We start from the raw sequence: 56,593 nt of genomic DNA on the forward strand, positions 1-56,593 counted from the left end.
ATCGGATGGCGCGCCGGCGGACGGTCCCGCCGCGGCCGGCGGGGTCCCGGGGGCGCCGGGCGCGCCGGGGTCGGCGGGCGCGCGAGCGCCGTCGAGCTCCTCGAGCGAGCGCGGGACCGGCCGGCCCTCCCGGCGCGCCCGCCGCTGCTCGCGCTCCAGGCGCGCGCGACGCCGGTCCTCGGCCGAGCGGTCGCCGTCGCCTCGCCGGCTCACGCGGCGCGGCTCCGGGTCCGGGCGCAGGAACGCTCGACGAGGCTCATCGGCGCGACACGCTAGACCACCCGCGGGCGTCCTGCGCACCTCCCCGTCCGCGACGCCACCCGGTCGGGACCCCGAGGGCGTGGTCCGCGAGAGCAGGCGTTTCCTCCCCGCGACCCGCGCGAGCCGGAGCGCCGCGCCGTGCCGCCGACGGCGCGGCGGAGCCGGGGAGGGGCCCCTGCGGGCGGCGCACGTCAGCCGCCGCGCACCCGCAGCCACTCCTCCAGCAGGACCGCCGCCGCGCGCGAGTCCTCGTCCGCGCTGCCGCCGGCCTGCTGCGCCATGCGCGTGGTGAAGCGCTCGTCGTAGAGCTCGACCGGGACGTCGGGGCCGAGGCGCTCGGCGAGCGCCGCCGCGAACGCCCGCGCCTCCTCCGTCTGGGCCGTCTCGCCGCGCAGGCCCACCGGGAGCCCGACCACGACGCGGCCGACCTCGCGCTCGGCGATGAGCCGGTCCAGCTCGCGGCGGCCGCGGCGCGCGCTCACCCCGCGCACCGCCGGCAGCGGGGTGACGATCGTGCCCGTCGGGTCGCTGATCGCCACGCCGGTGCGCCCGGAGCCGTAGTCGAGGCCCATCACCCGCACGCGCTCCGCCCCGTCCCGCGCCGCTCGCCGTCCCGGTCAGGCGCCGAGCGCCGCGGCGATCGCGTCGCGGGCGGCCTGCAGCGCGTCGTCGGTGCGGGCGGGGTCCTTGCCGCCGGCCTGGGCCATCGTGGGCTTGCCGCCCCCGCCGCCGCCGACCGCCGCGGCGGCCTGCTTGACGACGTCGCCGGCCTTGACCCCGCGCTCCACGATCTCGGGCGCGACGGCGACGAGCAGCGCCACGCGGTCCTCGCCGGGCGCCGCGAGCACGACGACGCCGGGGGCGCCGAGCTGGCCCTTCACGCGGTCGGCGACGTCGGGCAGGGCCTTGCCGACCTTCGGGTCGCTGCCGTCCACGCGCGCCACGACGACCGGCACGTCGCCGATCGGCTGGGCCTGCGCGGCGAGCGCCGCCTCGTCGATCCCCCCGGACGCTGCCGCCTTGCCGCCGCCCTTGGCGTCGTCGCGGAGCTTCGCGATCCGCTCGGGGAGCTGCTCGGCCGGGACGCGCGCCACCGCGGCGGCGTCCTCGAGCAGCCGGTCGCGCTCCCGCAGCGCGTGGACCGCCACGGGGCCGGTGATCGCCTCGATCCGCCGCACGTTCGCCGCCGACGAGGTCTCCTGGGTGATCTTGAAGAGCGCGATCTCGGCGGTGTTGCCGACGTGCGTGCCGCCGCAGAGCTCGCGGCTGAAGCTGCCGTCGCCGATCTCGACCATTCGCACGACGTCGCCGTACTTCTCGCCGAACAGCGCCTGGGCGCCCATCGCCTTGGCCGCGTCGAGCGTCGTGGAGATCGCCCGGACCGGCTCCGCGGCCAGGACGCCCGCGTTGACCCGGTCCTCGACCCAGCGCAGGTCCTCCGGCGTGAGCTTCGCCGGGTGGCTGAAGTCGAAGCGCAGCTTGTCCGGGCGCACCGCCGAGCCGGCCTGGTGGACGTGGTCGCCCAGGCGCTCGCGCAGCGCGGCGTGCAGCAGATGGGTCGCCGTGTGGTTGCAGGCCGTGGCGTGCCGCGCCGTGCGGTCCACGCGCGCGACGACGGCCGTCCCCGCGGTCAGCGGCCCCGTGGCCTCGACGCGGATCGCCTGGTCGTCGCCGGCGCGCACGAGTCCGGCGACCCGCGCCAGCTCGCTGCCGTCCTCCGCGAGCAGCACGCCGGCGTCGGAGACCTGACCGCCGCCCTCGGGGTAGAACGGCGACTCGGCGAGCTTCACGTAGGTCGCGCCGTCGCGCTCGAGCACGCCGGTGATCGTCGTGCGCTGCTCGAGCGCCGCGTAGCCGGTGAAGTCCGTCGTCTCCTCGGCGACCTGCGCGGCGATCGAGCCGGCGGCGGCGCCGCCGTGGTCGCCGCGGCGCGAGCCGGCCTTCGACCGCTCGCGCTGCTCGCCCATGAGCCGGTCGAACTCCTCCTGGCCGTGCCAGGCGACGCCGCGCTCCTCCGCGAGCTCGATCGTCATCTCGACCGGGAAGCCGAACGTGTCGTGCAGCCGGAACGCGTCGGCCCCGGACACGGCGCCGGCGTCCAGCAGCTGGCCCAGGAGGCTCGTGCCGGCCTGCAGCGTGCGGCCGAAGCCCTCCTCCTCGGCGGTCACCCAGGTGCGGATCTCCTCGCGGCGCTCGACGAGCTCGGGGTACGCGGCGCCCATCGTCTCCACGACGACGTCGAGGTAGCGGCCGAGGAACGGGCCCTCGATGCCGATCCGGCGACCCTGGACGATCGCGCGGCGCATGAGCCGCCGCAGGACGTAGCCGCGATCCTCGTTGGACGGCACGACGCCGTCGGAGATGAGGAACGTCATCCCGCGCGTGTGGTCGGCGAGGATCCGCATCGCCCGGTCGACCGCCTCGTCGCCCTGCTCGTAGCGCGTGCCCGAGAGCTCCTCGGCCAGGGCGATGAGCGGCGCGAACTGGTCGGTCTCGAAGATCGTCTCCTTGCCCTGCAGGAGCATCGCCATCCGGTTGAGGCCCATGCCGGTGTCGATGTTGTTCGTCGGCAGCGGCACGAGCGTCGAGGACCCGTCCTCGTGGGTCGTCTGGTCGTACTGCATGAGCACGAGGTTCCAGAACTCCATGAACCGGTCCGACTCGTCCTCGCCGGGCTTCGTGGCCGGACCGTAGTCCGGGCCCCGATCGAGGTAGAGCTCCGTGCACGGACCGCAGGGCCCGTTCGGTCCGGCCTGCCAGAAGTTGTCCTCGCGCCCGAGCTCGACGATCCGCTCGCGCGGGACGCCGACCTCCAGCCAGTGCTCGATCGACTCCGTGTCCGGCCCGAGGCCGAGCTGCTCGTCGCCGCCGAAGACCGTCACGAAGACCTTCTCGGGGTCGAACCCGAAGCCCTCCGTCGTGAGCTCCCAGGCGAAGGCGATCGCCTCGCGCTTGAAGTAGTCGCCGATCGAGAAGTTGCCGAGCATCTCGAAGCACGTGAGATGCCGCGCGGTGACGCCGACGTTGTCGATGTCCGGCGTGCGGAAGCACTTCTGGCAGCTCGTCAGGCGCGGAGCGGGCGGCTGCTCGGCCCCGAGGAAGTACGGCTTCAGCGGGTGCATGCCCGCGGTGGTGAGCAGCACCGACGGGTCGTGCTGGGCCGGCACGAGCGACGCCGACGGCAGCCGGCGGTGCCCCCGGGCCGCGAAGAAGGCCAGGAACGTCTCGCGGATCTCGTCGCTGGTGACCGGCCGATCGGTGCTCACGCCCGCGATTGTCCCGAACCCGCCCGGCCGCGCGCGTCCTGCCGGTCGACCGCGAGCCGACGTCAGTCGCCCCGCCGCCGCTCGCGGGCGTCCTCGGCGGCCTCGCGCCGCGCCTCCCGCGCCTCCTCGGCGGCGTCGCGACGCTCCTCGAGCGCGTCGCGGGCGGCGTCGCGACGGTCCTCCTCGGCCTCGAGCGCGGCGACGCTCGTCGTTCCGAGCTTCGCGGTGACGGCGCCGATCGCCCCGATGGCGATCGCGACCGCCACCAGCAGCGACCCGAGCAGCTGGCGGCGCGCCGTGCGGCGCTCGGCGCCCGGGTCCGCAACGGCCGGGGCCGTGCGCTCGGGTGCGGAGGTCGGGTCTTCGGGCATCGTCGTCGAGGGATCGGCGTGGCGGGGCCGGCGTCGGCACCGCGGCGGGGCCGGGGGTCTCAGAAGAGGAAGGGCCTCGCGGTCGTCGCCCACGTCAGCGCCAGCAGGGCGAAGAGCGTCGTGCCGAGGTACGGGAGCAGCCGGCCGGCCGCGTGCCACCAGCGCACGACGACGATCTTCAGGACGAGCACCGCGGCGAGCGCCCAGCCGGCGACGGCGTGGATCGACGCGTCGTCCTCGAGCTCGCCGTAGGAGAGGCACGCGATCCCGACGAGGACCACGAGCACCACGATCGCGTCGCCCGAGGCCCGGTGGGTGAGCGCCGCGGGCCCGGAGCCGAGGAACGCGGGCCGCAGCCGCCCGTAGACGACCGCCGCGAGGACGAGCTGGTAGACGGCGAGCGCGGCGACGACGGACGCCAGGGCGACCTTCACCTCGGTGAGGTTGCCGTTCGTGAGGCGCTGGAGGAGGTCCTCCACGGCGAGGAGTCTCGCAAGGGTCCCGGCGGTGGTCCAGCGCGGCGACGGCCGGCGTCGGTCCGGGCGGCACCGATCAGGCGATCGTCGCCGAGCCGACCACGACGTCGCCGGCGAGGAGCATCGCCGCCTGCCCCGCCGCGGGACGCAGCTGGGGGGTCGCGAGGCGCACGGTCGCCCCCTCGGGCGCCTGGTCCAGGGTCGCCGCCTGCGGTGGCTGGCGGTAGCGGAGCTTCACGCCGTCGACGACCTCGGCCGGCCGGTGCAGGACGAGGCCCTCGAGCGCCACGCGGTCGGTGAGCAGGCGCTCGCGGCGCCCGATCGTCACGACGTTCTCGGCGACGTCGGTGCCGACGACGTACCGGGGCTCCCCCGCCCCGCCGCCGAGGCCGCGGCGCTGGCCGACGGTGTAGTGGTGCGCCCCGCGGTGCTCGCCGACGACGCGGGCATCGCGGTCCAGGTCGCGGATCGGGCCGGGACGGTCGGGCAGGTCGCCGTGGCGCTCGAGGAACGCCGACCGGCCGGTCCCGGCGAGGAAGCAGAGGTCCTGCGAGTCCGGGGTGCGCGCGACCGGCAGGTCGGCGTCGGCGGCGATCGCGCGCACCGCCGGCTTCTCGAGCTCGCCGAGCGGGAAGCGCATCCGCGCGATCGTCTCGGGGGACAGCGCGCTGAGCATGTAGGCCTGGTCCTTGCCCGGGTCGACCGCGAGCCGCAGGAGGCCGTCGGCGGTGGTGCGGGCGTAGTGGCCGGTCGTGAGCGTCGCGCACCCGACGCGGTCGGCGAGCTCGAGCATCGCGTCCAGGCGGACGTGCCCGTTGCAGCGCACGCACGGATTCGGCGTCCGGCCCGCGCGGTGCTCGGCGATCCACGGGTCCACGACGCCGGCCCGGAACGCGTCGCGCAGGTCGAGGGTCAGATGCGGCAGCCCCATCCGGTGCGCGAGGTCGCGCGCGCGGCGCACGGCGCTGTGCGAGCAGCAGCTGGACTCGGCGTCGTTGGCGGGGTCGCGCCAGAGCTCGAGCGTCACGGCGACGGCGTCCGGGTGATCGCGGACCGCCATCAGCGCCGCCACCGCGGAGTCGACGCCGCCGCTCATCGCCACGAGCGTCGGGCCGGTCGTCGCGTCGGGCGCGCCGTGCCCGGGGGCGGCCGCGCTCCTCCCGCGGGGCCCCGGTCGACCGTCGGCGGCGACCGCGGCGCCCAGCGCGCGGTGCAGGGCGTCGGCGACGAGCTCGGCCGCGTGACGCTTCCCGGGGTGCAGGCCGCCGACCTCCGCGGCGAGCGCGTCGACCGAGATCCGCGCGGCGTCGCGGACCGTCGCCCCGTCGAGCAGCTCGCAGGCGATCGACCCGCAGACCGTCAGCGCCCCGCAGCCCTCCGCGACGAACCCGGCCGCGGCCACGCGATCGCCGTCGACGGCGATCCGCAGCCGCACGAGGTCCCCGCAGGCCGCGCCGCCGGCGACGCCGTCGTGCCCCGCGCGCGGCAGCGCGCCCCGGCCGGTCGGGGCGCGCAGGTGCTCCTCGTAGCGCCAGTCGGCCACCGACCGAGGGTAGCCCTCCCGCGCGCCGACCCGCGGTCGCCGTGGCCCGGGCGGCGCGTGCGCGGCGGTCGACCACGGCGGTGGACGCCGCGCCGCCGGTCCCGGGGTCGCCGCGCGGTCCGGCTGCAACGCGTCCGCCCGTTCGGTGTACGGTTGTGTACCGAACTCGCCGGAGGTCGTTCGTGCAGTCCCAGGAGATCCTCGCCACCACCCGCGTGACCGCCGACGCCTGGACCGGCGCCGTGCGCCACGTCCAGGGGCTGCACCGGACGGTCGCGCGTCGCGCGTTCGGATACGGCGGCCTGCGCCCGTCCCGCTCGCCGGTCGCGCGCGCCCACGACCTCGTCGCCGACGCGGTCTACGGCGCCGTCGCCACCGCCGGCCGGCTCGCGCTGCGCGGCGCCGGCGAGCTCGCCGCGGCGGGCCGGCGCCCCGACGCTCCGCGCCTGGCGGAGCTGCCCGCCGGCGACCTGGCGCTCGGCGCCCTGAACGGCGCCTTCGGCCGCCGCTTCGCGGCGACCGGCAGCCCGCTCGAGCTGCCGATGACCCTGCGCCACCGCGGGCGCGACCTCGACCTCTCCCCCGCCGCGCTGCGCCGCGACTTCCCGCTGACCGACGGCCGCGTCGTCGTGCTCGTCCACGGGCTCTGCCTCACCGACGCCTCGTGGCGCGCGCCGCGGCGCTCCCCCGCGCAGGACGACGTCGACGCCGGCGGCGGGCACGACATGGCCCTGCAGGGCTCGGGGGCCGACGCCGCCGACCTGCGACACGCCGCGCGCGAGGCGGCCGACGCCCGGTCGTTCACGACGCTCCTGCACCGCGAGCTCGGGTTCGACGTGCTGACGCTGCGCTACAACACCGGCCGCCGGATCCCGGCCAACGGCGCCGACCTGGCGCGGCTCCTCGAGCGCCTCCACCAGACGTGGCCGGGCGGCCTGCGGGACGTCGCCCTCGTCGGGCACTCGATGGGCGGCCTCGTGGTGCGCAGCGCCGGCGCGGCGGCCACCGCGGCCGGGCACGGCTGGCCGAGCCGGGTGCGCGACGTCGTGCTGCTCGGCAGCCCGCAGCTCGGCGCGAACCTCGAGCGGCTCGCGGCGACCGGCGCGTGGGCCGCCGGGCTCGTGCCGGAGACGCGCGGCATCGCCGACCTGCTGGCCCTGCGCAGCGACGGCGTCCTGGACCTGCGCGACGGCCTCCTGCTCGACGAGGACGCGCCGGCGGCGATCGACCGCTGGCCGTGGGGCGAGCGCGGCACGCCCGTCCCGCTCCTGCCGGGCGCCCGCCACCACGCCGTCGCGGTCACGCTGCACCGCGACCCGGAGCGCTGGCTCGCCCGGTCCGTCCTCGGCGACCTGCTCGTCACGCCCGCCAGCGCGCTGGCCCGGGCCCGGGGCGCGCGGAGGCTGACGTTCGCCGCCGACGACGTCGTCCTCATGGGTGGCCTGTCGCACTTCGACCTGCTGCACCACCCGCGCGTGTGGGCCCACCTGCGCCGCTGGCTCGCCCCGACGCCGGCGCTCCCGGCGGCGACCGCCGCTTGATCGCTCGCGGCGACCGCCGCTCAGGCGGTCGCGGCCGGCTCGCTCGCCGGCGCGGGGGCGTCGACGCGCGGGTCCAGGCGGTACATCGAGCGGTCGAACCGCGCCAGGCGACGGCGCATGTTGAACGTGAACGACGGCCAGAGCGTCGTGTTGCGGCCCTCGCTGTCGAGGTACCAGCTCTTGCAGCCGCCGGCGGTCCAGACCGTTCCGCGGAACTTGTCGCCCATCTCGCGGACGAACGCCTCCTGGACCTCCGGCTTCAGGTCGAACGCGCCGGCCCGCTCGCGGTCGAGCGTGCGCAGCGCGTCGAGCACGTACGGGACCTGGGACTCGATCGTGTAGATGATCGACGTGTGGCCCTGGCCGGTGTTCGGGCCGACCATGAGGAAGAGGTTCGGGAAGCCGCTGACCGTCGTCCCCATGAACGAGCCCATCCCGCCCTCGTTCCAGGCGTCGGCGAGGCGCTTGCCGCCGCGCCCGTGGACGATCTCCGCCACGGGCTGGTCGGTGACGTGGAAGCCCGTGCCGAAGATGATCGCGTCGACCTCGCGCTCCGTGCCGTCGGCGGCGACGATCGAGCGCGGGCGGACCTCGCTCACCCCGTGGGTGACGACCTCGACGTTCGGCTTGCCGAGCGCCGGGAGGTAGTCGTTGGAGATGAGGATCCGCTTGCAGCCGACCTCGAAGTCCGGGCGCAGCTTCTCGCGCAGGACCGGGTCCTTGACCTGCATCCGCAGGTGGGCCTCGGCGATGCCGCGGAGGATCCGCCCCGTGGGTCGCGCGTACTTGTAGGGCAGCATGAGCAGCTCGCGGCTGCCGTAGATGATGCCCCGCATCGCGCGCTGGGCGGCGGGGAAGCGCCGGTAGAGGAACCGCTCGACCGGGGTGATCGGGCGCGACGGACGGCGCAGGATCCACGGCGGCGTGCGCTGGAAGACCGTCATGTGGCCGACCTGCGGCTGGATCCGCGGCACGAACTGGATCGCGGAGGCGCCGGTCCCGACCACCGCGACGCGCTTGCCGCGCAGGTCGTAGTCGTGGTTCCAGCGGGCGGAGTGGAACGTCTCGCCCTCGAACGACTCCAGGCCGGGCAGGTCCGGGATCAGCGGCTCGCAGAGCGGGCCGGTGCCGGAGACGAGGATCCGGGCGGTGACGGTCCCGCGCTCGGTCTCCACCGTCCAGCGCTGCGTCTCGTCGCTCCAGCTCGCCTTCGTGACGCCGGCGTTCGCGCGCACGTGCGGATCGACGCCGAACCTCGCCGCGACGTCGAGCTGGTAGCGCCAGATCTCGCCCTGCGGGCTGAACGTGTTCGACCAGTTCGGGTTCGGCGCGAACGAGAACGAGTAGAGGTGCGACGGCACGTCGCAGGCGCAGCCCGGGTAGGCGTTGTCGCGCCACGTGCCGCCGATGTCGGATGCCCGCTCGAGGACCACGAGGTCGCGCTCGCCCTCGCGCAGCAGCGCGATGGCCATCGCGAGGCCGCTGAAGCCGCTGCCGACGATCGCCACGCGCACCTCGGCGGGGAGCGGCTCGGCGTAGGAAGCGGGGGTCGGACGGACGGCGACGGTGGACATGGGATCCTTTCGGGCGACGGGATGGCGCTCGGCGCTACCGAACAGTAGCCTACGGTGACGTAACCGGAAAGCGACGTCCCGGTTCACGCCCGCTCTCCCCACGCATGATCCCGCCCGACGCCCCGCTCCCGCCCGCACCCGCCGCACCCGGCGACGTCGAGGGCTTCCCGCGCGGCCGCGTGCCGCGCGCCGTGCGCGAGCGCCAGGTCCTCGGGCTCGCCCGCGGGCTCTTCGCCGAGCGCGGCTACCAGCAGGCCTCGATGGACGAGCTCGCCTCGCGCGCCGGCGTCTCCAAGCCGGTGATCTACGACCTCGTCGGCAGCAAGGAGGCGCTCTACGAGCGCTGCGTCGCCGAGACCGCCAGCGAGCTCGCGCGGGTCGTGACGGACGCCGTCCAGGCCGCCACGAGCCCCGAGCAGCGCCTGCGCGACGGGGCGACCGCGTTCCTGCGCTGGGTCGCCGAGCCGCACGGCGGGTGGGACCTGCTCCTGGCCCCGGGCCCGGAGGCCGGCCGCGAGCCGATCCTCGAGATCCGCCGCCGGCAGAGCGCGCTGCTCACCGAGCTGCTGCGCGCGACGCTCGCCGAGCTCGGCACGAGCCTCGAGCCCTGGCGGGTCGAGGCGATCGGCGCGGCGCTGAACACCGGCTTCGAGGGCATCGCGTTCTGGTGGCGGGAGAGCGAGCACGAGGTCTCGGCCGAGGAGCTCGTCGACTGGCTCACGAGCATCTACCTGCCGGGCATCTTCGCGATCGTCGACTCGCCCCACGCCTCGCCCCTGCCGCGCCCCGACGCGGCCTGACGCGCGAGGCCCTGCGTCCGGCGAGCGCCGCGCGCCTCAGCCGGCGCGGCGCCGCAGCGCCACGCCGGTGAGCGCCTCGCGGACGATCCGGTCGGCCACGAGCGCCGTGAGGTCCCGCGACCCGACGCGCTCGGGCAGGACCTCGACGACGTCCATCCCCGCCAGCGTCACGCCCTCGCCGACCGCGCGGCAGGCCCACAGGAGGTCCGCCGCCGTCATGCCCCCGGGCTCCGGCGTGCCCGTGCCCGGGGCGTACGCGGGGTCCAGCACGTCGACGTCGACGGAGAGGAACGTCGGCGGCGCCTCGCCGGAGAGCGCCGGCCGGCCGACGATCGCCAGCGCATCCTGGACGACGGCCCGGATGCCCCGGTCGCGCACGTCGTGCAGGAAGAACGACGTGATCCCGCGCTCACGCTGCCAGGAGAGCTCCTCCTCGCCGGGCCAGTACCCGCGCAGCCCGATCTGGACGTAGCGCTCCGGGTCGACGTGGCCGGACTCCACGAGCCGGTACATCGGGGTGCCGTGCGAGCGCTCGACGCCGAAGACCGTCCGCCCGGTGTCGGTGTGCGTGTCGAAGTGGACGAGCCCGATCGGCCCGCCGTGCGCCTCGGCGCATGCCCGGACGTCGGGCTCGGCGATCGAGTGGTCGCCGCCGAGGACGACCGGCAGGGCGCCGGCCGCGAGGACCTGGGCGACGGTCGCCTGGATCGCCTCGTGCGAGCGCGCGGGGTCGGCGGGGAGGATCGGCGCGTCGCCGAAGTCGACGACGCGCAGCTCGGCGAACGCGTCGATCCGCGCTTCGAGGTGGGGTCCGGGCGGGCACGACGCGGCGCGGATCGCCCGCGGTCCGAACCGCGCCCCCGGGCGGTCGGAGACGAGCTCGTCGATCGGGGCGCCGACGATCGCGACGTCGACGCCCGCCAGCTCGGCGGGGTCCTCGGTGTACGGCTGCCCGGCGAAGGTCAGGAGCCCGGCGTAGTCGGGCTTCTCGCCGTAGGCGGCCCAGCGCTGCAGCGGATCGAGCATCGCGTGCAGCCTCGCAGGACCGCGCGCCGGCGCGGGCGGGTCAGGCTGTCGGGTCCGCCGCCGCGCCGCGCGACGACCCGACCCACTGCGCCGTGAGGCGGGCGATCCACTCCTCCTCGTCCGGGAACGGGAACGACGGCATCGCCTTCGTCACCGCCACGCGCCCGTGGAGGGTCGTCCAGAGGAACGTCCCGACGACGAACGCGTCCTCCTCCCCGAGCACGGGATCGCAGCGGCGCGCGGCCGCGGCGACGCGCAGGAGCACCGCCAGGCCGGCGCCGGCGATGCCGTCGTCGCCCCGCGGCAGGTCCTTGCGGAAGTTCGTGTGGAAGATCGCGGCGTACCAGCCGGGCTGCTCGCGGGCGAAGGCGAGGTAGGCGCGCCCGAGCGCGGCGACCTGGGCGACCGGGTCCCCGTCGTGCTCGGCCTCGGCGGCGGCCATCCGCTCGTCGAGGGCGGCGAAGCAGCGGACCTTCACCGCCGTCACGAGCTCGTCCTTGTCCGCGAAGTGCAGGTACAGCGACGTCGGGCTGACCCCCGCCGCCGCCGTCACCGCGCGGACCGAGAGCGCGTCGACGTCCTGGACCTCGGCGAGCTTCTCGGTCGCGGCGTCGAGCAGCGCGACGCGGAGGCGGTCCCCCTCGCCACGCGGGTTGCGCCGTCGTGCGGGCGACCTGCTCATCGGTCCCAGCGTAGCCGTCGGACCGGCCCGCGCGGGACCCCCGCGCTGACTTGACGGCGTTCACTGAACGCTGTACGTGTACGGCCGTCCGTCACGCGACCGCCCCACGCGCCGCCCGTCCCCGCACCAGGAGCCCGTCATGTTGTCCCGCCTCGCGGAGCTCGGCATCCGTCGCCCGCGCGCCGTCGCGGTGCTCGCCGCCGTGGCCTTCCTCGTCGTCGGCGCGCTCGGCGGGCCGGCCGCCGGGATCCTCGACCGCGACCGGGCCTTCGACGATCCCGGCGCGTCCTCGACCGACGCCCGGCTCGCGCTCGAGCGCGCCACGGGCCAGGCGGCGGAGCCGGGCGTGCTCGTGCTCGTCGACGGCGCGCCGGGCTCCGCCGCGGTCGCCTCCGCGGTCCGCACGCTGGACGCCGACCGCGCGGTCGCGCGGGTCACGGCGCCGCCATCCGCGACGGGAGGCTCGCCGCTCGTGTCGCGCGACGGGACCCGCACGGTCGTCGCCGCGACCCTGCGCGCCCACGTCGACCGCGAGGCCGCGGTCGAGCGATTGGAGGACGCGTTCGCGGACCGGCGCGACGCGCGTCTCGGCGGGCCCGACGTCGCCTTCGTCCAGGTCGGCCAGCAGGCGTCGGAGGACCTCGCCGGCAGCGAGCTGCTCGCGCTGCCGGTCCTCGCCCTCCTGACGTTCCTCTTCTTCCGCGGGATCGCCGCCGCCCTCCCGCTGGCGATCGGCGGCCTGACGGTGCTCGCGACCTTCGCGCTGCTGCGGCTCGCGAACCTCGCCGTCGACCTCTCCCCCTTCGCGCTGAACCTCGTGATCGCCGCGGGGCTCGGCCTCGCGATCGACTACAGCCTGTTCCTCGTCTCGCGCTTCCGGGAGGAGCTCGGCGACGACCGGCCGATCCCGGACGCCGTCCGCCGCACGATGGCCACCGCCGGGCGCACCGTCGTGTTCAGCTCCGTGACCGTCGCCGCCGCGCTGGCGTGCCTCTGCGTCTTCCCACTGCCGTTCCTGCAGTCGATGGGGATCGGCGGCGCGCTCGTGTCGCTCGTCGCGGCGGCGTCGTCGCTCGCCGTGCTGCCGGCGCTGTTCGTGCTGCTCGGCCGGCGGCTGGGCAAGGTGCGGCCCCTGCCCGAGGGCCACGGGCGCTGGCACCGGCTCGCCTCGGCGGTCATGCGCCGCCCCGGCCGCTTCGCGATCGTCGCCGCGGTGGTGATGCTCGTCCTCGCCGCCCCGGCGCTGCGCACGGCCTGGACGGGCGTCGACGCGTCGATCCTGCCGGAGAGCAAGAGCGCCCGCGTCGTGGCGGACGCGATGGCCCGCGAGTTCCCGGCGGTCACGACGAACCCGATCACCGTCGCCGTGACGGCGCCGTCGCAGGAGCGGGAGGGCGTTCAGGCGTACGCGACCGCGCTCGCCCGGATCCCCGGCGTCGAGCGCGTCGCGCCGCCGCGTCCGGTCGGACCGGCGCTCTGGCAGGTCGACGTGACGGCGCGCGGCAGCGCGATCTCCGACGAGGCGATGCGCACGGTGCAGCGGATCCGCGATGCCGCCGGGGACCAGCGCGTGCTCGTCGGCGGCGCGTCGGCGGCGCAGCTGGACCAGCGCGACGCGATCAGCCGGATGCTGCCGCTCGCCGCCGGGCTGCTGCTCGCGGCGACGCTGTCGATCCTCTGGCTCATGACGGGGTCGGTGCTCCTGCCGATCAAGGCGCTCCTCATGAACGTCCTCACGACGGCCGCGGCGACCGGGATCCTCGTCTGGGTCTTCCAGGACGGGCGGCTGGAGGGCCTGCTGGGCTACCGCAGCCAGGGCGGGATCGAGCAGACCGACTTCCTCGTGATGGTCGCGATCGCGTTCGGCCTCTCCACCGACTACGGCGTCTTCCTGCTGACGCGGATCAAGGAGGCGCGCGACGCGCGGATCGCTCGGGGCGCCGGGCCGGAGCTCGAGCGGGAGGCCGTCGCCGTCGGGATCCAGCGGACCGGGGCGATCGTCTCGGCCGCCGCGATCCTCCTCGCGGTCGCGCTGGGCGCGTTCCTCACGTCCGACGTCGTCTTCCTGCAGCAGCTCGGGCTCGGCGCGGCCGCGGCCGTGCTCCTGGACGCGTTCATCGTCCGGACGCTGCTCGTGCCGTCGCTCATGGCCCTGCTCGGCCGCTGGAACTGGTGGTCGCCCCGGCCGCTGCAGCGGCTCCACGCGCGGATCGGGATCAGCGAGGGGCCACCGCCCGAGCCCGCGCGTGCCGCCGCGGGCGCGCGACCGGGCACTCCCGCCGACGTGCCGCGGTAGCGACCGGGGCGCGCTGGGTACGGAGGACGGTCAGGCCCCCCGGGGCCCGCCTCGTCCTCCGCCCCCGGAGCCCCCATGAGCGCGCTGAGCAAGAAGCCGATCGCCCTCTCGATCGCCGACACCGAGAACCCGGAGCACCAGCTCAACCGGGTGATGGGCCCCGGACGCCTGACGCTCTTCGGCGTCGGCGTCATCGTCGGCACCGGGATCTTCGTCCTCACCGGCGTCGCCGCGGCCGAGAAGGCCGGGCCCGCGGCGCCGCTGTCGTTCGTCGTCGCCGCGATCGCGTGCGGCCTCGCCGCCCTCTGCTACGCCGAGTTCGCCTCGAGCGTCCCGGTCGCCGGCTCGGCCTACACGTACTCCTACACGTCGCTCGGCGAGCTGTTCGCGTGGATCATCGGCTGGGACCTCATTCTCGAGTTCGCGTTCGGCGCGGCGACCGTGGCGAAGGGCTGGTCGGGCTACTTCACGACCCTCATGGACGACATCGGCGTCACGTTGCCGAGCTCGATCGCGGGCACGGAGGCGGACTTCAACGTCCCGGCGGTGCTCATCGTGGCCTTCGTCGCGTGGGTCCTCATCCGCGGCATCCAGGAGAGCTCGCGCCTGAACGTCCTGGTCACGATCGTGAAGCTCTCGGTGATCGCGCTCGTCATCGGGCTCGGCATCGCCTACATCGACGTCGACAACTGGAAGCCGTTCATCCCCGACGGGCAGTCCGGCACCGCCGCGACCGGCCTCGACGAGACGCCGCTGATCCAGGAGATCCTCGGTCAGCCGACGAGCGCGTTCGGCGTGCCCGGGATCTTCTTCGGCGCCTCGCTCGTCTTCTTCGCGTTCATCGGCTTCGACATCGTCGCGACGACCGCCGAGGAGACGAAGAACCCGCAGCGCGACCTGCCGATCGGCATCTTCGCGTCGCTCGTCATCTGCACGATCCTCTACGTGCTCGTGAGCCTCGTCGTGACCGGGATGGTCCCGTACACGAAGCTCGGCGTCGACGCCCCGCTGGCCTTCGCGTTCCAGGAGAACGGCGTGACGTGGGCCTCGACGCTCATCTCCGTCGGCGCCCTCGCGGGCCTCACCTCGACCGTGCTGATCCTCATGTACGGCCAGACGCGCGTGTTCTTCGCGATGGCGCGCGACCGCCTGCTGCCGCCGGCGTTCGCCCACGTCCACGAGCGCTACCGCACGCCGTACCGGATCACCTTCGTCACCGCGATCGCGGTCGCCCTGCTCGCGGCGCTGCTGCCGCTGAAGGTCCTCGGCGAGGCGACGAACATCGGCACGCTCTTCGCGTTCGTCCTCGTGTCGATCGCCGTGATCGTCCTGCGGCGGACCGACCCCGACCTGCCGCGCGCGTTCCGCACCCCGCTCGTCCCGCTCGTCCCGATCCTGTCGGTGCTCGCCTGCCTCTGGCTCATGCTCAACCTGCCGGTCGGCACGTGGCTGCGGCTCGTCGTCTGGATGGCGATCGGCTTCGTCGTCTACGTCCTCTACGCGCGCAAGCACAGCCGGGTCGCCGGCGACCCGGCCGCCGACGGCCGCTGAGCCCAGCCGCTCAGCCCGGGCCGGGTCCCCGGGCGACGGCCGGCTCGACCGTGGCCGGTCCGCGGCCGGCCCCCGTCGCGGATCAGCCGGCGGCCGGCGGCTCGACCGTCGAGCGCAGCGCGAGGTCGCGCAGCTGGGCCGCGTCGACCGGTGCCGGGGCGCCCGTCAGCGGGTCGCCGCCCGAAGCGGTCTTCGGGAACGCGATGACGTCGCGCAGCGAGTCGCGGGCGGCGCAGAGCGCGGCGAGGCGGTCGACGCCGAACGCGATGCCGCCGTGCGGCGGGGCACCGGCCTTCAGGGCGTCGAGCAGGAAGCCGAACTGCTCGTGGGCCTCCTCGGGGGTGAAGCCGAGGAGCTCGAGCACCGCCTCCTGCTGGTCGGTGCGGCTGATGCGGACCGAGCCGCCGCCGACCTCCCAGCCGTTGACGACGAGGTCGTAGGCGCGCGAGCGCAACGCGCCCGGCCCCTCGGCACCGTCGGGCCCGTAGGTGCCCGAACCGCGCAGGTCGTCGGCGGTGACGTCGCCGCCGCCCGGCGCGCACGGCTGGGTGAAGGGATGGTGCAGCGCGTCCCACCGCTGGTCGTTGCGCTCGAAGGCCGGGAAGTCGACGACCCACAGGACGTCGTTGCGGTCCTCGCGCAGGTCGAACCGGTCGGCGAGCTCGAGCCGCAGCGTGCCGAGGACCGAGGCGGCCGTCGGCGCCTGGTCGGCGACGATGAGCAGCAGGTCGCCGGGCGACGCGGAGAGGGTCGCCTTGATCGCGTCGATCTCCTCCGGGGTGAGGAACTTCGCGATCGGCGAGCGCCAGGAGCCGTCCTCCTCGACGAAGCCCCAGACGAGGCCGCCGGCGCCGCCCTTCTTCGCGATCTCGGTCAGCTCGTCGAGCTGCTTGCGCGGCACGGTCAGCGCGCCGGCGTTCAGGCCGCGGACGACCCCGCCCCCCGCGAGCGTCCCGGCGAAGACCTTGAACTCCGTGTCGCGCAGCGCGTCGGAGAGCTCCTGGATCTCGAGGCCGAAGCGGCGGTCGGGCCGGTCGTTGCCGTAGCGCAGCAGCGACTCGTCGTAGGAGAGCCGCTCCCACGCGGGGGGCTCGACCTCGAGCCCGCCGGCGGCGAACGCGCGCGCCATCACGCGCTCGAACGTCGCGATGACGTCCTCCTCGTCGACGAAGCTCATCTCCGCGTCGAGCTGGGTGAACTCCGGCTGGCGGTCGGCGCGCAGGTCCTCGTCGCGGAAGCAGCGCACGACCTGGTAGTAGCGCTCGATCCCGGCGATCATGAACAGCTGCTTGAAGAGCTGCGGCGACTGCGGCAGGGCGTAGAAGCCACCGGGCTGCAGGCGCGAGGGGACGAGGAAGTCGCGCGCGCCCTCGGGCGTCGAGCGCGTGAGGTAGGGCGTCTCGATGTCGAGGAAGCCCTCCTCCTCCATCGCAGCGCGGATCTCGCGCACGATCCGGCTGCGCAGCAGCAGCGCGTCGCGGTTGCGCTCGCGGCGCAGGTCGATGACGCGGCGCTTCAGGCGCAGCAGCTCGTCGACGTCGCCGTCCTCGTCGACCGGGAACGGCGGCGTCTCCGCCTCGGCCAGGACGTCGATCGCGGCGACGCGCAGCTCGACGTCGCCCGTGCGCATCTTCGGGTTGACGTGCTCGTCCTCGCGGGCGCTGATCTCGCCGGCGACGGAGATCACGTGCTCGGGCCGCAGCCGCTCGGCCGCGGCGAACACCTCGGGCCCGCAGTCGGCGGGATCGAAGACGACCTGCAGCAGGCCGGTCCGGTCGCGCAGGTCGACGAAGATCAGCCCGCCGTGGTCGCGCCGCCGGTGCACCCAGCCGGCGACCCGCAGCTCGACGCCGACCGCTGCCCGGCCGACGTTGCCCGCCCACTGCGAGCGGAAGCGGTTCTCGTGGACCGGCGCGCGCGCGACGCTGTCGCGGACGAGCTCGGCGATCCGCTCGTCGGTCGAGCGCGCGGAGGACTCGGCGGACGCAGACGACTCGGGAGCAGGCATGGCGGCGAACGGTACCGCCGGGCGCTCGGCGCGGGGGTCCCGGCCCCGCCCCGGGCGCCGGACCGGGCGGGCACCAAGCCGGAACGTTCCGCGACCGGCCCCTACCAGGGGGCGATTCCCGGAGCGTTCCGCGACGGACCCTCCGCCGAGGGAGCCTTCCCGGAACGTCCCGCGCGCGGCGTCGACGAGGGGCGCGGTCCGGAACGTTCCGCGGCCGGCCCCCGTCAGGGGCGATCTCCCGGAACGTTCCGCGGCTGGCCCCCGTCAGGGCGATCTCCCGGAACGTTCCGCGGTCGCCCCGGCACCGGTCGTGGCCGGGGCGCCTCGCCGGCGGCGCGGCTACTCCGGCGTGGGCTCGTCGTCCGGCCCGGACCACCGGTCCAGGCGCGCGAGGGCCGCGTCCGCGTCGGCGACCTGCTCCTCGACGCCACCGTCGCGATCGCGGACGGTGACGGCGCCGTCGTCGGCGACGGTCACGAGGTAGCGCGGGTTCGCGCGATCGGCACGGCGGCGCTGGCCCTTGAAGCCGCGACCGGCGAGATCGAGCTGCGCGCCGTAGCCGCGATCGGAGAGCGCGCGCGCCAGCGCGAACGCCTCCCGACGGCGCCCGTCGGCCCAGATGACGTACGCTGCCGGGCGCCGGAGCGCCGCGGGGTCGAAGTCCTCGCCCGCGACGAGCAGCAGCCGCTCGATCCCGGACGCCCATCCGACGGCGGGCGTCGCCGGGCCGCCGAGCTGCTCCAGCAGGCCGTCGTAGCGGCCGCCGCCACCGACGCCGGACTGGGCGCCGAGCGCGTCGCTCGTGAGCTCGAAGACCGTGCGGCTGTAGTAGTCCAGGCCGCGGACGAGGGTCGGGTCGACCTCGTAGGCGATGCCGGCGTCGTCCAGCAGCGCGCGCACCTCGGCGAAGTGCTCGGCGTCCTCCGGCGACAGGTGGTCCAGCAGCAGCGGCGCGTCGCGCATGACCTCGCGCGTCGCCGCGTCGTCGCTGTCGAAGGCGCGCAGGGGGTTGAGGTCGATCCGGGCGACGACCTCGGCGCTCAGCCGATCCTCGTGGGCGCGCAGGAACGCCGTCAGCCGCTCGCGGTAGGCCGCACGGCTCTCGATCGACCCGAGCGACCCCAGCCGCAGGCGCAGGGTGCGCGCGGGCCCGGCGGCCGTCGCCTGCTCGAGCGCGGCGCCCAGGTCCTCGCTCTCCAGCTCGCCGGCGACGGCGCGGCGGCGGACCGGGTCCGCCGCCGCCTGGTCGAGGAACGCACCGACGATCCGGTGCTGCAGGACGATCGACTCGGCGTCGAGGGCCGGGTCGTCGCTGCCCAGGGCCTCGGCCCCGAACTGCCAGAACTGGCGCTGGCGACCGGCCTGCGCGCGCTCGTAGCGGAAGAACGGCCCCCAATACCAGAGCCGCACCGGCTGCGGCAGCTTGTGCATGCCGTGCTCGAGGTACGCGCGGGCCACGCCGGCGGTGCCCTCCGGCCGCAGCGTCACGGAGCGCTCGCCGCGGTCGGTGAAGGTGTAGGTCTCCTTCTGCACGACGTCGGTCGAGGCGCCGACGCCGCGGTGGAAGAGCTCGGTGGACTCGAAGATCGGCGTCTCGATCCGCCGGTACCCCGCGCCCTCGAACCGCTGGCGGGCGATCTGCTCCAGCAGCTGGCGCTTCTCCGCCTCGTCCGGCGGGACGTCGTGGGTGCCGCGCAGCGCGCGGAGCGGCTCGCTCACGCGCCCTGCAGGTCGAGCAGGAACGGGTTCGTGCGCCGCTCCTGGCCGAGCGTCGTCGGGCCCATGTGGCCCGGGTAGACGGCGGTCGCGTCGTCGAAGCGCTCCAGCAGGCCGGCGATCGAGCGCATGAGCGTCGCGTGATCGGCGCCCGGCAGGTCCGTCCGGCCGACCGAGCCCTGGAAGAGGACGTCGCCGGAGAACAGCGCGCCCTCGTCGGGCAGCGCGTACGTGACGTGGTCGGGGCTGTGGCCCGGCGTGGAGACGACCTGGAAGTCGAAGCCGGCCAGCGACACGACGTCCCCGCCCTTCACCGGGTGCTCGGCCTCGTAGCCGCGGAACGGGCCGAAGCCCTCCCACCGCATGACGGCGTTCGGGTCGCGCAGGATCTCCAGCTCGCCCTCGGGGCACCAGACCTCGGCGCCGGTGGCGTCGTGCAGGTCGGCCACCGCGCCGATGTGGTCGAAGTGCGCGTGCGTGACGAGGATGCCGGCGAGCGTCACGCCGAGCTCCTCGAACGCCGCGAGGAGCTTCGGCGCCTCGTCGCCCGGGTCGACGATCACGGCCTCGCGCGCCTCGGGGCGACGGACGAGGAAGGCGTTCTCCTGGATCATGCCCAGGGTGAACATGCGGACGTCCACGGGGCTACCTCCGGCTCGTGGGCTGGCCGCCGAGCTTGGCGATCCGGCGACGGTAGAAGAAGCGATCGGCGTAGAAGCCGAACGGCGTGTACATGCCGACGAGCACGACGCCGGTGATGACGATCGACAGCGGGCTGCCGCCGAGGACGAGCATCACGACGACGAAGATCCCGGCGGCGACGAGCGCGCGGATGAAGGCGCTGCGCCACGTGGGCGGGCGCATCCGCGGATCGGCCGGCTGGCGCTTGCCGCCACGTCCTGACGCCGAGGACGCGCGCGGGCCCGTGGTCCCGTGCCGCTCGATCATCCCGGCGGCGTTGCCGCGGTGCTTGGTCCGGCGCTTCGTCTGACGTGCCATGCGCCCGCCAAGGGTACCGGCGCCACCGCCCCGCGAGTCCGGCGCCGCCCGGACGAGCGGTGGCCGTCGTGCGGGGAGCGATCGACGCGACCCGTACCCTGGACGCGGATGGCTCGCACTCGCCTCGGCCTGGTCCTCACGGGAGGCACGATCGGCTCGACCAGCGCCGGCGAGGCGGAGGTCGTGCGGCTCGTGCGCGGCCCGGACGCCGGCGGCCTGCCGAGCTGGCTCGCCGGCCCGCTGGCGGAGTTCGGTCCCCACCAGCTGACGGTCCGGCGGCCGATCGAGAAGCACTCAGAGGAGGCGCGCCCCGACGACTGGTCGGCGATCGCGGGCGCCTGCCGCGCGATGGTCGCCGGCGGGGTGGAGGCGATCTGCATCCTCCACGGCTCCGACACGATGAGCTATGCCGCCGCGGCGCTCTCCTTCGGCCTGGCGGACCTCGACGTCCCGATCGTCCTGACCGGCAGCAACCTGCCGCCCGACGCCGCCGCCAGCGACGCGCGCACGAACGTCGGGGCGGCGATGACGGCGCTGCGCGAGCTGCCCGGCGGCGTCTACCTCATCTTCGCGGGGATCCCGGGCGGCGACGCGCTCGTCCACCTCGGCACGCGCGTGCGCAAGGAGCGCGCGGCCGGCACGGCGTTCGTCTCCCCCAACGGCGGACCGGTCGCGATCGTCCGCAGCGGTCGCGTCGTGCGCCTGCGTCCCTGGCCGCGCCCGCGGCCCCCGGAGGACGTCCCGGTGGCCGCACGGTTCGACGCGCGGGTGCTCGAGCTGCGCGTCCACCCCGGGCTGCCGTTCACCGCGATGGAGGCGGCGTACGTCGCCGGAGGGCTGCACGGCGTCGTGACCGAGCTGTACCCCTGCGCGACCGGGCCGACCGGCGACGACGACACCTCGCTCGAGCGCTTCGCGCGCTTCGTCACCGAGCGCGGCGGGATCGTCGTCGGCACGGTGCCCGCGACCCCGGACGCCGGCGACGCGCCGTACCCGTCGCTGCCGACGCTGACGAGCGCCGGGATCGGGTTCCTGCCCGGCGTCCTGACGTCGACGGCGACGGTGAAGCTCATGTGGGCGCTCGCCGCCAGCGACGGGGACCCGGCGCTCGTCCGCAGCCTCATGCGGCGCACGATCGCCGGCGAGTCGATCGTCGGCACCGCCGGCCCGGCGCTGCCGGCGCCCGTCCGGCCGGAGACGGCCGCGCTGCGCGGGCGGCCGGTCGCCCGCTGAGGGACCCGGCCGAGCGTCGCGCGCCGGGCGCCCGGGCCGCGGCGCCCTCTCGCGACGCTGCGGCGTGGCGCCGCCGCGTCCGCGTCGGTGGGTGCGCCGCCGCGCCAGCTTCGCTGGGGCGCCGCCGGGCCAGCTTCGGTGGATCGGCGAGGTGCCGTACCGGCTTCGGCGGGGGGCCGGTCGCGGAGAGCGGGGGCCGGACCGCACGGACGCGTCGACCGAGATGGCGTGGCCGCTGCGCGGGCGCCGTCGCTCGGCCCGGCAGTGGCGATCAGTCCGCGAGGACGTCCTCGAGGATCCGCCGGCCGCGGACGGGCAGGTCGTCGGGGAATCCGGCGAAGGCCGCCCGCGGCGGCAGGCCGACGACCTCGCACGCCGCCACCGGCGCGTGCGCCGCGACCGCGGCGACGAGCCGTGCGAGCGGCACGGCGCGGTGGTCCTCCACGTTGCAGGAGACCTGGGCGATCGGGGCCGGCCCGTCGACCGGCACCGGGGTGCGCGCCGCCGTCTCGGCGAGCTGGGCCCGCTCGATCGCGGGCTCGTCCGTCGCCGAGCCGGTGCCCTCGTCCGTGGCCCTCGGCGTGTCGCGGTTCCCCGTTCGCGACGGACTCGCGGTCCGCGCCCCGGAATCCGCGTCGGCACCGGCGGCGGGCCCCGGGTCCTCGGCCGCTGCCCCGCGGCCGGCCGCCAGCCCCTCGGGGTGCCGCAGCTCGAGCCCGATCGCGCGGACGCCGGGCAGGCCGTCGGCGCCGCCCTCGCGGACCGCCGCGGCGATCCGCCGCGCGTCGTCGACCGTCGCCGGTGCGGCGAGCTCCACGTTGAAGGCCAGCAGCGGCGGGCGCGCACCGACGAGGACCGCCCCCGCCGTCGGGTGCAGCCGTGCGGGACCGAAGTCGGGGCGCAGCTCGCCTGCCGCGAGGCGCCGGGCCAGCGCCCCCGGTCCACCGCGCCGGACCTCCGCGCGGGTACGCCCGTCGCCGAGCAGCCCGTAGAGGAAGACCGGCAGCCCGAGCGCGCCGAGCCGGTCGCCGAGGACGAGCGCCTCGAGGATCGCCGCGCCCCGACGGGCGTCGTCGAGGAAGACGATCGGCGCGACATCGAGCGCGCCGACGTGCGGGTGGATCCCGCGCGCGGTGGCGAGGTCGATCCGCGCGAGCGCCTCCGCCGCCCCGGCGGCGACGGCGTCCGCGAGCGTGCCCGGCGTCCCGGCGAGCGTGTGGACGCTGCGGTGGTGGTCCGGATCGACGTGCACGTCGAGCACCCGCGCTCCGCCGGAGGCGTACGCCGCGCCGACCGCGTCGACGACGGGCCGCAGGCGGCCCTCGCTGACGTTCGGCACCGCGAGCAGCAGGCGCGGGTCGGCGGCGTCGGTCGGGATCTGCGCGGGCCGGTCCACGCCCCGGATCCTGACGCCTCGGGCGCGCCCGTCGACCGTCGGCCGGCCCGGTGTCCACGCCCAGCGCCCCGACCGGCCGCGCCGGCGTGCGGGACGCTATGCTCCACCGCCCCCGCCGGAGTAGCTCAGTCGGTTAGAGCAGCGGAATCATAATCCGCGTGTCGGGGGTTCGAGTCCCTCCTCCGGCATCCCGAGAAGGCCCGCTACGGCGGGCCTTCCTCGTTCCCGCCCGCCGCGGGACACCATCCGACCGACGAACCGGATTCCCGCCGACCGGAAGCCGGTTCGCGGCGCGCGCCGCCGGGTAGCGCAGCCCCATGAGGACGACCCTCGACCCCGCCCGCGGCTGACCGGTGCCCACCGCGCACCGCCTCGGCTTCGCCGTCAAGGTCCTCGGCGACGGCGGCCTGCCGTCGCACGACACCCGTCGGTGGCAGTCCGGACCGCACCTGCGCCACTCGCTGGAGCTGCTCGGCGCGATCCTCGAGCGACTCGAGCGGGACGACGTCCGGATGTACCGGCTGCCGACGCAGCTGGCGCCCTACGCGACCCTCCCGGGCCATCCGGAGTTCCACGGGCAGGTCGGGGAGTGCGCCGACGAGCTCGCGGCGATCGGGGAACGGGTGGCCGAGCTCGGCATCCGGCTCTCGAGCCACCCGGGCCAGTACACCGTCCTGAACTCCGAGAACCCCGAGACGCAGCGCGCCGCGGCGGCCGAGCTCGAGGTCCAGGGAGCGCTCTTCGACGCGATGGGGCTCGGGCCCGAGGCCGTCGTCGTGCTGCACGTCGGCGGGGCGGCCGGTGGCGCCGACGCGGCGCGCGGGCGGTTCGAGGAGGGCTTCGGGCTGCTCTCCGACGCGGCGCGCCGGCGGCTCGTGATCGAGAACGACGACCGGACCTTCGGACTCGTCGACGTGCTGCCGCTCGCGCGGGCGATCGACCGTCCCGTCGTCTTCGACGTGCTGCACCATCACTGCCACGACCCCGAGGGCCTGACCGTCGCCGAGGCGCTGCCGCTGGCCCTCGACACGTGGCCGGACGACGTCCGGCCGAAGATCCACTACAGCTCGCCCCGCACCGTGCTGGGCGAGAAGGAGCGCAAGGTCGGCCGGCGCGTCGAGCGCACGCCCGTCCTGCCCCAGCTGCGCGCCCACGCCGACACGATCGACCCGATCGGATTCGAGGAGCTGCTGCGCGGACCGCTCGGCGCGCGCGACGTCGACGTGATGCTCGAGGCGAAGGCGAAGGACCTCGCGCTGCTCGCCCTGCGCGACCACCTGGTGGGTCGCGGGTTCGCCTGGCGGGCCGGCGAGCTGCTCGTCTGATCGGGGGACCGGCCGCCGCCGTCGGGCCGCCCGGCCGTCGCGGGACGACGACGCCGCAGGCCCGGTGGCCGTCCGCGCGCGCCGGCGGACGGCCGACCGCGACGGTCAGTGCGCTCCCGCTCCCGCGCCCTCGACCGGCGGGGCGGAGGCGAGCTCCTCCCGGCTCGTGCGCACGAGCACGGCCGCGACGACCGCCCCGAGGAAGGTCAGGCCCGCGGCCCACCAGAACACCGTCGTGTAGCCGTGCAGGACGCTCTCGGCCCCGACGGCCGGGCCCGGATGGTCTGCGGCGTAGCCGTCGACCGCGCTGGCGAACAGCGTCGAGAGCAGCGCGATGCCGATCGAGCCGCCGACCTGCTGGGCGGTGTTCAGCATCGCCGACGCGACGCCGGTGTCGCGCTCCTGCACCCCGAGGGTCGCGGTCGAGAACGTCGTCGGGAAGAGGAAGCCGCCGCCGACCCCGATGACGAGCAGGCCGGGGAGCACCGCGCCGGCGTACCCCGCGTCACCGTCGATCCGCAGCGCGAACCACGCCGCGCCGATCGCCGCCAGGACGAGGCCGCCGATGATCAGCGGCCGCGGGCCGAACCGCGGCAGCAGGACCCCGGCCGTCAGGCCCGATACGACGATGATCGTGAGGTTCATCGGCATGAACGCGAGGCCCGCCTCCGTCGGCGTGTAGCGGAGGTTCTGCTGCAGGAAGTACGTCAGGAACAGGAAGACGCCGAAGAGCACGATCCCGAAGACCGCGATCGCGAAGTACGAGCCGCCGCGCGCCGGATCCAGGACCACCCGAAGGGGCAGCAGCGGCTCCGCCGCGCGGCGCTCGACGAGCACGAACGCCGACAGCACGATCGGCGCGATCACGAGCGCGACGATCGTCAGCGTGTCGCCCCAGCCGTTCGTCTCCGCGTTCGAGACGCCGAAGACGAGCGCGAAGAGGCCGACCGTCGCCGTGAGCGCGCCCGGCAGGTCGATCCCGCGACGGTGCCCGCCTGCGGTCCGGTCGCGGTGGTGCGCGCGGATGATCGACACCGACGCGACCGCGACCGGGATCGCGAAGAGGAGGTTCACGTACAGGCACCAGCGCCAGGAGAGCGCGTCGGTGAGGATGCCGCCCAGCAGCAGGCCGATCCCCGCGCCGACGCCGGCGATCGCGCCGTAGATGCCGAACGCCTTGCCGCGCTCCGCCGGGTCGGTGAACGTCACCGAGAGGATCGCCAGCGCGGCGGGCGCCAGCAGCGCACCGAAGACGCCCTGCAGCGCGCGAGCCGCGACGAGCACGCCGAAGCTCCCGGCCGCGCCGCCGAGCGCGGACGCCGCGGCGAAGCCCACGAGGCCGACGACGAACGCCTGCTTGCGGCCGAACAGGTCGCCGATCCGGCCGCCGAGCAGCAGCAGCGAGCCGAACGCCAGCGCGTACGCGGTGACGACCCACTGCCGGTTGTCGTCGTCGAAGCCGAGGTCGGTCTGGGCCGACGGCAGCGCGATGTTCACGATCGTCGCGTCGAGGACGACCGTGAGCTGGGCGACGCCGACGAGGGCGAGGACGAGCCAGCGACGTGCGTCGTTCACGTCGGGGCCCGCTGGTGCGGTGCTCATCATGAGCGCTCCTGGGAACGTGGGCGGCCGCGGCGCCGCGACCCGGGACGGCGCGACCCTACGCCGTGCGTCGCCCGGGTTGCGTGAGGCATCCGCTTGAACTTCCGGGCCGATGCTGGACACTTCCCGTGAGGGTGGGTCCCCCAGCGTCGCCGGCCCGTCCCGTCCCGTGACCGTCTACGTCGACCCCGCGATCTGGCCCTGGCGCGGGCGCCGCTGGTGCCATCTGCGCGCCGACGATCCGGAGGAGCTCTTCGCCTTCGCGGCGCTGCTCGGGCTGCCGCGCGCGTGGCTGCAGACGACGCCCGGCCGGCCGTGGAAGGACCACTACGACCTGCCGGAGGACCTGCGCTTCCAGGCGGTCGCGCTCGGCGCGGTCGAGATCGACGTCACCGGCGCCGCCCGGCTGACCCGTCGCCTGCGCGACCGCCACGAGGCCCGCGGGACGGCGGAGGACGGCGCGCCGCCGGACCCGGCACCATCCCGGGCACGATGATCACGCCCGAGCCGATCAACGCCCGCTTCGTCGGCGGCCCGCTCCACGGCGAGACGCACCTGCTCGCCCACCGCCTGCCGTTCGTGCAGGTGCCGGCACCGGGCGAGGAGTTCTTCGCGCGCCTGCACGTCGAGCGGCCGGAGGGCGTCGAGGACGCCTACCTCTACGCCGTCGAGGGCGCCCAGGACGAGGAGACCCTCGTCTACCGGCACGTGGCGGAGGCGTAGGCCGCGGGCCGCGCCCGGCCGTCGGCGTCGGCGGCGATCTGCACGCCGCTCGCGCGACGGGGGCACCGGCGCCCGCTCCCGCTCAGCGCGCCACGGCCGACCCGTCGCCGGAGAACCGCTCGCGCAGCTCGCGCTTCAGCAGCTTGCCCGACGGGTTCTTCGGCAGCACGTCGACGACGTGGACGGCCTTCGGCACCTTGAACGGCGCCAGGTGCTCCTTCGCGTGGGCGATCAGCGCGTCCGGCGCCGCGCCCTCGCGCAGGACCACGACGGCGGTGATCGCCTCGATCCAGCGCTCGTGCGGGGTCGCGATCACCGCGACCTCGGCGACGGCGGGGTGCGTGTAGAGCGCCTCCTCGACCTCGCGCGAGGCGACGAGGACCCCGCCGGTGTTGATGACGTCCTTCACCCGGTCGACGACGAAGACGTAGCCCTCGGCGTCGCGCCGGACGAGGTCGCCGGAGCGGAACCAGCCGTCGCGGAACGCCTCCGCGGTCGCCTCCGGCTTGCCCCAGTAGCCGGTGCAGAGCTGCGGCGAGCGGTAGATGCACTCCCCCAGCTCGCCGTCGGCGACGTCGCGGCCCTCCTCGTCGACGACGCGCAGCTCGACGAAGAGCACCGGCCGCCCGGCGGCGTCCGGGCGGGCGTCGTGCTCCTCCGGCCGCAGGACCGTCGCGAGCGGCCCGATCTCCGACTGGCCGAACGCGTTGTAGAAGCCGACGCCGGGCAGCGCCTCCCGCAGCCGCTGCAGCACCGGCACGGGCATGATCGACGCCCCGTAGTAGGCCTTCGTGAGCGTGCCGAGGTCGCGCGTGCGGAAGTCGGGATGCTCGCCGAGCGCGATCCACACCGTCGGCGGCGCGAAGAGGCTCGTGATCCCGTCGCGCTCGACGCGCTCCAGCAGGTCCGCCGGGTCCGGCGCCTCGACGAGGTGCGCGGTCGCGCCGAGCGCGAGGTACGGCACGAGGAACACGTGCATCTGCGCCGAGTGGTAGAGCGGCAGCGCGTGGACGGGGACGTCGCGCTCATCGAGGTCGAGGGCGACGATGCAGCTCACGTACTCGTGCACGAGCGCGCGGTGGGTCATCATCGCGCCCTTCGGCGCGGACGTCGTGCCGGAGGTGAACAGCAGCTGCGCGAGGTCCGCGTCGCGCACGTCGGCGACGACCGCGGGCACCGGGCCCTCCGCGGTCGCCCACGCGAGGACGTCCCCGGCGCCGCCGCCGTCCCCGTCGCGCAGCGTGCCGCGATGGCGCACCGCGGGCAGCCCGTCGGCGATCGCGTCGACCTGCCCGGAGAGCGACGGGTCGACGAAGACCGCGGCGCACTCGGGCTGCCCGACGAGGTAGCGCAGCTCCTCGCCGGCGACGTTGTAGTTCACCGGGACGTGGACGAGGCCCGCCCGGGCGCAGCCGAGGAAGAGCAGGACGTACGCGTCGGAGTTGCGGCCGTAGCCGGCGACGCGGTCGCCCTTCACGAGGCCGAGCCCCAGCAGGCGCGCCGCGACCCGGCTCACGGCCTCGTCGAGGGCGCGGTACGTCCACGACCGCGGGCCGGCGTGCAGCGCGACCCGATCGGGCACGCGCGCCGCGCTCCGGCGGACGAGGTCGGAGATGGTGCTGGGGAAGCTCGGGGTCATGGAGGCGCACGGAGGTCGGTCGACGACGGCGCCCCCGACGCTCGCGCCCGCGGCGGCGCCTGTCAACCGGCGGGCGCCCGCCTGCCTGGTGGTCCTACCAGCGCTCGATGCGGCCCTGCGAGAGGACCTGCCCGCTGCGCACGGTCGTGGCCGTGGCGCGGACGTTCTCGCGGGCGACGCCGACGCGGCGCGCGAGCGACTCGGCCGTGGCGAGGAGCAGCCGCTCGATCCGCTCCTGCGGGTGGAGGTCCGGGATCTGGACGTCCACGAGGACGGGGTGCTGCAGCTCGTCGAGCGTCGCGCCCGCGACGCCGCCGGTGACGTAGTGGCCCGGCTGGAGCCAGGTCCACGCGATCGAGATCCGATCGAGCGGGATGCCGGTCGCCGCGGCGATGTCCTCGCCGAGGCCCTCGATGACCGTCCGGACATCGACCGGCTCATGAGACGGCAGGGCGCGCACGTGGACGATCGGCATGCGCCCGCACGGTACCCGCTCCGGCGGACCGCTGGCGGGTCGTCGCTCCTCCGCCGTCGCGGCGTGCACCGGCACCACCCCGTCCGCACCGGCCCGGGACGACGGTGGACGCCGTCCGCGCCCACCGGGAACGCGACTCGCCGGGCGCCGCCTCCGGGAGTAGGCTGCTGGCCCGTGGCGAGCGGAGAGCGAGCACCCGCGCGGTCAGCCGCGACCGTGTCGACCTTCCTCGACGTCCTCGGCGAGGACGATCAGCGCGAGCTGCGCCGGCGCGCGGTCGTCCGGCGGTTCGCCCGCGGCAGCGCCATCGCCCACGCCAACCAGCTCGGCGACCGCGTCCTCGTCCTGCTCGACGGGCACGTGAAGCTCACGCGCGTGACGCCCGAGGGACGCGACGTGCTGCTGGCCGTCCGCGGCCCCGGCGACCTCGTCGGCGAGCAGTCGGCGATCGACGGGGCCGTCCGCTCCGCGTCGATCGTCGCGCTCGATGCCGTCGAGGCGCTCGCGATCGCGCCCGACGACTTCCTGAGCTACGTCACGACGGTGCCCGACGCGGCGCTGTACGTCATGCGCAACCTCAACGAGCGCCTGCGCGACGCCGACCGCAAGCGCGTCGAGCACGCCGCGCACGACGTCGTCGGCCGGCTCTCGGCCCGGATCATCGAGCTCTGCGAGCGGTTCGGCGTCGAGGACGACGACGGCGGCCTGCGGATCGACCTGCCGCTGACGCAGGAGGATCTCGCCGGCTGGGTGGGGGCCTCTCGCGAGGCGACGAGCCGCGCGCTGCAGCAGATGCGCGAGCTCGGCTGGGTCACCACGGCCCGGCGGTCCGTCGTCTGCCACGACGTCGCCGCGGTGCGGCGCCGCGCCGAGGGCTGAGCCGTGCGCCGCCCCGAACGCGACCCAGGTCACGCTCGACCGGTGACCGATCGCCTCCTTCGCCCCCGTCCCGCCCGGGAGGCTCCGGTCGTGTCCTGCGCACCGCCCTCCCCCGTCCGCGCCCTCGGGCGCTCGACGCTGCTGGCCCTCCTCGGCCTCGGCGCCCTCGCGGCGCCCGCCGGCGCGGCCGCCGTCCGCGAGTTCGTCGTCCCCCCGGTCGACGGCGTCCCCACGCGTCCGGCGGGCATCACCGCCGGCCCCGACGGCGCGCTCTGGTTCGCCGCGGCCGGGACGGCGCAGATCGGCCGCACGACGACGTCCGGCACGACGACCCTGTTCTCCGCGCGCGAGCAGCTCTCGACCGCGCGCCAGATCGCGCCGCCGACGACGACGGGCACGACGACCGTCCCGACGCAGACCACGACGCCCGCCCCCACGACCACCACGACGACCGAGCCGCCACCGCCCCCCACGCCGACCGTCCCGCACCGGATCGCCACCGACGCCGGCGGCCGGCTCTGGTTCACCGATGCCGCCGGCGGCATCGGACGGATCACCGCCGACGGGGCCGTGCGCCGGTTCGCCGCGCCGGCGGCCGGCGCGACCTCGGGCATCACGCGCGGGCCGGACGGGGCCGCGTGGTTCACGATGCCCGACGCGAACCTCGTGGTCCGTGTCGAGGAGGTCGACGGCGGCGCGGCGTACCGGCAGTACCCGCTGTCCGGCGACCGCGGCCCGACCGAGATCGTCACCGGGCGCGACGGGAGCCTCTGGTTCCTCGAGCCGCGCGCGAACGCCGTCGGCCGGCTCGCGCCCGACGGCCTCATCACGCACTACGCCATCCCGAGCGCCGGCGCCGACCCGCGGGGCATCGCCCTCGGCCCGGACGGCGAGATCTGGTTCACCGAGCGCGCGAGGCGCAAGATCGCGCAGATCACGACCTTCGGCGTCGTGACGGAGCTGTCGCTGCCGGGCACCGAGACGCAGCCGGGGGCCCTCGCCTCCGGTCCCGACGGGGCGCTGTGGTTCACCGAGCTCGCCGCCGCGCGCAACTCGATCGGCCGGATCACCGTGCAGGGCGCCGTGTCGCGCTACGGCCTGCCGAGCGCCGGGTCCGGTGCCTCCGACGGCATCGTCCGGCTCGGCGACGCGCTCTGGTACACCCGCGGTGCCGACCGCGTCGGCCGCGTCACGCCGCTGCCGGAGCCCGTCGCGGGCCGCAGCGTGAACCTCGAGCCGCTGTCGGGCACGGTGAAGGTCCGCCTGCCGGGCGCCAAGGTGTACCGCACGCTGCCCGACGTCGGCGCCCTCTTCCCCGTCGGCTCCCGGATCGACGCGCGCGCCGGGCGCGTCCGGCTGACGAGCGCCGTCGGCGCCGGCAGTCCGCTGACGAAGACCGCCGAGTTCCGCGACGGGATCTTCACCTTCGAGCAGTCGACCACGGCCCGCGACGGCCTCGTCACCGCGACGATGGTCGGTCGGCGCGAGAACTGCGCCCCGGCCGGCCGCGCCGACGCGCGCGGGCTCGTCCACGCGAAGAAGAAGGCCAAGCGGCGGGGCCGTCGTCTCTGGGGCAACGGCAAGGGCCGCTACCGGATCCGCGGCACCCGGGCGGCCGCCACCGTGCGCGGCACCCACTGGGGCGTCGAGGACACGTGCGCGGGCTCGTCCGTCGTGAAGGTCCGCGACGGGTCGGTGACGGTGCGCAACCTCGTGACCGGTCGCGACGTCGTGGTCCGCAAGGGCGGGCGCTACGTCGTGCGCCGCCCCCGCCGGTGAGCCGGGCGCCCGGCGGCCGGCGCGCGCGGGCGGCGCTGCGCTCCCGGACCGCCGTCCTCGTCGCCGCGGCGGTCCTGAGCGCGGCGCTCGCGTTCACCGCCGACCTCCTCGGCGGGCTGGCCAGCGCCGAGCGCACGACGGTCGACGCCCGCTTCCAGCTGCGTGGCGAGGATCGCGACCGAATCGGCCCGGTGCCGATCGCCGTCGTCGGGATGGACACGAAGAGCCTCGGCGAGATCGACGAGTATCCGCTGCCGCGGCGGTGGCACGCCCGCGTGATCGACCGCCTCGTCGCCGCGGGGGCGCGGGTCGTCGCCTACGACGTCCAGTTCACCGAGCCGTCCCCGAGCGCTCGAGACGACGAGGCGCTGCTGGACGCCGTCGACGCGGCGCCGCGGATCGTGCTCGCGGCGACGGAGACCGACCGCGACGGCGCGACCGCGGTCCTCGGCGGCCCGTCGATGCAGCGCGACCTCGGCGTGCGCGTCGGGCACACCGGCGTGGATCGCGACGACGACGGCGTCGTCCGCCGCTTCCGCACCGCGCGCGACGGCCTCGTCGCGTTCCCGGTCGTCGCCGCGGAGCTCGCGACCGGGCGTCGTGCCACCGCAGCCGACGGGTCCGGGCGCTGGGTCGACCTCGTCGGTCCGAGCGGGTCGTTCCCCCGGTACTCGCTCGTCGACGTGGCGAAGGGCCGCGTCCCGGCCGCGCGGCTGCGCGGGCGGATCGTCGTCGTCGGCGCGACGGCCCCGTCGCTGGGCGACATCCACGCCACCGCGACCGACGCCGCGATGCCCGGACCGGAGCTCCTGGCCAACGCGATCGCGACGACGCTGCGCGGCGACCCGATCCGCGACGCCGGTGGGGCGTGGAACGTGCTGCTGACCCTGCTGGCGGCACTCGCGGCGCCGCTCGTCGCTCGTCGCCGCGGGCCGGTGAGCACCGTCCTCGCCGCCGCGGCAGCGGCGCTGCTCCTGGGGGTCGTGGCCTACGGGGCGTTCCTCGCCGATCGCGTCGTCGACGTGGCGACCCCGGCGCTCGCGCTCGGCCTCGGCACGCTGACGGCGCTGGCGATCTCGACGGCGTTCGAGGCCGCCGGACGACAGCGCACCCGCGAGGTCTTCGCCCGGTTCGTCGCCGCCGACGTCGTCGACGACGTGCTCGCCGAGACGGGCCGCGACGTGCGCCTGGGCGGGATGCGGACCGACGCGAGCGTGCTCTTCTGCGACCTGCGGGGCTCCACGGCCCTGCTCGAGCGGCTGGACCCCGAGGAGGGGATCGCCGTGCTCAACCGGTTCCTCGCCGCGATGAGCGACGCGGTCGACCACCACGGCGGCACGATGGTCGGGTTCCGCGGCGACGGCCTGATGGCGGTGTTCGGCGCGCCGCTGGCCCAGGAGGACCACGCCGACCGGGCGCTGGCCGCGGCGCGCGAGATGACGGGGCCCGCGCTGCGCGGGGTCCTCGCCGAGCTCGCCGCCGACGGGCTGGAGACGGACCTGCGGATGGGCGTCGGGATCGCGTCGGGCCTCGTCATGGTCGGCAACGTCGGCTCGCAGCGGCGGATGGAGTACACGGCGATCGGCGACCCGGCGAACGTCGCCGCGCGGCTCGAGGGGATGACGAAGGACCATCCCCACCCGATCCTGCTGAGCGACGCCACCCAGGCGCGGCTGGCGCGCCGCGACGGCCTGACGTCGCTCGGCGCGCTCGCGGTGCGCGGCCGGTCGGGGACGATCGTCGCCTGGGGCGCGGACCCCGGCCCCTGACGGACGGCCCGCACCCGCGGACCCCGACGCCTGACGGACGGCCCGCACGCGCGGACCTCGGCGGCGGGACGGCAAGCCCGTCCCCGGGACGATCGTCGCCCGGGGCGGCGGCCGCCGCGCCGCCGTCAGCGCCGCGCGGCCTCCGCGGCGGCCGCGACGGCGAGCTGGTCGGCGCGGTCGTTCAGCGCCTTGTGCGCGTGCTCGGACCCGGTCTCGTGGCCGCGGACCCAGTGCCAGCGAACCGCGGCGTGGCGCCCGATCTCGGCGTCGAGGGCCTGGACGAGGTCCTGGTTCTTCACCGGCGAGCCGGACGCCGTCTTCCAGCCCTTGCGCTTCCAGCCCGCGAGCCACTGCGTCATCGAGTTCAGCACGAGCTGCGAGTCGGTGACGATGCAGACGGTGCTGCCGTCGGGCAGCGAGCGCAGCCCCTCGAGGACCCCGGTGTACTCCATCCGGTTGTTCGTCGTGTCCGGGTCGCCGCCGGAGAGCTCGACGGGCGTGCCGCCCTCCTCGGCCGGCGGCACGACGATCGCCGCCCACCCGCCCGGTCCCGGGTTGCCCTTGCAGGCCCCGTCGGTCCAGATGAGCGTCTCGCCCGGGCGCTGCTCGACGGGGGTCTCGACGACCTTCGGACGGGGACGGCGTCGGCGCGGCGCAGGCATCGGCGGGCGAGGATAGTCGCGCGGGCCCCCGGACGAGCCCCGCCCGCGCGACCGACGACGCCCCCTGGACGCGTCATCGGTCACGGTCGGCCGCCCGCCGGGCGACGACGATGTCGCCATGGTCCACCGCGCCTCCTTCCGCTCCCCCCGCCGCGCCCTGCCGCTGGCCGCCGCGACGGCGTCGCTCGCCCTCGGCCTGCCCGCCGTCGCCGGCGCCGCCCCGTCCGTCGACGGCGACTTCGCCCTCCCCGAGCAGCCCGTGCGGCTCGCCGCCGGCCCCGACGGCAACGTCTGGGCCACGATCGGCGGCGCCGACGACGTCGCGCGCGTCACCCCCGACGGCACCGTCACGACGTTCGACCTGCCCGGCGTCACGAGCCCCGTCGGCATCGCCAGCGGCCCGGACGGCGCCCTCTGGGTGACGCAGTCCGGCGGCGTGGCGCGCTTCGCCGCCGCCGATCCGGCGGGGACGACGACCGCGACGCCCCTGCCGTCGATCGTCGACCCGCGCGAGATCGTGGCCGGCCGCGACGGCGTGCTCTGGTCCGCGTCGGGCGACAAGGTCCTGCGGATCCCGTCCGCGGCGCCCGCGACGGCCACGGCGACCACCGTGCCCGGCATGAGCGCGCGCTCGATCGCGCTGGGCGCCGACGGCGGACCGTGGATCGCGGACTTCGGCAACGAGCGGGTCGTGCACCTGCAGGCCGACGGCAGCTCGCCGTCGTTCGCGTCCTCGCGCAGCGGCGGCGGCCCGCAGGGGATCGCCGCGGCCCCGGACGGTCGCGTGGCCTTCACCGACCCGACGGCGAACCCCCACGTCGTCGGACGCCTGACGCCCGGTGGGACGCCGGCCTTCACCGAGCTGCCGGGCACCGACCCGTTCGGGATCGTGCACGCCGCCGACGGCGCCTTCTGGACCGCGCAGTTCGCCGGCGACCGCGTGAGCCGGATCGCCGACGACGGCACCGTGACGAGCGTCGCGCTGCCGGCCGGCTCCGGACCGCGCTACCTCACCCCCGGCCCGGCGGGCAGCACCACCGTGTGGGTGGGCCTGGAGACGACGAAGCGGATCGTCCGCATCAGCGGCCTCGTCCCGCCGACGAGCGGCGGCGGGACCGGTGGCGGCGGGGCGGCCGGCACCGGCGACGCCCCCGGCACCGGCGGTCCCGGGACGACGCCCGTGACCATCCGCGGCCTGCGCGTCAGCCCCGCCCGCTTCGTCCCGGGCACCCGCCTGCGGGCGGCGACCCGCCGCCGAGCCGCCGTCGGCACCCGGATCAGCCTGCGCTCGAACGTCGCCACGACGGTGACGCTGCGGATCGAGCGCGCCGTCATGGGTCGTCGCAAGGGCGGGACCTGCCGGCCCAAGGGTCAGGTCCGGCGCGGTGCCTCCTGCGTGCGGCGCTGGACCGGCGTCACGACGATCCGCAAGGCCGTCGGCACCACGACGACCCGGGTGACCTTCCTCGGCCGCGTGAAGGGCCGCAGCCTGCCGGCCGGGCGCTACCGCGTCCGCGCGACGCTCGGCGGCGCGACGGCCGGCGGCCCGAGCGCGGCGTTCCGGATCGGCTGATCCTCGAGCGCCGGCCGGCCCCCGCCGCCGCCGCGCCGCCGATCGTCCGCGGACCCGGCTGCGCACGACCGGCCGCGCGGGACCGGCGCCGCTCAGGCGAAGAGGTCCTGCGCGAGCCACCGGCCGCGCCCGATCCCGCCCGGGATCGCGAACACGGCGCTGCCGGTGTGCTTGATGTACTCGTTCAGCGCGTCGGCGGTGCCGAGCCGGCGCTGCAGGGCGGCGAACTGGCGGTGCGGGTCGCGCTGGTAGGCGAGGAAGAAGAGCCCCGCGTCGAGCTGCCCCGTGCGGGGGTCGATGCCGTCGGTGAACGAGTAGCCGCGACGCAGGAGCTCGATGCCCTTCGTCGTGTCGGGCGACGCGAGGCGGATGTGGGCGGTGTCGCCGATCAGCGGCAGCCCGTCCCCGCCCCGCGCGCGCAGGTCGACCGGGTCGAACTCGTCCTGGCGACCGATCGGCGCGCCGGAGATCTTCCGCCGGCCGATGACGCGCTCCTGCTCGTCGATGGCGGCGCGGTCCCAGGACTCGATGAGCATCCGGATCCGACGGGCCACGAGGTAGCTGCCGCCCCGCATCCAGCGCTGCGGCTCGTCGGGTGCGACCCAGACGTGCCGGTCCAGGCGCTCGGCCTCCTCGGCCCGCAGGTTGTTCGTGCCGTCCTTGAACCCCATGAGGTTCCGCGGCGTGTCCTGGCTGCGGCTCGTCGTCGACGTGCGGCCGAACCCGAGCTGGGTCCAGCGCAGGACGACGACGCCGCGCCCGAGCCGGGCGAGGTTGCGCACCGCGTGGAAGGCGACCTGCGGATCGTTGCTGCAGGCCTGGACGCAGAGGTCCCCGTCGGAGCGCTCGGGGTCGAGCTGGTCGCCCGGCAGCGCGCCGAGCCGCCGCAGCGCGGCGGGACGCCGGTGCGCGAGCCCGAGCCGGTCCTCGCCGTCCCGCTCGAAGAACGACGGGCCGATCCCGAAGGTCACCGTCAGCCGCGCAGGAGGCAGCCCGTGGGCCTCCCCCGTGTCCTCGGGCGGCTCGCCGTCGCTGGGCGCCAGCGGGCCGACGGCCTGGCCGGCGGTCAGGCGCTCCGCCGCCTCCGTCCAGATCTGGAACAGCTCCCGGACCTGCGCGACGTCGTCGGTCAGCAGGTCGAAGGCCGCGAAGACGAGCCGGTCCTGCGCCGGCGTGGCGATGCCGGCCTGGTGGGCGCCGTGGAACGGGACCGTCGCGCCGTGGTCCGGCGCCTCGTCGCTGGCCTCGGCGATCGCGTAGCCCCCGGCGCCGGCGGCCCCGGCCACGCCGACCGCCCCGGCGACGCCGAGGAGGCCCCGTCGGGTCAGGCCACGGCGGGAGGTGCCGTGGGCGGGCTGTGCGGCGCGGTCGGTCACCGCCCTAGTGCAGCACCTTGCCGGCCACGAGGGAGAGCGGCTCGGCCAGCGCGTCGATCTGCTGGCTGAAGCGCTTGCGGTCCGCGTCGGTCAGCTCGTCGTAGAGCGCGAAGCCCAGCGGGGTCTTGCGACGGTACGCGTCGAGGCCCTCCTGCACGTCGGCGAAGCGCGCCTGGATCGTCGTGACGAGCTCGCCCTCGCCCCGCTCCTTCAGCGCGGGGACGAGCAGCTCGAACGCCTTGCGCGCGCCCTCGAGGTTCCCCTGGAAGTCCGCGAGGTCGGTGTGCGAGTAGCGGTCCTCCTCGCCGGTGATCTTCGAGTTGGCGACCTCGTCCAGGAGGCCGAGCGCGCCGTTGGCGAGCTGCGCCGGCTGGATCTCGACCTGCTTCACCCGCGCGGCCAGGGCGCCGATGTCCTTCTGGAGCTTCGTGGCGTAGCGCTCGGTGCCCTTCGTCGTGTCCTTCGTCCACAGGATCTGCTCGATCCGGTGGAAGCCGGTCCACTGCGCCCTGTCGGCGACGTCGTTGACGCGCGCGTCGATCTGCGGGTCGAGGTCGCCGAAGCTCTCGGCGATCGGCTCGATCCGCTCGTAGTGCATGCGCAGCGGGCCGAACTGGTCCTTGGCGCCTTGCAGGTCGCCGCCCTTCAGCGCGGCGACGAAGGGCGCCACGCCCCGGACGAGCTCGGCCGTCTCGCGCTCGACGTAGGCCTTGTACTGCTCGACGGCCTTCGCGAGCGCCGGATCGTCGGCGTCGCCGGGCGTGGCCACCGATCCGCCGGTGACGGTGAGCTTCGCCTTGCCGTAGTGCGGATCGTCCTCGCCGTTGGCCGCGAGGATGCAGTTCATGACGTACGTGCCGGGCTGCAGCGTGAGGCTGAAGTTCCCGGACAGGCCCGGCGCGAGGTTCTCCTTCTCGCCGAGGATGATGCCGTCCTCGTTGAGGACCTCGAACTCGTCGACCTGGCTCGAGGACGGGTTCTTCGCCTCGAAGGTCACGGCACCCGACCGGACGCTCGCCGTCGCCGGCTCGCAGCCGCCGTCGCCGATCGTCACCGCGACGCGCTGGCTGCTCCCGCCGGCCGTCGTCGCCGCCGCGCCCGAGCCGCCCGTCGTGGCCGTGTCGTCGTCGCTGCCGCATGCGGCCAGGCCGGTGGCCGTCACGCCGGCCGCGGCGAGCGCGAGGAGGCGGGAACGTGAGAGACGCTGCATGGGTGCTCCTGGGATCGGTCGCCGCGCCGCGCGGGCGTCAGGCGGTCTGGGGGGCGGCGGCCTGGGCCGGCGTGCCCCGACGCCAGCGCTCGGGCCACAGGACGAAGGCGAGCATCGGCACGGCGTACGCGGCCCAGCCGATGATCTCGGCCCACGACGGGTGCGGCCGGATGCCGAGCAGCGCCGTGACGAGGTTCGAGAAGACGTTCTCGGCGTTGGGCTCGATCACCGACGAGAGGTCCAGCGGCGAGTGCTGGAGGCTCGTGTACCAGCCCGCCTCGAACGCGGAGTGCGCGGCGGAGGCCACGAGCCCCGCCGCGACGACGACGAGGAACGCGCCGGTGATCTTGAAGAACCGGGTGAGGTTGATCCGCACGCCGCCGCGGTAGATCCCCCAGCCGATCAGCGCGGCCAGCAGCAGGCCGAGGGTCACGCCGACGAGGACGCTGGCGCGCGAGTAGCCGGCCGCCGAGAGGTCGGCGCTGAAGTACGGGACGATGAAGACCGCGGTCTCGAAGCCCTCGCGCAGGACCGCGAAGAACGCCATCACGACGAGCGCCGTGCTCGATCCGGTCGCGATCGCCGCGGCCGTCGAGGCGCGCAGCTCGCTGGCCATCGTCCGCGCGTGCTTGCGCATCCAGATGATCATCGTCGTGACCATCCCCACGGCGACGAGGGCGACGATCGACTCGAAGCCCTCCTGCTGCTTCTGCGGCAGGTTCTCGCCGGCGATCTCGAGTCCGACGCCGACCCCGATGCAGATGAGCACCGCGATCGAGACGCCGATCCAGACGTAGCGCAGCAGGTCGCGCCGACCCTGCTGGACGAGGAACGCGGCGATGATGCCGACGATCAGCGACGCCTCGACGCCCTCGCGGAGGCCGATGACGAACTGGACGACGGGAAGGGTGGCGAGCGTCGACATGGCGGAGGACCGTCGCCGCCGGGGCGCCGGACGGCGAGCGATGGTAGGGCACCCTGATGCGGCCCCGCCGGTTCTGGGCGCCTCCCCGCCGTCCTGGCGTACGGGCACTCGGAACTCGTCCGATCGGCGCTCATCGGGCGCCGACGCACGTCCGGACCGGCGGCGGGCGAGCGGGCGGCGGCGTCCGGGCGCGCGCGAGCCCTATCCTCGGCGGATGCTCGCTCCCGAGACCCCGACGGCTCCCGTGGCCGCGCGTCTGCGCGGCGTGGCGAGCTCGCCGGTACGGGAGATCCTCGCCCTGACCGAGCGCGCGGGCGTCCTGTCCTTCGCCGGGGGCCTCCCGGCACCGGAGCTCTTCGACGTCGCCGGGCTGCGCGAGGCGTTCGCCGCGGTGCTCGCCGACGGCGCGGCGGGCCGCAGCCTGCAGTACTCCACGACCGAGGGCGATCCCGAGCTGCGCCGGCGCATCGCGGACCGCCTGACGGCTCGCGGCGTGCCGACCGATCCCGACGGGCTGCTCGTCACGAGCGGCTCGCAGCAGGCCCTGACGCTCATCGCGGCGGTGCTGCTGGAGCCCGGCGACCGGATCCTCGTCGAGTCGCCGTCCTACCTCGCCGCGCTCCAGGCCTTCCAGCTCGCGGGCGCGGTCCCCATGCCGGTGCCCTGCGACGAGGACGGCCTCGATCCGGACGCCCTCGACGCGCTCGTCGCCGAGCACCGCCCGAAGCTCCTCTACACCGTCCCGACGTTCCACAACCCGACCGGCCGCACCCTGCCGGAGGACCGCCGCGTGGCGCTCGCCGACGCGATCGCCCGCCATCGGCTGTGGACGGTCGAGGACGACCCCTACGGCGAGCTGCGCTACGCCGGCGATCCGGTGGCCCCGCTGGCGGCCCGCCCGGACGCCGCCCCGTACGTCCTGGCGCTCTCGACGCTGTCGAAGGTCGCCGCGCCCGGCCTGCGGATCGGCTGGGTCCGCGCGCCCGAGTCGCTGCGCAAGCCGCTGACGATCGCCAAGCAGGCCGCCGACCTGCACTCCTCGACGATCGACCAGGCCGCGACGGCGCGCTGGCTCGCCCACGCCGACCTCGACGCGCACCTCGAGAACCTGCGGTCCGTGTACCGGGAGCGACGCGACGCGATGCTCGCCGGGCTGCCCGACGCGCTGCCGGAGGGCTCGGTCTTCAACCGCCCGGACGGCGGCATGTTCCTCTGGGTCCGGCTGCCGGAGGGCCAGGACGCCACGGCGCTCCTCCCTCGCGCCCTCGACGAGCAGGTCGCGTTCGTGCCCGGCGCGCCGTTCTACGCCCGCGACCCCGACCCGCGCACGCTGCGCCTGTCGTTCACGACCCACGCGCCGGAGACGATCGTCGACGGCCTGCGCCGGATCGCCGCCGCGTTGCGCTGAGGCCTCAGGCCCCGGCCGGTATCCCGTCGCCCGGAGGTCAGTCGCCCGGGAGTCAGTCGCGAGCACCGCGCCGCCAAGGTAGCGGCCGGGTCGCGGTCTCACGGTTGCTGCGGCCCGGGCAGATCGTCGGGATAGACGACCTCGATCTCGGCGATCGTCCGTGGGAAGTCCTTCCGGTTGTTCGTGACGAACCGATCGGCGCCGGCCGCCACGGCGCTGGCCAGATGCGCGGCGTCGGCAGCGCGCAGGCCGTACGCCACGGCGAGCGCGAGGGCGAGTCGCCCCGTGGCGCCGTCGAGCGGATGGAGTTCCAGTCGGCTGAGCAGGCTGACGAGCGCGGTCGTCTCCGCCGAAGCCGGGTCCTCGCGCAGTGGCTTGGCGAGGACCTCCGCGAGCAGCAGCACCGACCCGGTGCCGACCGTGGTTCCCGGCGCGCCGGCGAACAGCTCCGCGACCCGAGCACCGAGCGGGTGCCCCGCCGCGGCGGCGTAGATCAGCACGTCCGCATCGAACGCCGTGCGAACGCTCATCGCACGGATCGGCCGTCGCGGACGTCCGCGACGAGCTCCTCCGCCCGCTCGGCGCTCAACGCCGGTGCGCGCAGCGGCGCGTCACGAGCACGCGCCAGCAACGCGTCGACCTCGTCGGCCCGACGCCACGCCTCCGGTGCTCGACGCGCACGAAGCGTCTCGGGCGACACCAGCACGGCCACGACCCGCCCATGACGCGTGATCTCCACCTCCTCGCCGGCCTCGACCCGGTCGAGCTGGGCGGGCAGGGTCTGCCGCGCGGCGCTGGCGCTGATGGTGGACACGTCTCGACTGTACGTCACCGTACATCGACGTACAACCTCAGCCGTCGTCGACGCCCACCCGCGCGCCCCGCTGCATCGCCCGGGAGTTCACGCCCGAGAAGACCACCACTGCCGTACCGAAGATGGCAGCACTGCTGCTACTTTGCCTGCATGGGTGCCGTAACGATTCGCGACGTTCCCGACCCGGTCCGGGCCGAGCTCGGTGCCCGAGCGGCGCGGGCCGGACAGTCGCTGCAGGAGTACCTCCGCGCCATGCTCATCGAGACCGCCGGCCGCCCGCCGGTCGACGACGTCCTGGCCCGCGCGCGCCTGCGCGTCGAGACCACGGGGACGCGCCTCGATCCCGCGTCGATCGTCGCCGATCGCGACCGCGACCGCCGGTGACCGACCGCCTCGTCTGCGACGCCTCCGCGGTCGTCGCGGCGCTGCTCGACGGCGGGCCGGCAGGGACGTGGGCCGCCGGCCAGCTGCGCGGCCGGGCCCTCGTCGCCCCGGACCTCCTGCCGTTCGAGGTCGCCAACGTCCTGCGCCGCCAGGAGCTGGCGGCCGCCGTCACCGCCGACCAGGCGGCGCAGGCGCATCGGGACCTCGTCGACCTCGCCGTCGAGCTCTGGCCCTACGAGCTGCTCGCCGGTGGATCGTGGGCGCGGCGCGAGACCCTCTCGATCTACGACGCGGCCTACATCGCCCTCGCCGAGCGCACCGGCGCGGACCTCATCACGCTCGACGTCCGCCTCGCCCGCGCGCCGAACCTGCCCTGCGAGGTGCTGACGCCGCCCGAGTGAGCCGCCGCGGACGCCTCGTTTCGGTCCGGAACCCTCCCCACGAGCGCCCCAGGAGCGCTGACGCGGACGACGTGACCCCGAGGCGTAGAGATGGTCGCGCCGCGCGGTGCGGCGCGTGCGAGGTGTCGTGCTCGACCGGCTCCGTCGTTCGAGGTCGACGTTCCGCACGGAGGACGTGTCCAACGTCGTTCTCGGCGGAGCGTCGGCGGCGAGGTCGACGTTCCGCACGCTCCCGCCGTACGAGGCACGCGTGGTCGGGGCTCCGCCACCGCGGTGCCGGGCCAGGCATGGCAGGGCTCGCTCGCACCTGGCGCGGACGGGGTCGGCGGAACTCCCTCGCAGAGGTGTCGGCCCGGGGGTTCCGGGCCGACGTCCGCGCGCCGAGGGCCGCGCAGCGGGCCGGACTCCCGTCGCAGATGCGGGGCTCCGACCGTGCTGGCCGTCAGGCGACCTCGACGCGGTCCTCGCCCGGACGGCCGAGCCGGACGAAGAGCGCCTGGCCCTGGTGGAGGTCCAGGCGGGCGGCCTCGCCGCGCGTCGTCTGGGCCGAGAGGGCCTCGCCGCCGCTGTCGCGCAGGTCGACGCGGACCTCGAAGCCGAGGTGCACGACGCGCTCGACCGTGACGGGCTCCGCGTCGTCGATCCGGCGCAGCGAGAGGACGAGATCGTGCGGGCGCACGAGCTCGCCGCGCAGGCGCGCCGTCGGTCCGAGGAAGCCCTTGACGAAGTCGTTGGCCGGCTCGTCGTAGACCTCGCGCGGGGTGCCCCACTGCTCGATCCGGCCCTCGGCCAGCACGGCGATGTGGTCGGCGACGTCGAGCGCCTCCTCCTGGTCGTGCGTCACGAGCACCGTCGTGACGCCCGTCTCGGTCTGCAGCTGGCGCAGCCACTGGCGGAGGTCCTCGCGGACCTTCGCGTCCAGCGCGCCGAACGGCTCGTCGAGCAGGAGGACCTTCGGCTGGACGGCGAGCGCGCGGGCGAGCGCCATCCGCTGGCGCTGGCCCCCGGAGAGCTGCGAGGGGTAGCGGTCCTGGTAGCCGTCGAGGCCGACGATCTCCAGCAGCTCGTCGACGCGCTGGCGGATCTCGTCCTTCGGGAGCTTGCGGATCGACGGGCCGAAGCCGACGTTGTCGCGGACCGTCAGGTGCTTGAACGCCGCGTAGTGCTGGAAGACGAAGCCGATCTCGCGGCGCTGCGGCGGCACGAACGTCACGTCCTCGCCGCCGATCCGCACGACGCCGCCGTCCGGGACCTCGAGGCCGGCGATCGCGCGCAGGAGCGTCGACTTGCCCGAGCCCGACGGCCCGAGCAGCGCCGTCAGGGAGCCGCTCGGGATCGTCAGGTCGATGTCGCGCAGCGCGTGGTAGTCGCCGTAGTGCTTCTGCAGCCCGCTGACGGCGATCTCGTGCGAGCCGGACGCGATCGCCGTCGACCCCTCGACGAGGCCGTGCAGGTCCGCGGCGCTCGGGGCGGTGCCGTCGGTCCTCCGCGGCGCGTTCTGATCGGTCATGCGGCATGCCTCTTGCGGTCGAGGACGGTCATCAGCAGCAGGGTCAGGATGGCCAGGGCCATCAGGAGCGTCGACGCCGCGTAGGCCCCGAACGTGTTGTGGTCGTCGATGTAGCGGGCGTGGACGAGCAGCGTCAGCGTCTGGGACTCCCCGGCGACGCCGGCCGAGACCATGATCACCGCGCCGAACTCGCCGAGCGCGCGGGCGACCGTCAGCACGACGCCGTAGGTCAGGCCCCAGCGGATCGCCGGCAGCGTGATCCGCCAGAACGTCTGCCAGCGCGACGCGCCGAGCGTCGCGGCGGCCTGCTCCTGCTCCTCGCCGATCTCGCGCAGGACGGGCTCGACCTCGCGCACGACGAACGGCAGGGTCACGAAGATCGTCGCGAGGACCATGCCGGGCAGGGCGAAGATCACCTTGAAGCCGGTGTCCTCCACGAAGCCGAACCAGCCGTCGGCGCCCCAGAGGAGGATGAGCGACACGCCGACGACGATCGGCGAGACCGCGAACGGCAGGTCGACGATCGCCTGCACGACGCCGCGCCCGCGGAAGCGCCCGCGGACGAGCGCCAGCGCGGTGACGATCCCGAAGACGACGTTCACCGGCACGACGATCGCGATGATGAGCAGCGACAGCTGCAGCGCGGAGATCGCCGCCGGCGTCGTGATCGACGACCAGAAGGCGCCGAACCCGTCCTCGAAGGTCCGGTAGAGGATCAGGACGATCGGCAGCAGGACGAGGATGCCGAGGTACGCCAGCGCGATGGTGCGCAGCGTCAGGGTCGTGCGGCGACTCGGGCCCACGCGGGAGCCGACGCGGTCGACGACGGAGCTCATCGGGCGGCCTCCTCGCGCCTCGTGGCCCGGCTGCTGACGATCCGCAGCAGGAACAGGACGGAGAAGGCGATCACGAGCAGGGCGAAGGACACCGCGGCGGCGTTCACGACCCGGTCGATCTCGATCTGCTTCTGGATGTACTGCGAGGCGACCTCGGTCTTGCGCGGCACGCCGCCGCCGATGAGCACGACGGAGCCGTACTCGCCGATCGCGCGCGTGAACGCGAGGCCGGTGCCGGTGAGGATCGCCGGCAGGAGCGCCGGGAGGATGATCCGGCGGAAGGTCGTGGCCGAGCTGGCGCCGAGCGACGCGGCGGCCTCCTCGACCTCCTTGTCGAGCTCCAGCAGCACCGGCTGGACGGCGCGCACGACGAACGGCAGCGTCACGAACAGCAGCGCGATGACGAGCGCCGGCCGGGTCGCGTTGAGCTGCACGTCGAACGGGCTCTGCGGCCCGTAGAGCGAGAGCAGCACCATCGACGCGACGATCGTCGGCAGCGCGAACGGCAGGTCGATCAGCGCGTTGACGAACCGCTTGCCCGGGAACTCGTCGCGGACGAGGACCCAGGCGATGAGCGTCCCGAGGACGACGTTGACGAGCGCGACGACGAGGGAGACGCCGACGGTGACCAGCAGCGCCGCGCGGGCGGCGGGCAGGTCGATCGCGTCGAAGAAGCCGCTGATGCCGTTGTCGAACGCCTTGGCGCTGATCGCCGCCAGCGGCAGCAGGACGATGAGGCTCAGCCACAGCGTGGCGATGCCGAGCCCCAGGGGCCCGACACCGCCCGCGGTGCGCTGGGAGAGGCGGCGGCCCGCCGGTCGACGGTCGGCCTGCACCGACGAGGACGCCACGGGTCGATCAGCCGGTGGCCGAGTCGTAGATCTTCGCCACGGAGCCCTTGTCCGGGTCGAAGAGCTCGTCGTTGACCGTCTTCCAGCCGCCGAGGTCGTCGATCGTCCAGAGCTTCTTCGGCTCGGGGAACTTGTCGGCGAACTCGGCGAGGATCTTCGGGTTCGCCGGGCGGAAGCCGGCCTCGCCCCAGATGCGCTGGCCCGCGTCGCTGAGGTTGAAGTCGAGGAACGCCTTCGCCTGCTCGGGGTGCTTGCTGGTGTTCAGCACCGCGATCGGGTTCTCGATCTTGAACGTGCTCGGCGGCGTGACGTGCTCGACGTCCTCGCCGTCGCCCTCGATGAAGAGCGCCTCGTTCTCGTACGAGAGCAGGACGTCGCCGGTGCCCTGCAGGAACTGCTCGGTGGCCTCGCGACCGGACTTCGGCTGCACCTTCACGTGATCGCCGATGAGCTTCTGCAGGTAGTCCAGGCCCGCCTGCGGGTTCTTGCCGCCCTGGCTCTTCTCGGCGTACGGCGCGAGGAGGTTCCACTTCGCGGCGCCCGAGGAGAACGGGTTCGGCGTGACGACCTCGATGCCCGGCTTGAGCAGGTCGTCCCAGGTCTTGATGTTCTTCGGGTTGCCCTTGCGGGTCACGATCACGACGGTGCTGCCGAACGCCAGGCCCTTGCGGTGGGCCGCGTCGTTCCAGTCCGCGTCGACGATGCCCTTGTCGACGAGGCGGGTGACGTCGGGCTCGACGGAGAAGTTCACGACGTCCGTCTGCAGGCCGGCCTCGACCTTGCGGGACTGGTCGCCCGAGGCGCCGTAGGACTGCGCGAACGTCACGCCCTTGCCGGCCTCGGTCTTCTGGAAGGCCGGGATGACCTTGTCGAAGCCGACCTTCGGCACGGCGTAGGCAACGAGCGAGAGGCGCGCGCCCCCGCCCGAGCTCGAGGCGCCGTCGTCGTCGCCCGAGGTGCTGTCGCTGGCGCCGCCGCACGCGGCGAGCACCGTGGCCGAGAGGGCCGCCAGCAGGGTCAGGAGGAGGGTGCGTGCACGCATCGCGTCTCGTTTCTTTCGATTCCCGAGAGGAAATCCGGGTTTGCGAGCGCGCATATTACGCATTGCAGACCGGCAATGCATGTTTTCCGTCGGTCACGGTCGCGCGGACGGGGACGGCGCACCGCTCCGCGGCGCCCGCGGCTCCCACGACTGGGAAGCCCGTCGGTCGTCTCGGGGACCCGGGCGACCGGGGAGCCCTCGCGCGCGGGCTCAGCGGTCGGCGGGGCGCATCCGGTCCAGCCACGCGGCGATGGCCGCGGCCGTCGGATCGTCCGGCCCGAGGGCCGCCGACGCGGGACCGACGTCGGCGGCGAAGCGGCGCAGGGCGGCCGCGACGCGGCGCTGGGGCTCCGACAGCGCGCCGTCGAACGTCGGGTCCAGGAGGTGCCCGAGGGGATCGACCGCGTGCATCCCGAGCGCGTCGAGCAGGATCTCGAGCCGCCGCGCGGCCGGCGCGGTGCCCGCCCGCCCCTCCCCGTCCTCCGGACGGCGGGTGCTCAGGACGTCGAGCTGCCCGCGCCAGAGCTCCTCGGAGACGGAGTGGCGCGAGGGCGAGAGGCTCGTGGCGTACGCGCCGGTGCCGTGCAGCCCCACCGTGCGCTCCAGCACGAGCCGCACGTCGTGCGCGATCCGGTGGAACGTCTCGTCGTTCAGGCCGAAGCCGACGAAGAGCATGTGCCGCGTGAGCAGCAGCGACTGGACGATCCCCGCGAGCGCGTTGCGCTCGGCGCCGAACCGCAGGTAGTCCTCGCGCGTGAGCACCACGCCGTGCAACCGCCCGTCGCGGACCGTGCCGTGGAGCTTCACGATCCACGACCCGTCGGCGGCCCGGCCGTCGAACGGCAGCACCGCGACCGGCCCCGCGCCCGCCGCGGTCCACGCGCGCTCGAAGAGGTCGTCCCAGTTCGTCGACGCGGCCTCCGTCACCGGCAGCGACGCGAGCAGCTGGTGCTGCAGCGCGACCCGACGGGCGCGGCCGAGGCGCTCGAGCAGGATCTCGGCGAGCCGGCCGGCCCCGAGCCGGGACTGGATGAGCGCCGCGCGGTCGCGGAGGTCCAGCCGGTCCAGCGCCGGGCGGTCGGCCTCCATGCCCGCGTCCGCGATGAGCTCGTCGAGCAATCCGACCCAGGACGGCAGCCCCGCCCCCATGCTGACGCCCGCTCCGACGAACGGGACGAGGCGTCCCGCGCGGGCGTGCGCGGCGAGCGCGACGACCCGCTCGTGCAGCTCCGGACCGACGAGCGCCGCGAACCGCTCGTCGCCGCCGGCGCTGCGCCGCGCGCGCTGGGCCGCGGCGTAGTGCTCGTGGTCGAAGCAGACGAGGACGACGTCCGGGCCGGCGTCGTCCCGCGCCAAGGCGGCCTGGAGCGCGTCGAGCTGGCCCGCGAGGACCGCGCCGCGCACCCCGTGGCCGCCGCCCGCCCCGACGCCGACGGTCGGCAGCGCCACGAGCGGACGCGGCCGCGGCAGCTCGAGCGCCGCGCTCGGTCCCGCGGCGTCGGCCGTCAGGGCGGTGAGGCGCTGCAGCGCGGTGCTCGCGGCCCGCGCGGCGGCGGGGACGTCGTGGTGCGGGACCGCCGTGTCGCAGGCCACGATCCCCGGGCCGGCCGCGCTCGGCCGCCGCAGGACGGTCGCGCCGTCGGCGGCGAGCTCGCGGCGCGCGGGCTCGTCGAGCCGGCCGCCCCGGGCGTCGCCCACGCCGCGCCCGGTCGCGGCCATCGTCACGACCCAGCCGGGCGTGACGCTGCCGTCGCGGTCGGTCGGCAGCAGCCACGCGTCGCAGTGCAGCGCGGTGAGATCGCCGCGGGTGACGAAGAGGTGGCGGGGACCGACGTCCATCACCTCAGGGGATACCAGGGACGGCCGGTCCGTCGGTGACGATCAGGACTCCGCCGGCCCGGCGTCGGGGCCGGCGTCGCCGTCCTCGGCGGGCGTCTCGGGCAGGACGGCGGGCTCGTCGTCGGGCGCCGCCGAGCCGTCGTCGCTGGCCGTCTCGGGCGGGGCGGGCGGCGCGTCGGCCGGTGCCGTCGATCCGTCCTCGGCGGGCGCCGGCGCGTCGGCCGGCGTCTCGACGAGGGCGTCGGGATCGAACGGCGGGCGCTCCGCGGGGTCGTCGCCGTCGGTCGCCTCGCGCCCGCCGCGGGCGTCGCCGGCCCGCAGCAGCCGGTCGCGCAGATCGGCGGTCTCCTCCGGCGTCGGGTCCCAGGCGGCCGGGTCGGGCAGGTCGGCGACGCCGTCGAGGCCGAAGAGCTTCAGGAACAGGCCCGTGGTGCGATAGAGCACCGCGCCGAACTGGGAGCGACCGGCCTCCTCGATCATGCCGCGCTCGACGAGCGTCGCGCAGGCGGAGTCGGCAGCGACGCCGCGGATGCGGGTGATCTCGGGCCGGCTCACCGGCTGCAGGTAGGCGACGATCGCCAGCGTCTCGGCCTGGGCCGGCGTGAGCGGCGGCGTGCGGGGCGCGGTGAGCAGGCGCCGCGCGGCCGGCTCGGTCTCCGGCGCCGTCGAGAGCAGGAAGCCCCCGCCGATCTCGCGCAGGAGCAGCCCGCGGCGGCCGGGCGCGTAGGCGCGGCGGAGCTCCTCGAGCGCCGCGGCGAGCTCGTCGGCCCAGACGTCGCAGGCCGCGGCGAGGTCGTCGACGGTGACCGGCTCGGAGGACAGGAAGAGCAGCGCCTCGATCTGCGAGGCCAGGCCGGACTGCTCGCCCGGCGGCGGGGCGGGGAAGTCGCGCGCGGGCGGCTCGCCCGGCAGGGGCACGGCGACCGACGGCTCGTCCGCGTCGGAGTCGGCGTTCGGCGCGCTCGGCGCGGGCGACGGGTCGACGGCGTCGGTCGCCGGCTCCGGCGGCTCGCCGGCCCGATCCTGCTCCTGCTCGGTGCTCATGCGACCTCGCGCGCCGCCGACCAGCGGGGGGCGCCGGCGGAGACGCCAGCGATGTGGATCTCGTCGAACGGCTCGGCCTGGGTCCAGTCCGCCTCGCCCTGCTTGTACATCTCCAGCAGCGCCCAGAGGGTCACCGCGACGGTCGTGCGATCGGCGCCCGCGACCGCCTCGCTGAAGGTGAACGTGCCGCGTCGCAGGAGCGAGCGCAGGTGCGCCAGGCGCTCGGGCAGCGTCACGCGCGCGACGGTGACGTGGTGCAGCGAGACCTTGGGCGGCAGCCGCAGGAGCCCGCCGAGCGCCTTGCCGAGCCGGCGCGGGTCGTGGACGGCGATCGCGTCGTCCTCCGTGAAGCGCCGCAGGTGGGCCGGCAGCGGCGCCTGGCGGTAGCGCTTGCCCTCCTCGGCCTGCTGCAGCTCGACGAGGTGCTCGGCCGCGGCCTTGTAGCGCCGGGCCTGGAGCATCCGCTCCAGCAGCTCCTCGGCGGCCTCCTCGGCCGGGACGTCGTCGAGCTCGTCGGACTCCTCGCGCGGGAGCAGCAGCCGCGACTTGAGCTCCAGCAGCGCCGCGATGAGGACGAGGAACTCGGTGGCGACCTCGAGGTCGAGGTCGCCCCGCTGCTCGAGGTGGTCGAGGTAGGCGAGCACGACCTCGGCGAGGTCGACCTCCAGCAGGTCGACCTCCTCCTTCAGCACGAGGGTCAGCAGCAGGTCGAAGGGCCCGCTGAAGACCTCCAGGTCGAGCTCGAGACCCGCGACGTAGGCGGTCGCGCGCACGCGGCGAGGGTAGCGAGCGCCGCGGTCGGCGCGACCGGCGCCCGAACACGATGCGCGGTGCCGGGACGTCGTCGCGGGCGCGGCGCGCGGTCTGCGAGGTCGTCCGCAGCCGGGCGCTGAGCGCGGCCGGCCGCCTCGGACGCCCGGGGAACGCGACCCTCCGCCGCTGAGGACGTCGCGCGCCGGGGACGGCCGCCTCGGCCCGGCGACGGGCCGTGGGGCGTGGGCCCTGGGCCGTGAGCCGTGGGGCGTGGCCGGAACGTTCCGGGCCGTCTCCCCTCTGCGGGCGACCGCCGGGAACGTTCCGGGCCGTCTCCCTCCACCGGCGACCGCCGGAGCCGCTCCGGACCGTCCCCGCGCACGCCCGGGGCCGCAGGGCGGCCCGGGCCCGGGCCGGATCAGGCGCGCGGGCCGACGCCCATCGCCTCGCGCACCTCGGCGAGGACGGGCTGCGCGATGGCGCGCGCCTTCTCGGCGCCGACGGCCAGCGCCGCCTCGATCGCCGCCTCGTCGCCGCGCAGCTCGGCGTAGCGCTCGCGCAGCGGCGCGAGCGTCGCGTTGACGGCGTCGGCGGCCGCGACCTTCAGGTCGCCGTACCCGCGAGCGTCGGTCAGGGACGCCTCGACCTCGTCGGGGGTGCGGTCGGTGGTCGCGGCGAGGATGTCGATGAGGTTCGACACGCCGGCCTTCTCCGGGCCGCGAACGATCCGGGGCGGGTTCTCGGAGTCCGTGACGGCGCGCTTGAGCTTCTTCTCGGTCGTCCTCGCGTCGTCGAGCAGGTAGAGCGTGCCCTCGATCGAGCCCGACGAGGTCGACATCTTCCGCTCGGGCGCCTGGAGGTCCATGATCCGCGCCGCGACCGTCGGGTAGACGCCCTCGGGCACGCGCAGGATCTCGCGGGGCTCGCCGTCGTCGCCGCCGCCGAAGCGGGCGTTGAAGCGCAGCGCGATGTCGCGCATGAGCTCGATGTGCTGGCGCTGGTCGTCGCCGACCGGCACCCGGTCGGCGCGGAAGGCCAGGACGTCGGCGGCCATGAGCACCGGGTAGAGGAACAGCCCGGCCGAGACGAGCTCGCGCTGCTGGGCCGACTTCTCCTTGAACTGGTGCATCCGGTTGAGGTCGCCGTGGGCGGTGACCGACGTCAGCAGCCACGTCAGCTCGGGGACCTCGGGCACGTCGCCCTGGCGGTACAGGATCGACGCCGCCGGATCGAGGCCCGCGGCGAGGAGGATCGCGACCGTGTCGTAGGTGCGGTCGCGGAGCTCGGCCGGGTCGTAGGCGACGGTCGTCGCGTGGAGGTCGACGACGCAGAAGATCGCCTCGTCCCCGGCGGCACGGGCCTCCTCCTGGCCGGTGACGTAGTGCCGGATCGCCCCCAGGTAGTTGCCGAGGTGCTTGCGACCGGTGGGCTGGATGCCGGAGTAGACGCGCACGGGACGTGAGCGTACGTCAGGGGCGGCTGCGGACGAGGCGCGCCACGCGGAGCGATACGTTTGGAGCACCATTCCCCTACGGAAGGCACACACGGTGCTCCAGCAGATCCTCGTCGGGTGCGACCACGGTCCCGGGACCGCCGATGCGTTGCGGCTCGCCGCCGAGCTGGCGACGGTCACGGGGGGCGACGAGACGCAGCTGACCCTGCTGCACGCGTACGCCCCGCGGGCGACGCGCTTCGGCCGGCGCGGCAAGCAGGAGGAGCTCGACGACGCGCTGCACGGCGAGGGCATGGCCCTGCTGGAGGGGCTGCGCGACACGCTCCCGGCCGCGCTGCGCGACCGCGTCGAGCTGCTGTCGGTGCCCGTCGCCTCCCCGGCCTACGCGCTGCACGACGTCGCCGCCGGCCAGAACGCGGACCTCATCGTCATCGGGCCGGCGCAGCACGGCGCCGTCGGTCGCCTGCTGCTCGGCAGCGACAGCACGGCGATCATCCACGGCGCGCCGTGCCCCGTGGCGATCCCGCCGCGCACCGAGGGGCACGCCCACGAGGCCGACGCGACCCGCGCCATCGCGCCGATCGGCGTCGGCTACGACGGCTCCGAGGTGGCCGACGCCGCGGCCGAGCTGGCGGCGGCGCTCGCCGCCGCGCAGGGCCGGGCGCTCGAGGTGATCGGCGTGTCCGACGTCCTCGTCCTGCCGCCGTCGCCGGGCGGGGTGGCGCCGGTGGCCCTCGATCCGCTCGTGCTCGAGCGCGAGACCGAGGAGCTGCTGGCCGAGCGCGTCGCGAGCCTGCCGCAGGACGCCCGGCCGACCGCCGTCGCCCTCCACGGCGATCCGGTCCACGAGCTGAGCGAGCGCTCCGCGGAGCTGCACCTCCTCGTCGTCGGCTCGCGCGACTACGGCCCCGTCGGGCACGTCCTGCTGGGCAGCGTCTCGCGGCCCGTCCTCGACCACGCCCGCTGCCCGGTGATCGTCGTGCCGCGCCGGTCGACCGAGCAGGACGCCCGAGAGCGGTCCTGAGGGACGCGCGGTCCCGGCCGGCGCGTCGTCGCGGCGGGTCAGGCCGGGACGGCGGCGCCCTCGCCGCCGACGACGGACTCGAGCTTCGCGAGCACCTCGGCCTGGATCCGTCCGAGGCCCTTGGGGGCGAACGTCCGCTCGAAGAAGCCGCCGATCCCGCCCGCGCCCTGCCAGGTCGTCGTCAGCGTGACGTGCGCGACGTCGCCGTGAGCGTGCACCGACCACGTCGTGACGAGCGTCGAGTTGCGGTCGCGCTCGACGACGTCGCCGCCCTCGGTGATCGAGACGTCGGCGACCACGTGGCGCTGGCGCTTCTTCGTCGCCTGGAGCGTGTAGGAGATCACCGTGCCGGCGCCGGTGCCGCCCTCGAGAACCTCGTACCCGCCGTAGTGGTCGGTGAGGATCAGCGGCCGCACGGTCGCGTAGCTCTCGATCGCCGACCGCACGGCGGCGACCGGGGCGGCGAAGTGGTGGTCGGTGACGGCCGTGACCTGGCTCATGGCGTCGGACCCTACCCAGGCCCGGCCGGCTGCCGGTCCGCCGTGTCCCACGCCGGTCCCGGTCCGAGCCCGGTCACCCGCCGGCCGGCCGCAGGCGGTCGTCGGCCGGCAGCGGGAGCGTCGTGCGGCGCGGATCGCCCCCGACGACGGCCGCCGCCCCGAAGTCGTCGTCGGCGAGCACCACCTGCTCGTCGTCGAGCTCCACGATCCGGACGGGACGCTCGCACCCGTCCGGCTCCCGCAGGAGCCACCGGTCGGCGAGCCATCGCAGGCCGCGCTCCTCCAGCAGCTCCTCCGCGCGCACCCAGTCCACGGGACCGGCGCCCACCCGCCGCCCGAGACGGTCGATCGCGGCGAAGCCCTCCCCCTCCGGGACGATCCAGCCGACCACTTCGCCGTCGTCGCGCCGGTGCTCGATCCAGTCCGCGCCGCGCACCACCGGGACGCTAGGCGGTCGCACGACCCGCCCGGCGCGGGCGCGCCCGGACCGGAGGGTTCGTGCCCGGCCGAGGCGCCGAGCGGATCGGCGCCTAGTGGTGGTGCTCGACGAGGTCCCGCATCCGCCGGTACTCGTCGGGCGTGATCTCCCGCCCGCGGAGCGTCGAGAGCGCCGGGTCGCCGTCGAGGTAGCGGGGCTCGTTGCGCCGCCAGACGGCGATGTAGCGGTAGAACGGGACGATCGGGTGCAGGTGGTGGACCAGGTGGTAGTTCTGGTACAGCATCAGCGGCGACACCCAGCGCTCCCCGCCGATGCGGTTGCGCGTCGTCTTCATCCGGTCCTCGGTCGGCTTGTGGTGCAGGCCGTTGTGGGGCAGGTAGTCGAACGCGTAGGCGAGCCACATGATCGCCAGGCGCGACGGGATGAAGAGGATCACGAGCCACGCCACGACGTTGCCGGTGGCGATGAGGGCCACGGGGACCGCGATGCCGAGGACGATGAACGCGATCGCCTCGACGCGCTCCTTCGGCCGCCGGCTGCCGAGCTTCGGCAGGTAGAAGCCGATGTACGCGTAGTCGATGGTGAGCCACCGCAGCGGCCGCTGCCAGGCCGGGCCCTCCATCGTGTAGTGGTCGGGGTCCGCGCCGTCGTCGTGGTTCGTGAACCGGTGGTGCTGCATGTGGATGAAGCGCCAGACCGGGAACGCGGCGTGCAGCGCGAAGAACGGCGTCGAGACGCGCCCCATGAGGTCGTTGAGCCACTTCACCCGCGAGGCGGAGTGGTGCCCCGCGTCGTGGGCGACGGTGAAGAGCAGGTACCCGGCGACCGCGTTGATCGGGATCGTCGCCCACCAGGCGAGGTCGCCGGTCGCGTAGAGCGTCGTGCTCGCGATCCAGACGGCCATCGAGACGACGAGCAGGACGAGGGTCGGCACCGCCACGACGGGGACGGGCTCCTCCGGGCTCGGGATGCGGCGGACGGTGACGGGGCTCTCGGCGGGAACGCTGGACATCGGGTCGTGCCTCTCGGGTGACGAGGACGGTGGTGCTCGCACCGTAGCCCCGGCGCGACGGCCCCGACGAGGGCCGATCGGCCCACTCCGATGTGCGAGCCGCACACCCGCCCTCCGGGGGCGCTTCGCCGGCCGGCGGCCGCGGAAGTCAGGAGGAGGTCCGCTAGTCCAGGACGGTCCGGTCGAGCGTCGCCGCCAGGAGCAGCGCCGCGAGCAGCTCGGTCGACCGGGTCCCGGTGGGCACGCCGCGCAGCGCCTCCGCCCGGCGCACCCGCTGGAGCACCGTGTTGCGATGGACGCCCAGCCGGTGCGCGGCGACGCCGGGCCCGCCGTGCGGCGAGAGCACCGCCAGGAGCGTCTCCCGGTCGCGGCGCGTCGCCGCGTCGTCGGCCGCCAGGTCGCCGAGCTCGGCGCGCACGAAGGCGCGCGCCGCCTCGAGGTCGCGCGACAACAGGTCGACGAGCGCCACGTCGCGGTACGCGGTGACGGGCGCGGCCCCGGCCTCGAGCAGCTGGGCGATCCGTCGCGCGCGCTGCGCCTCGTCGTGGCTGCGTCGGAACCCCGCGATGCCCGCCCCCGGCCCGCCGAGCGCGAATCGCACGTCCGGGGCGACCTCGGCGACGCGCCGCGCGAGGTCGTCGGGGTCGACGTCCCGGGTCGCGTTCAGCCAGCCCGCCAGGGCGTGGGCGCCGTCCGGGACGACGAGGCTGCGCCCCGCGCCGAGCGCCGACGTCACCGTCCCGGCGGCGCGCTCGAGCGTCGCCGGATCGTCGTCGCTCCAGCAGAGGAAGGCGACCTGGCGGGGCCCGAACTGGTGTCCCAGCGCCTGCTCCGTGGCCGTCCGCTCGATCGCCTCGCCGGCGAGCACCGCGCGCACGAGGTCGGCCCGCACCACCGCGGCGCGCCGCTGGCGGCGCTCGCGCTCGGCGAGGTACTCCGTCGAGACGAGCCCGGAGATGACGTCGATGTAGTGGAAGAGGAACCCGGCGGTCGCCGAGAGCGCGGTGACGAGCCGGTCGCGGTCCTCGATCGCGTGGACGAGGTCGACGCTCCACCGCTCCCAGAAGTACGCGTGCCCGACGCGGTAGAAGCGCAGCGTCACGTCGATGCCGTGGCCGCGGGCGGCCATCCGGCGCGCGTGCTCGAGCGCGGCGATCGGCGCCTCGATCGCCGACGCGGGGATCCCGTGGCGGATCATCGAGAGCATCGCCTCGATGTTCGACGCGCACGAGGCGAGCGTCAGGCGCGAGATCTCCGGGTCCGAGGACGCCTCGGGCACCCGCGCGAGGAGGTACGTGTGCATCTCCTCGGCGAGCGTGTCGAGCTCGCGCGCCCAGTCGCTCGCGAGCCGCCGGACGGCGGGCTCGGCGATCGGCGCGGGCGGGCTCGCGACGGTCGGGGGACGCATGGCCCGAGCCTGCCAGAACGCGGCGGTCCCGGTCCAGCGCCCGCGGCGCCGTCGTGCGCGCCGTCGTGCGTCGCCGGCCGACCCGCGTCGGGCGACCGGCGACGTCGGCGTCAATCCAGCGGCTGGCGGATCCGCGGGCGCTTCGCGGCGCCGGCCTCGTCGAGCCGGCGGACCGGCGTCGAGTACGGCGCGTTCTGGGCCAGCGACGGGTCGTCCTGCGCCTCGCGGACGATCTCGGCGATCGCGAGGGCGAACGCGTCGAGCGTCTCCTTCGCCTCCGTCTCGACCGGCTCGATGAGCAGCGCCTCGTCGACGAGCAGCGGGAAGTAGACCGTCGGCGGGTGGAACCCGTGGTCCAGCAGGCGCTTGGCGAGGTCGAGGGTGCGGATGCCGAGGTCGCGCTTCAGCGGTCCGCCCGAGAGGACGAACTCGTGCATGCAGCGCGTCCCGAAGGCGAGCGGCAGGTACTCCCGCACGCCGAGCTCCTCGAGCTTCGCCAGCAGGTAGTTCGCGTTCAGCACGGCGACCTCGGACGCGTCGCGCAGGCCCGCGGCACCGAGGCTCGTGATGTACGTGTACGAGCGGACGAAGCAGCCGTAGTTGCCCTGGAAGCCGCGGAGCTTGCCGATCGACTGCGAGCCGGGCGCGCCCTCGGGCAGCGCGGCGGCGTCCTCGACGAGCGAGAACCGCGCGCCGGACGGTCCGGTCGGCCCGTCGCCCGCGGGCGCCTCCTCGCGCCGGATGACCGGCAGCGGCAGGTACGGCGAGATCCGGTCGGAGACGGCGATCGGACCGGAGCCCGGCCCGCCGCCGCCGTGCGGCTGCGTGAACGACTTGTGCAGGTTGAAGTGCACGATGTCGAAGCCCATGTCGCCGGGGCGCGTGATGCCCATGATGGCGTTGAGGTTCGCGCCGTCGTAGTACAGGACGCCGCCGACCCCGTGGACGATCGAGGAGATCTCCTCGATGTTCGGGTCGAAGATCCCCAGCGTGTTGGGGTTCGTGAGCATCAGGAGGGCCGTGTCGTCGTCGGCCTTCGCCCGCAGGTCGTCGAGGTCGACGCCGCCGTCGGGGTTCGTCGCGACCTTCACGACCTCCAGGCCCGCCATCGTCACCGTCGCCGGGTTCGTGCCGTGCGCGGTGTCGGGGGTGAGGACCTTCGTGCGGGTCTCGCCGCGCGCCTCGTGGTAGGCGCGGGC

Annotated in this window: 51 protein-coding genes, 1 tRNA gene and 1 pseudogene (1 of these 53 cut by a window edge); 17 read left to right on the top strand and 36 right to left on the bottom strand. The window is 75.4% G+C overall.

Translation table 11 applies throughout. The features are described from left to right. The 6 genes and pseudogenes from SK069_RS18855 to mnmA all read right to left on the bottom strand — a co-directional run. Positions 1-213, bottom strand: a pseudogene (locus SK069_RS18855) (hypothetical protein); the annotation flags it as partial. 239 nt (positions 214-452) lie between these two features. After that, the gene (gene ruvX, locus SK069_RS18860) at positions 453-833 is read right to left on the bottom strand and encodes a Holliday junction resolvase RuvX (RefSeq protein WP_319955813.1); all 381 of its coding nucleotides are present in this window, start codon (positions 831-833) and stop codon (positions 453-455) included. Between the two features lie 45 nt (positions 834-878). Continuing rightward, entirely contained in the window at positions 879-3,527 is a 2,649-nt protein-coding gene (gene alaS, locus SK069_RS18865) for an alanine--tRNA ligase (protein WP_319955814.1), read from the bottom strand. A 62-nt stretch (positions 3,528-3,589) separates the two neighbouring features. Continuing rightward, positions 3,590-3,898: a hypothetical protein gene (locus SK069_RS18870; protein ID WP_319955815.1), complete on the bottom strand. Its 309-nt coding sequence runs from the start codon at positions 3,896-3,898 to the stop codon at positions 3,590-3,592. A 59-nt stretch (positions 3,899-3,957) separates the two neighbouring features. After that, positions 3,958-4,377, bottom strand: coding sequence for a DUF6529 family protein (locus SK069_RS18875; RefSeq protein ID WP_319955816.1), 420 nt, complete (start codon positions 4,375-4,377; stop codon positions 3,958-3,960). Positions 4,378-4,450: 73 nt separating this feature from the next. Further along, positions 4,451-5,917 carry a tRNA 2-thiouridine(34) synthase MnmA gene (gene mnmA, locus SK069_RS18880; RefSeq protein WP_319955817.1) on the bottom strand — a complete coding sequence of 489 codons (1,467 nt, stop codon included), beginning with the start codon at positions 5,915-5,917 and terminating at the stop codon, positions 4,451-4,453. A gap of 182 nt (positions 5,918-6,099) precedes the next feature. On the opposite strand from mnmA, the gene SK069_RS18885 reads away from it, so the two are divergent. Next, entirely contained in the window at positions 6,100-7,458 is a 1,359-nt protein-coding gene (locus SK069_RS18885) for an esterase/lipase family protein (RefSeq protein WP_319955818.1), read from the top strand. Positions 7,459-7,478: 20 nt separating this feature from the next. Here SK069_RS18885 and SK069_RS18890 read toward each other — a convergent pair whose 3' ends face one another. Then, positions 7,479-9,032 (bottom strand): flavin-containing monooxygenase, encoded by a 1,554-nt coding sequence (locus SK069_RS18890; protein ID WP_319955819.1) that lies wholly within the window; start codon positions 9,030-9,032, stop codon positions 7,479-7,481. 104 nt (positions 9,033-9,136) lie between these two features. Here SK069_RS18890 and SK069_RS18895 point away from each other — a divergent pair, with 104 nt between their 5' ends. Continuing rightward, positions 9,137-9,832: a TetR/AcrR family transcriptional regulator gene (locus SK069_RS18895; protein WP_319955820.1), complete on the top strand. Its 696-nt coding sequence runs from the start codon at positions 9,137-9,139 to the stop codon at positions 9,830-9,832. 36 nt (positions 9,833-9,868) lie between these two features. On the opposite strand, the gene SK069_RS18900 is transcribed toward SK069_RS18895, so the two are convergent. Both SK069_RS18900 and SK069_RS18905 read right to left on the bottom strand, forming a co-directional pair. Continuing rightward, positions 9,869-10,858 carry an agmatinase family protein gene (locus SK069_RS18900; protein WP_319955821.1) on the bottom strand — a complete coding sequence of 330 codons (990 nt, stop codon included), beginning with the start codon at positions 10,856-10,858 and terminating at the stop codon, positions 9,869-9,871. A 40-nt stretch (positions 10,859-10,898) separates the two neighbouring features. After that, the gene (locus SK069_RS18905; RefSeq protein ID WP_319955822.1) at positions 10,899-11,540 is read right to left on the bottom strand and encodes a TetR/AcrR family transcriptional regulator; all 642 of its coding nucleotides are present in this window, start codon (positions 11,538-11,540) and stop codon (positions 10,899-10,901) included. A gap of 139 nt (positions 11,541-11,679) precedes the next feature. On the opposite strand from SK069_RS18905, the gene SK069_RS18910 reads away from it, so the two are divergent. Then, positions 11,680-13,836, top strand: coding sequence for an MMPL family transporter (locus SK069_RS18910; RefSeq protein WP_319955823.1), 2,157 nt, complete (start codon positions 11,680-11,682; stop codon positions 13,834-13,836). 75 nt (positions 13,837-13,911) lie between these two features. After that, positions 13,912-15,387: an amino acid permease gene (locus SK069_RS18915; protein ID WP_319955824.1), complete on the top strand. Its 1,476-nt coding sequence runs from the start codon at positions 13,912-13,914 to the stop codon at positions 15,385-15,387. Between the two features lie 82 nt (positions 15,388-15,469). Here the strand turns inward: SK069_RS18915 and aspS are convergent, their stop codons facing one another. The 4 genes from aspS to SK069_RS18935 form a co-directional block, all read right to left on the bottom strand. Beyond that, on the bottom strand, positions 15,470-17,395 hold the full coding sequence (aspS, locus tag SK069_RS18920) for an aspartate--tRNA ligase (RefSeq protein WP_319955825.1): 1,926 nt from the start codon (positions 17,393-17,395) through the stop codon (positions 15,470-15,472). Positions 17,396-17,734: 339 nt separating this feature from the next. Beyond that, positions 17,735-19,114: a histidine--tRNA ligase gene (gene hisS, locus SK069_RS18925; RefSeq protein ID WP_319955826.1), complete on the bottom strand. Its 1,380-nt coding sequence runs from the start codon at positions 19,112-19,114 to the stop codon at positions 17,735-17,737. Then, a complete protein-coding gene (locus tag SK069_RS18930) occupies positions 19,111-19,752 on the bottom strand; it encodes an MBL fold metallo-hydrolase (protein ID WP_319955827.1) in 642 nt (213 codons plus the stop codon). The genes hisS and SK069_RS18930 overlap by 4 nt, the downstream gene beginning before the upstream one ends. 4 nt (positions 19,753-19,756) lie before the next feature. Next, entirely contained in the window at positions 19,757-20,110 is a 354-nt protein-coding gene (locus SK069_RS18935; RefSeq protein ID WP_319955828.1) for a hypothetical protein, read from the bottom strand. Between the two features lie 108 nt (positions 20,111-20,218). On the opposite strand from SK069_RS18935, the gene SK069_RS18940 reads away from it, so the two are divergent. Beyond that, positions 20,219-21,343, top strand: coding sequence for an asparaginase (locus tag SK069_RS18940; RefSeq protein ID WP_319955829.1), 1,125 nt, complete (start codon positions 20,219-20,221; stop codon positions 21,341-21,343). A 271-nt stretch (positions 21,344-21,614) separates the two neighbouring features. On the opposite strand, the gene SK069_RS18945 is transcribed toward SK069_RS18940, so the two are convergent. Next, complete coding sequence (locus SK069_RS18945; RefSeq protein ID WP_319955830.1) at positions 21,615-22,739, bottom strand: hypothetical protein; 1,125 nt, start codon at positions 22,737-22,739, stop codon at positions 21,615-21,617. Positions 22,740-22,853: 114 nt separating this feature from the next. Here SK069_RS18945 and SK069_RS18950 point away from each other — a divergent pair. Next, positions 22,854-22,927: transfer RNA gene (locus SK069_RS18950), tRNA-Met, on the top strand. A gap of 165 nt (positions 22,928-23,092) precedes the next feature. Next, positions 23,093-24,064, top strand: coding sequence for a hypothetical protein (locus tag SK069_RS18955; protein WP_319955831.1), 972 nt, complete (start codon positions 23,093-23,095; stop codon positions 24,062-24,064). Positions 24,065-24,169: 105 nt separating this feature from the next. On the opposite strand, the gene SK069_RS18960 is transcribed toward SK069_RS18955, so the two are convergent. Then, entirely contained in the window at positions 24,170-25,666 is a 1,497-nt protein-coding gene (locus SK069_RS18960) for an MFS transporter (protein WP_319955832.1), read from the bottom strand. A gap of 169 nt (positions 25,667-25,835) precedes the next feature. Between SK069_RS18960 and SK069_RS18965 the strand changes: the two genes are divergently transcribed. Next, a complete protein-coding gene (locus SK069_RS18965) occupies positions 25,836-26,162 on the top strand; it encodes a DUF4031 domain-containing protein (RefSeq protein ID WP_319955833.1) in 327 nt (108 codons plus the stop codon). After that, positions 26,159-26,389 carry a hypothetical protein gene (locus SK069_RS18970; protein WP_319955834.1) on the top strand — a complete coding sequence of 77 codons (231 nt, stop codon included), beginning with the start codon at positions 26,159-26,161 and terminating at the stop codon, positions 26,387-26,389. The genes SK069_RS18965 and SK069_RS18970 overlap by 4 nt, the downstream gene beginning before the upstream one ends. Positions 26,390-26,471: 82 nt before the next feature. Here the strand turns inward: SK069_RS18970 and SK069_RS18975 are convergent, their stop codons facing one another. Then, positions 26,472-28,028, bottom strand: a complete 1,557-nt coding sequence (locus tag SK069_RS18975) for an acyl-CoA synthetase (RefSeq protein WP_319955835.1) — start codon at positions 28,026-28,028, stop codon at positions 26,472-26,474. A 94-nt stretch (positions 28,029-28,122) separates the two neighbouring features. Then, positions 28,123-28,503: a tautomerase family protein gene (locus SK069_RS18980; RefSeq protein WP_319955836.1), complete on the bottom strand. Its 381-nt coding sequence runs from the start codon at positions 28,501-28,503 to the stop codon at positions 28,123-28,125. Positions 28,504-28,719: 216 nt separating this feature from the next. Here SK069_RS18980 and SK069_RS18985 point away from each other — a divergent pair, with 216 nt between their 5' ends. The 3 genes from SK069_RS18985 (at position 28,720) to SK069_RS18995 (ending at position 32,930) form a co-directional block, all read left to right on the top strand. Continuing rightward, on the top strand, positions 28,720-29,382 hold the full coding sequence (locus tag SK069_RS18985; protein ID WP_319955837.1) for a Crp/Fnr family transcriptional regulator: 663 nt from the start codon (positions 28,720-28,722) through the stop codon (positions 29,380-29,382). A gap of 90 nt (positions 29,383-29,472) precedes the next feature. Further along, positions 29,473-31,161, top strand: coding sequence for a virginiamycin B lyase family protein (locus tag SK069_RS18990; protein WP_319955838.1), 1,689 nt, complete (start codon positions 29,473-29,475; stop codon positions 31,159-31,161). Then, on the top strand, positions 31,158-32,930 hold the full coding sequence (locus tag SK069_RS18995; protein WP_319955839.1) for a CHASE2 domain-containing protein: 1,773 nt from the start codon (positions 31,158-31,160) through the stop codon (positions 32,928-32,930). Before SK069_RS18990 ends, SK069_RS18995 begins: the two co-directional genes overlap by 4 nt. 125 nt (positions 32,931-33,055) lie before the next feature. On the opposite strand, the gene SK069_RS19000 is transcribed toward SK069_RS18995, so the two are convergent. Then, positions 33,056-33,592 carry a ribonuclease H family protein gene (locus SK069_RS19000; RefSeq protein ID WP_319955840.1) on the bottom strand — a complete coding sequence of 179 codons (537 nt, stop codon included), beginning with the start codon at positions 33,590-33,592 and terminating at the stop codon, positions 33,056-33,058. A gap of 118 nt (positions 33,593-33,710) precedes the next feature. Here SK069_RS19000 and SK069_RS19005 point away from each other — a divergent pair, with 118 nt between their 5' ends. Then, on the top strand, positions 33,711-35,165 hold the full coding sequence (locus SK069_RS19005) for a Vgb family protein (RefSeq protein ID WP_319955841.1): 1,455 nt from the start codon (positions 33,711-33,713) through the stop codon (positions 35,163-35,165). A gap of 92 nt (positions 35,166-35,257) precedes the next feature. Here SK069_RS19005 and efeB read toward each other — a convergent pair whose 3' ends face one another. Genes efeB through efeU form a run of 3 tightly spaced genes read right to left on the bottom strand, consistent with a single transcriptional unit; the run spans position 35,258 to position 38,676 of the window. Continuing rightward, positions 35,258-36,541 (bottom strand): iron uptake transporter deferrochelatase/peroxidase subunit, encoded by a 1,284-nt coding sequence (gene efeB, locus SK069_RS19010; protein ID WP_319955842.1) that lies wholly within the window; start codon positions 36,539-36,541, stop codon positions 35,258-35,260. A gap of 4 nt (positions 36,542-36,545) precedes the next feature. Beyond that, the gene (gene efeO / locus SK069_RS19015; RefSeq protein ID WP_319955843.1) at positions 36,546-37,751 is read right to left on the bottom strand and encodes an iron uptake system protein EfeO; all 1,206 of its coding nucleotides are present in this window, start codon (positions 37,749-37,751) and stop codon (positions 36,546-36,548) included. 37 nt (positions 37,752-37,788) lie between these two features. Further along, entirely contained in the window at positions 37,789-38,676 is an 888-nt protein-coding gene (efeU, locus tag SK069_RS19020; RefSeq protein ID WP_319955844.1) for an iron uptake transporter permease EfeU, read from the bottom strand. 214 nt (positions 38,677-38,890) lie between these two features. Here efeU and SK069_RS19025 point away from each other — a divergent pair, with 214 nt between their 5' ends. Then, positions 38,891-40,084 (top strand): aminotransferase-like domain-containing protein, encoded by a 1,194-nt coding sequence (locus SK069_RS19025; protein ID WP_319955845.1) that lies wholly within the window; start codon positions 38,891-38,893, stop codon positions 40,082-40,084. Between the two features lie 98 nt (positions 40,085-40,182). On the opposite strand, the gene SK069_RS19030 is transcribed toward SK069_RS19025, so the two are convergent. Together SK069_RS19030 and SK069_RS19035 are read right to left on the bottom strand one after the other, a co-directional pair. Beyond that, positions 40,183-40,584, bottom strand: coding sequence for a type II toxin-antitoxin system VapC family toxin (locus SK069_RS19030; RefSeq protein WP_319955846.1), 402 nt, complete (start codon positions 40,582-40,584; stop codon positions 40,183-40,185). Between the two features lie 26 nt (positions 40,585-40,610). Beyond that, on the bottom strand, positions 40,611-40,898 hold the full coding sequence (locus tag SK069_RS19035; RefSeq protein ID WP_319955847.1) for a type II toxin-antitoxin system Phd/YefM family antitoxin: 288 nt from the start codon (positions 40,896-40,898) through the stop codon (positions 40,611-40,613). Between the two features lie 150 nt (positions 40,899-41,048). Here SK069_RS19035 and SK069_RS19040 point away from each other — a divergent pair, with 150 nt between their 5' ends. Together SK069_RS19040 and SK069_RS19045 are read left to right on the top strand one after the other, a co-directional pair. Next, on the top strand, positions 41,049-41,282 hold the full coding sequence (locus SK069_RS19040) for a FitA-like ribbon-helix-helix domain-containing protein (protein WP_319955848.1): 234 nt from the start codon (positions 41,049-41,051) through the stop codon (positions 41,280-41,282). Next, positions 41,279-41,683, top strand: a complete 405-nt coding sequence (locus SK069_RS19045; protein WP_319955849.1) for a type II toxin-antitoxin system VapC family toxin — start codon at positions 41,279-41,281, stop codon at positions 41,681-41,683. The genes SK069_RS19040 and SK069_RS19045 overlap by 4 nt, the downstream gene beginning before the upstream one ends. Before the next feature lie 442 nt (positions 41,684-42,125). Here the strand turns inward: SK069_RS19045 and SK069_RS19050 are convergent, their stop codons facing one another. The 8 genes from SK069_RS19050 to trpS form a co-directional block, all read right to left on the bottom strand. Continuing rightward, on the bottom strand, positions 42,126-43,193 hold the full coding sequence (locus SK069_RS19050; RefSeq protein ID WP_319955850.1) for a sulfate/molybdate ABC transporter ATP-binding protein: 1,068 nt from the start codon (positions 43,191-43,193) through the stop codon (positions 42,126-42,128). Next, positions 43,190-44,029 carry a sulfate ABC transporter permease subunit CysW gene (cysW, locus tag SK069_RS19055; protein ID WP_319955851.1) on the bottom strand — a complete coding sequence of 280 codons (840 nt, stop codon included), beginning with the start codon at positions 44,027-44,029 and terminating at the stop codon, positions 43,190-43,192. The genes SK069_RS19050 and cysW overlap by 4 nt, the downstream gene beginning before the upstream one ends. Further along, positions 44,026-44,865 carry a sulfate ABC transporter permease subunit CysT gene (gene cysT / locus SK069_RS19060; protein WP_406628315.1) on the bottom strand — a complete coding sequence of 280 codons (840 nt, stop codon included), beginning with the start codon at positions 44,863-44,865 and terminating at the stop codon, positions 44,026-44,028. The genes cysW and cysT overlap by 4 nt, the downstream gene beginning before the upstream one ends. Before the next feature lie 22 nt (positions 44,866-44,887). Beyond that, positions 44,888-45,922, bottom strand: a complete 1,035-nt coding sequence (locus tag SK069_RS19065; protein WP_319955853.1) for a sulfate ABC transporter substrate-binding protein — start codon at positions 45,920-45,922, stop codon at positions 44,888-44,890. Positions 45,923-46,132: 210 nt separating this feature from the next. Next, entirely contained in the window at positions 46,133-47,761 is a 1,629-nt protein-coding gene (locus SK069_RS19070; RefSeq protein ID WP_319955854.1) for an SIR2 family protein, read from the bottom strand. Between the two features lie 42 nt (positions 47,762-47,803). After that, positions 47,804-48,805 (bottom strand): SMC-Scp complex subunit ScpB, encoded by a 1,002-nt coding sequence (gene scpB, locus SK069_RS19075; RefSeq protein WP_319955855.1) that lies wholly within the window; start codon positions 48,803-48,805, stop codon positions 47,804-47,806. Next, positions 48,802-49,578 (bottom strand): segregation and condensation protein A, encoded by a 777-nt coding sequence (locus tag SK069_RS19080; protein WP_319955856.1) that lies wholly within the window; start codon positions 49,576-49,578, stop codon positions 48,802-48,804. Before SK069_RS19080 ends, scpB begins: the two co-directional genes overlap by 4 nt. Positions 49,579-49,976: 398 nt before the next feature. After that, the gene (trpS, locus tag SK069_RS19085; protein ID WP_319955857.1) at positions 49,977-51,011 is read right to left on the bottom strand and encodes a tryptophan--tRNA ligase; all 1,035 of its coding nucleotides are present in this window, start codon (positions 51,009-51,011) and stop codon (positions 49,977-49,979) included. Between the two features lie 94 nt (positions 51,012-51,105). Here trpS and SK069_RS19090 point away from each other — a divergent pair, with 94 nt between their 5' ends. Continuing rightward, positions 51,106-52,035, top strand: coding sequence for a universal stress protein (locus tag SK069_RS19090; protein WP_319955858.1), 930 nt, complete (start codon positions 51,106-51,108; stop codon positions 52,033-52,035). A 38-nt stretch (positions 52,036-52,073) separates the two neighbouring features. Here SK069_RS19090 and SK069_RS19095 read toward each other — a convergent pair whose 3' ends face one another. The 5 genes from SK069_RS19095 to gcvPB all read right to left on the bottom strand — a co-directional run. Then, a complete protein-coding gene (locus SK069_RS19095; protein WP_319955859.1) occupies positions 52,074-52,535 on the bottom strand; it encodes an SRPBCC family protein in 462 nt (153 codons plus the stop codon). A gap of 73 nt (positions 52,536-52,608) precedes the next feature. Next, on the bottom strand, positions 52,609-52,971 hold the full coding sequence (locus tag SK069_RS19100) for a hypothetical protein (protein WP_319955860.1): 363 nt from the start codon (positions 52,969-52,971) through the stop codon (positions 52,609-52,611). 94 nt (positions 52,972-53,065) lie between these two features. Beyond that, the gene (locus SK069_RS19105; RefSeq protein WP_319955861.1) at positions 53,066-53,986 is read right to left on the bottom strand and encodes a fatty acid desaturase; all 921 of its coding nucleotides are present in this window, start codon (positions 53,984-53,986) and stop codon (positions 53,066-53,068) included. Between the two features lie 163 nt (positions 53,987-54,149). Then, positions 54,150-55,394, bottom strand: a complete 1,245-nt coding sequence (locus SK069_RS19110; RefSeq protein WP_319955862.1) for a PucR family transcriptional regulator — start codon at positions 55,392-55,394, stop codon at positions 54,150-54,152. 110 nt (positions 55,395-55,504) lie between these two features. Continuing rightward, positions 55,505-56,593: the 3' portion of an aminomethyl-transferring glycine dehydrogenase subunit GcvPB gene (gene gcvPB, locus SK069_RS19115; RefSeq protein ID WP_319955863.1), read on the bottom strand. Its footprint extends 570 nt past the window's final position; the window shows 1,089 of its 1,659 coding nt (coding positions 571-1,659); its start codon lies beyond the right edge, outside the window — the gene reads right to left on this strand; the stop codon is at positions 55,505-55,507.

Origin of the sequence: Patulibacter brassicae, from assembly GCF_033949425.1 — a bacterium.
Lineage (GTDB): Bacteria > Actinomycetota > Thermoleophilia > Solirubrobacterales > Solirubrobacteraceae > Patulibacter > Patulibacter brassicae.

Coding starts and splice junctions, on each gene's coding strand:
- ruvX (WP_319955813.1), bottom strand. CDS start 833: ATGGGCCTCGACTACGGCTCCGGGCGCACCGGCGTGGCGATCAGCGAC.
- SK069_RS18870 (WP_319955815.1), bottom strand. CDS start 3,898: ATGCCCGAAGACCCGACCTCCGCACCCGAGCGCACGGCCCCGGCCGTT.
- SK069_RS18890 (WP_319955819.1), bottom strand. CDS start 9,032: ATGTCCACCGTCGCCGTCCGTCCGACCCCCGCTTCCTACGCCGAGCCG.
- SK069_RS18895 (WP_319955820.1), top strand. CDS start 9,137: ATGATCCCGCCCGACGCCCCGCTCCCGCCCGCACCCGCCGCACCCGGC.
- SK069_RS18900 (WP_319955821.1), bottom strand. CDS start 10,858: ATGCTCGATCCGCTGCAGCGCTGGGCCGCCTACGGCGAGAAGCCCGAC.
- SK069_RS18905 (WP_319955822.1), bottom strand. CDS start 11,540: ATGAGCAGGTCGCCCGCACGACGGCGCAACCCGCGTGGCGAGGGGGAC.
- SK069_RS18910 (WP_319955823.1), top strand. CDS start 11,680: ATGTTGTCCCGCCTCGCGGAGCTCGGCATCCGTCGCCCGCGCGCCGTC.
- SK069_RS18915 (WP_319955824.1), top strand. CDS start 13,912: ATGAGCGCGCTGAGCAAGAAGCCGATCGCCCTCTCGATCGCCGACACC.
- aspS (WP_319955825.1), bottom strand. CDS start 17,395: ATGCCTGCTCCCGAGTCGTCTGCGTCCGCCGAGTCCTCCGCGCGCTCG.
- SK069_RS18935 (WP_319955828.1), bottom strand. CDS start 20,110: ATGGCACGTCAGACGAAGCGCCGGACCAAGCACCGCGGCAACGCCGCC.
- SK069_RS18940 (WP_319955829.1), top strand. CDS start 20,219: ATGGCTCGCACTCGCCTCGGCCTGGTCCTCACGGGAGGCACGATCGGC.
- SK069_RS18960 (WP_319955832.1), bottom strand. CDS start 25,666: ATGAGCACCGCACCAGCGGGCCCCGACGTGAACGACGCACGTCGCTGG.
- SK069_RS18970 (WP_319955834.1), top strand. CDS start 26,159: ATGATCACGCCCGAGCCGATCAACGCCCGCTTCGTCGGCGGCCCGCTC.
- SK069_RS18975 (WP_319955835.1), bottom strand. CDS start 28,028: ATGACCCCGAGCTTCCCCAGCACCATCTCCGACCTCGTCCGCCGGAGC.
- SK069_RS18980 (WP_319955836.1), bottom strand. CDS start 28,503: ATGCCGATCGTCCACGTGCGCGCCCTGCCGTCTCATGAGCCGGTCGAT.
- SK069_RS19000 (WP_319955840.1), bottom strand. CDS start 33,592: ATGCCTGCGCCGCGCCGACGCCGTCCCCGTCCGAAGGTCGTCGAGACC.
- SK069_RS19005 (WP_319955841.1), top strand. CDS start 33,711: ATGGTCCACCGCGCCTCCTTCCGCTCCCCCCGCCGCGCCCTGCCGCTG.
- efeO (WP_319955843.1), bottom strand. CDS start 37,751: ATGCAGCGTCTCTCACGTTCCCGCCTCCTCGCGCTCGCCGCGGCCGGC.
- efeU (WP_319955844.1), bottom strand. CDS start 38,676: ATGTCGACGCTCGCCACCCTTCCCGTCGTCCAGTTCGTCATCGGCCTC.
- SK069_RS19025 (WP_319955845.1), top strand. CDS start 38,891: ATGCTCGCTCCCGAGACCCCGACGGCTCCCGTGGCCGCGCGTCTGCGC.
- SK069_RS19040 (WP_319955848.1), top strand. CDS start 41,049: ATGGGTGCCGTAACGATTCGCGACGTTCCCGACCCGGTCCGGGCCGAG.
- SK069_RS19050 (WP_319955850.1), bottom strand. CDS start 43,193: ATGACCGATCAGAACGCGCCGCGGAGGACCGACGGCACCGCCCCGAGC.
- cysW (WP_319955851.1), bottom strand. CDS start 44,029: ATGAGCTCCGTCGTCGACCGCGTCGGCTCCCGCGTGGGCCCGAGTCGC.
- SK069_RS19065 (WP_319955853.1), bottom strand. CDS start 45,922: ATGCGTGCACGCACCCTCCTCCTGACCCTGCTGGCGGCCCTCTCGGCC.
- SK069_RS19070 (WP_319955854.1), bottom strand. CDS start 47,761: ATGGACGTCGGTCCCCGCCACCTCTTCGTCACCCGCGGCGATCTCACC.
- scpB (WP_319955855.1), bottom strand. CDS start 48,805: ATGAGCACCGAGCAGGAGCAGGATCGGGCCGGCGAGCCGCCGGAGCCG.
- SK069_RS19095 (WP_319955859.1), bottom strand. CDS start 52,535: ATGAGCCAGGTCACGGCCGTCACCGACCACCACTTCGCCGCCCCGGTC.
- SK069_RS19105 (WP_319955861.1), bottom strand. CDS start 53,986: ATGTCCAGCGTTCCCGCCGAGAGCCCCGTCACCGTCCGCCGCATCCCG.
- SK069_RS19110 (WP_319955862.1), bottom strand. CDS start 55,394: ATGCGTCCCCCGACCGTCGCGAGCCCGCCCGCGCCGATCGCCGAGCCC.